This is a genomic window from Halomonas sp. THAF5a, assembly GCF_009363755.1.
In the GTDB taxonomy this organism is placed as follows: Bacteria; Pseudomonadota; Gammaproteobacteria; order Pseudomonadales; family Halomonadaceae; genus Halomonas.
Window position 1 is genome coordinate 3,389,674 of the sequence record NZ_CP045417.1, and the last position, 55,181, is coordinate 3,444,854.

The 55,181-nt window shown below is 71.5% G+C and carries 51 protein-coding genes (2 of these 51 only partly in view); 24 read left to right on the plus strand and 27 right to left on the minus strand.

Annotated features, from left to right (window positions below; all coding sequences use genetic code 11):
* Positions 1-68, plus strand: partial view of a valine--tRNA ligase gene (locus FIU83_RS15350; protein ID WP_152484854.1) — the final stretch only. It extends 2,770 nt beyond the left edge of the window; only the last 68 of its 2,838 coding nucleotides appear in the window; the start codon falls outside the window, past its left edge; the stop codon is at positions 66-68.
* Between the two features lie 152 nt (positions 69-220).
* On the opposite strand, the gene FIU83_RS15355 is transcribed toward FIU83_RS15350, so the two are convergent.
* Positions 221-670 (minus strand): META domain-containing protein, encoded by a 450-nt coding sequence (locus FIU83_RS15355; protein WP_152485401.1) that lies wholly within the window; start codon positions 668-670, stop codon positions 221-223.
* 98 nt (positions 671-768) lie between these two features.
* On the opposite strand from FIU83_RS15355, the gene FIU83_RS15360 reads away from it, so the two are divergent.
* Positions 769-1,173 (plus strand): DoxX family protein, encoded by a 405-nt coding sequence (locus tag FIU83_RS15360; protein ID WP_152484855.1) that lies wholly within the window; start codon positions 769-771, stop codon positions 1,171-1,173.
* A gap of 25 nt (positions 1,174-1,198) precedes the next feature.
* Here the strand turns inward: FIU83_RS15360 and FIU83_RS15365 are convergent, their stop codons facing one another.
* Together FIU83_RS15365 and FIU83_RS15370 are read right to left on the minus strand one after the other, a co-directional pair.
* The gene (locus FIU83_RS15365; RefSeq protein WP_152484856.1) at positions 1,199-1,639 is read right to left on the minus strand and encodes a VOC family protein; all 441 of its coding nucleotides are present in this window, start codon (positions 1,637-1,639) and stop codon (positions 1,199-1,201) included.
* Positions 1,640-1,657: 18 nt separating this feature from the next.
* Positions 1,658-2,110, minus strand: coding sequence for a DUF411 domain-containing protein (locus FIU83_RS15370; protein ID WP_152484857.1), 453 nt, complete (start codon positions 2,108-2,110; stop codon positions 1,658-1,660).
* 76 nt (positions 2,111-2,186) lie between these two features.
* Here FIU83_RS15370 and FIU83_RS15375 point away from each other — a divergent pair, with 76 nt between their 5' ends.
* The gene (locus FIU83_RS15375; RefSeq protein WP_152484858.1) at positions 2,187-2,723 is read left to right on the plus strand and encodes a DNA-3-methyladenine glycosylase I; all 537 of its coding nucleotides are present in this window, start codon (positions 2,187-2,189) and stop codon (positions 2,721-2,723) included.
* Between the two features lie 199 nt (positions 2,724-2,922).
* A complete protein-coding gene (locus tag FIU83_RS15380) occupies positions 2,923-3,990 on the plus strand; it encodes a metal-dependent hydrolase (protein ID WP_152484859.1) in 1,068 nt (355 codons plus the stop codon).
* Positions 3,991-4,069: 79 nt separating this feature from the next.
* Here the strand turns inward: FIU83_RS15380 and FIU83_RS15385 are convergent, their stop codons facing one another.
* The 3 genes from FIU83_RS15385 to metE all read right to left on the minus strand — a co-directional run bounded on the left by FIU83_RS15385 (position 4,070) and on the right by metE (position 7,989).
* Positions 4,070-4,678 carry an FMN-dependent NADH-azoreductase gene (locus FIU83_RS15385; RefSeq protein ID WP_152484860.1) on the minus strand — a complete coding sequence of 203 codons (609 nt, stop codon included), beginning with the start codon at positions 4,676-4,678 and terminating at the stop codon, positions 4,070-4,072.
* Between the two features lie 121 nt (positions 4,679-4,799).
* Positions 4,800-5,570, minus strand: a complete 771-nt coding sequence (locus FIU83_RS15390; protein ID WP_152484861.1) for a COG3650 family protein — start codon at positions 5,568-5,570, stop codon at positions 4,800-4,802.
* Positions 5,571-5,682: 112 nt separating this feature from the next.
* Positions 5,683-7,989, minus strand: coding sequence for a 5-methyltetrahydropteroyltriglutamate--homocysteine S-methyltransferase (gene metE / locus FIU83_RS15395; protein WP_152484862.1), 2,307 nt, complete (start codon positions 7,987-7,989; stop codon positions 5,683-5,685).
* A 102-nt stretch (positions 7,990-8,091) separates the two neighbouring features.
* Here metE and FIU83_RS15400 point away from each other — a divergent pair, with 102 nt between their 5' ends.
* Positions 8,092-9,006, plus strand: coding sequence for a LysR family transcriptional regulator (locus tag FIU83_RS15400; protein ID WP_152484863.1), 915 nt, complete (start codon positions 8,092-8,094; stop codon positions 9,004-9,006).
* Here the strand turns inward: FIU83_RS15400 and FIU83_RS15405 are convergent.
* The gene (locus FIU83_RS15405) at positions 8,993-10,609 is read right to left on the minus strand and encodes an ATP-binding protein (protein WP_152484864.1); all 1,617 of its coding nucleotides are present in this window, start codon (positions 10,607-10,609) and stop codon (positions 8,993-8,995) included. The genes FIU83_RS15400 and FIU83_RS15405 overlap by 14 nt on opposite strands.
* Before the next feature lie 3 nt (positions 10,610-10,612).
* Complete coding sequence (locus tag FIU83_RS15410; protein ID WP_152484865.1) at positions 10,613-11,326, minus strand: winged helix-turn-helix domain-containing protein; 714 nt, start codon at positions 11,324-11,326, stop codon at positions 10,613-10,615.
* Positions 11,327-11,682: 356 nt separating this feature from the next.
* Here FIU83_RS15410 and FIU83_RS15415 point away from each other — a divergent pair, with 356 nt between their 5' ends.
* The 9 genes from FIU83_RS15415 (at position 11,683) to FIU83_RS15455 (ending at position 24,653) form a co-directional block, all read left to right on the plus strand.
* Complete coding sequence (locus FIU83_RS15415; protein WP_152484866.1) at positions 11,683-14,586, plus strand: ribonucleoside-diphosphate reductase subunit alpha; 2,904 nt, start codon at positions 11,683-11,685, stop codon at positions 14,584-14,586.
* Positions 14,587-14,671: 85 nt separating this feature from the next.
* Positions 14,672-15,916 (plus strand): ribonucleotide-diphosphate reductase subunit beta, encoded by a 1,245-nt coding sequence (locus tag FIU83_RS15420; protein ID WP_152484867.1) that lies wholly within the window; start codon positions 14,672-14,674, stop codon positions 15,914-15,916.
* Between the two features lie 203 nt (positions 15,917-16,119).
* Entirely contained in the window at positions 16,120-16,425 is a 306-nt protein-coding gene (locus tag FIU83_RS15425) for a hypothetical protein (RefSeq protein ID WP_253939498.1), read from the plus strand.
* Between the two features lie 190 nt (positions 16,426-16,615).
* The gene (locus FIU83_RS15430; RefSeq protein ID WP_152484869.1) at positions 16,616-18,307 is read left to right on the plus strand and encodes a diguanylate cyclase; all 1,692 of its coding nucleotides are present in this window, start codon (positions 16,616-16,618) and stop codon (positions 18,305-18,307) included.
* A 55-nt stretch (positions 18,308-18,362) separates the two neighbouring features.
* Entirely contained in the window at positions 18,363-19,391 is a 1,029-nt protein-coding gene (gene mgrA, locus FIU83_RS15435) for an L-glyceraldehyde 3-phosphate reductase (protein WP_152484870.1), read from the plus strand.
* 103 nt (positions 19,392-19,494) lie between these two features.
* Positions 19,495-20,643, plus strand: coding sequence for an efflux RND transporter periplasmic adaptor subunit (locus tag FIU83_RS15440; RefSeq protein WP_216645041.1), 1,149 nt, complete (start codon positions 19,495-19,497; stop codon positions 20,641-20,643).
* Between the two features lie 7 nt (positions 20,644-20,650).
* Entirely contained in the window at positions 20,651-23,755 is a 3,105-nt protein-coding gene (locus tag FIU83_RS15445) for an efflux RND transporter permease subunit (RefSeq protein ID WP_152484872.1), read from the plus strand.
* Positions 23,756-23,759: 4 nt separating this feature from the next.
* Positions 23,760-24,428, plus strand: coding sequence for a CerR family C-terminal domain-containing protein (locus FIU83_RS15450; RefSeq protein WP_152484873.1), 669 nt, complete (start codon positions 23,760-23,762; stop codon positions 24,426-24,428).
* Positions 24,429-24,437: 9 nt separating this feature from the next.
* The gene (locus FIU83_RS15455) at positions 24,438-24,653 is read left to right on the plus strand and encodes a DUF3565 domain-containing protein (RefSeq protein WP_152484874.1); all 216 of its coding nucleotides are present in this window, start codon (positions 24,438-24,440) and stop codon (positions 24,651-24,653) included.
* A 77-nt stretch (positions 24,654-24,730) separates the two neighbouring features.
* On the opposite strand, the gene FIU83_RS15460 is transcribed toward FIU83_RS15455, so the two are convergent.
* Together FIU83_RS15460 and FIU83_RS15465 are read right to left on the minus strand one after the other, a co-directional pair.
* Positions 24,731-24,910 carry a PLDc N-terminal domain-containing protein gene (locus tag FIU83_RS15460; RefSeq protein ID WP_152484875.1) on the minus strand — a complete coding sequence of 60 codons (180 nt, stop codon included), beginning with the start codon at positions 24,908-24,910 and terminating at the stop codon, positions 24,731-24,733.
* Between the two features lie 117 nt (positions 24,911-25,027).
* Positions 25,028-25,693, minus strand: coding sequence for a cupin domain-containing protein (locus FIU83_RS15465; protein ID WP_152484876.1), 666 nt, complete (start codon positions 25,691-25,693; stop codon positions 25,028-25,030).
* A gap of 156 nt (positions 25,694-25,849) precedes the next feature.
* On the opposite strand from FIU83_RS15465, the gene FIU83_RS15470 reads away from it, so the two are divergent.
* Positions 25,850-27,667: a monovalent cation:proton antiporter-2 (CPA2) family protein gene (locus FIU83_RS15470; RefSeq protein WP_172976103.1), complete on the plus strand. Its 1,818-nt coding sequence runs from the start codon at positions 25,850-25,852 to the stop codon at positions 27,665-27,667.
* Positions 27,668-27,713: 46 nt separating this feature from the next.
* Here the strand turns inward: FIU83_RS15470 and FIU83_RS15475 are convergent, their stop codons facing one another.
* The 9 genes from FIU83_RS15475 to FIU83_RS15515 all read right to left on the minus strand — a co-directional run bounded on the left by FIU83_RS15475 (position 27,714) and on the right by FIU83_RS15515 (position 39,752).
* The gene (locus FIU83_RS15475; protein WP_152484877.1) at positions 27,714-30,068 is read right to left on the minus strand and encodes an ATP-dependent DNA helicase; all 2,355 of its coding nucleotides are present in this window, start codon (positions 30,066-30,068) and stop codon (positions 27,714-27,716) included.
* On the minus strand, positions 30,061-31,818 hold the full coding sequence (locus FIU83_RS15480; RefSeq protein WP_152484878.1) for a VRR-NUC domain-containing protein: 1,758 nt from the start codon (positions 31,816-31,818) through the stop codon (positions 30,061-30,063). Before FIU83_RS15480 ends, FIU83_RS15475 begins: the two co-directional genes overlap by 8 nt.
* A 32-nt stretch (positions 31,819-31,850) precedes the next feature.
* Entirely contained in the window at positions 31,851-32,372 is a 522-nt protein-coding gene (locus FIU83_RS15485) for a TIGR02281 family clan AA aspartic protease (protein WP_152484879.1), read from the minus strand.
* Positions 32,373-32,449: 77 nt separating this feature from the next.
* On the minus strand, positions 32,450-33,805 hold the full coding sequence (locus FIU83_RS15490) for an MFS transporter (protein WP_253939499.1): 1,356 nt from the start codon (positions 33,803-33,805) through the stop codon (positions 32,450-32,452).
* A 50-nt stretch (positions 33,806-33,855) separates the two neighbouring features.
* Entirely contained in the window at positions 33,856-35,889 is a 2,034-nt protein-coding gene (locus FIU83_RS15495; protein WP_152484880.1) for a CocE/NonD family hydrolase, read from the minus strand.
* A 42-nt stretch (positions 35,890-35,931) separates the two neighbouring features.
* A complete protein-coding gene (locus FIU83_RS15500; RefSeq protein WP_152484881.1) occupies positions 35,932-37,236 on the minus strand; it encodes an acetyl-CoA carboxylase biotin carboxylase subunit family protein in 1,305 nt (434 codons plus the stop codon).
* A gap of 86 nt (positions 37,237-37,322) precedes the next feature.
* Positions 37,323-38,507, minus strand: a complete 1,185-nt coding sequence (locus tag FIU83_RS15505; protein WP_152484882.1) for a toxic anion resistance protein — start codon at positions 38,505-38,507, stop codon at positions 37,323-37,325.
* Positions 38,508-38,577: 70 nt separating this feature from the next.
* Positions 38,578-39,522, minus strand: a complete 945-nt coding sequence (locus FIU83_RS15510; RefSeq protein ID WP_152484883.1) for a cobyrinic acid a,c-diamide synthase — start codon at positions 39,520-39,522, stop codon at positions 38,578-38,580.
* A 38-nt stretch (positions 39,523-39,560) separates the two neighbouring features.
* On the minus strand, positions 39,561-39,752 hold the full coding sequence (locus FIU83_RS15515; RefSeq protein ID WP_152484884.1) for a hypothetical protein: 192 nt from the start codon (positions 39,750-39,752) through the stop codon (positions 39,561-39,563).
* Positions 39,753-39,917: 165 nt separating this feature from the next.
* Between FIU83_RS15515 and FIU83_RS15520 the strand changes: the two genes are divergently transcribed.
* Positions 39,918-40,913, plus strand: a complete 996-nt coding sequence (locus FIU83_RS15520; protein WP_152484885.1) for an LLM class flavin-dependent oxidoreductase — start codon at positions 39,918-39,920, stop codon at positions 40,911-40,913.
* Positions 40,914-41,051: 138 nt separating this feature from the next.
* Positions 41,052-41,465: a hypothetical protein gene (locus FIU83_RS15525; protein ID WP_152484886.1), complete on the plus strand. Its 414-nt coding sequence runs from the start codon at positions 41,052-41,054 to the stop codon at positions 41,463-41,465.
* An 88-nt stretch (positions 41,466-41,553) separates the two neighbouring features.
* On the opposite strand, the gene aroQ is transcribed toward FIU83_RS15525, so the two are convergent.
* The 6 genes from aroQ to FIU83_RS15555 form a co-directional block, all read right to left on the minus strand.
* On the minus strand, positions 41,554-41,985 hold the full coding sequence (gene aroQ / locus FIU83_RS15530; protein WP_152484887.1) for a type II 3-dehydroquinate dehydratase: 432 nt from the start codon (positions 41,983-41,985) through the stop codon (positions 41,554-41,556).
* A 64-nt stretch (positions 41,986-42,049) separates the two neighbouring features.
* Positions 42,050-45,028 (minus strand): bifunctional [glutamate--ammonia ligase]-adenylyl-L-tyrosine phosphorylase/[glutamate--ammonia-ligase] adenylyltransferase, encoded by a 2,979-nt coding sequence (gene glnE, locus FIU83_RS15535; RefSeq protein ID WP_152484888.1) that lies wholly within the window; start codon positions 45,026-45,028, stop codon positions 42,050-42,052.
* A gap of 76 nt (positions 45,029-45,104) precedes the next feature.
* Positions 45,105-45,476 carry a diacylglycerol kinase gene (locus tag FIU83_RS15540; RefSeq protein ID WP_152484889.1) on the minus strand — a complete coding sequence of 124 codons (372 nt, stop codon included), beginning with the start codon at positions 45,474-45,476 and terminating at the stop codon, positions 45,105-45,107.
* Positions 45,477-45,548: 72 nt separating this feature from the next.
* Positions 45,549-46,982 carry a D-alanyl-D-alanine carboxypeptidase/D-alanyl-D-alanine-endopeptidase gene (dacB, locus tag FIU83_RS15545; RefSeq protein WP_152484890.1) on the minus strand — a complete coding sequence of 478 codons (1,434 nt, stop codon included), beginning with the start codon at positions 46,980-46,982 and terminating at the stop codon, positions 45,549-45,551.
* 31 nt (positions 46,983-47,013) lie between these two features.
* Positions 47,014-47,343: a multidrug efflux SMR transporter gene (locus FIU83_RS15550; RefSeq protein ID WP_152484891.1), complete on the minus strand. Its 330-nt coding sequence runs from the start codon at positions 47,341-47,343 to the stop codon at positions 47,014-47,016.
* Complete coding sequence (locus tag FIU83_RS15555) at positions 47,340-47,759, minus strand: PACE efflux transporter (protein WP_152485404.1); 420 nt, start codon at positions 47,757-47,759, stop codon at positions 47,340-47,342. Before FIU83_RS15555 ends, FIU83_RS15550 begins: the two co-directional genes overlap by 4 nt.
* Before the next feature lie 118 nt (positions 47,760-47,877).
* Here FIU83_RS15555 and FIU83_RS15560 point away from each other — a divergent pair, with 118 nt between their 5' ends.
* Entirely contained in the window at positions 47,878-48,771 is an 894-nt protein-coding gene (locus FIU83_RS15560; RefSeq protein WP_152484892.1) for a LysR family transcriptional regulator, read from the plus strand.
* Between the two features lie 29 nt (positions 48,772-48,800).
* Here FIU83_RS15560 and FIU83_RS15565 read toward each other — a convergent pair whose 3' ends face one another.
* The gene (locus FIU83_RS15565; protein ID WP_152484893.1) at positions 48,801-49,496 is read right to left on the minus strand and encodes a tRNA (guanosine(46)-N(7))-methyltransferase TrmB; all 696 of its coding nucleotides are present in this window, start codon (positions 49,494-49,496) and stop codon (positions 48,801-48,803) included.
* Between the two features lie 192 nt (positions 49,497-49,688).
* Here FIU83_RS15565 and FIU83_RS15570 point away from each other — a divergent pair, with 192 nt between their 5' ends.
* From FIU83_RS15570 to FIU83_RS15580, 3 genes are all read left to right on the plus strand, one after another.
* Positions 49,689-51,581, plus strand: a complete 1,893-nt coding sequence (locus tag FIU83_RS15570) for a beta-ketoacyl synthase (RefSeq protein ID WP_152485405.1) — start codon at positions 49,689-49,691, stop codon at positions 51,579-51,581.
* Positions 51,578-52,057, plus strand: a complete 480-nt coding sequence (gene coaD, locus FIU83_RS15575; protein ID WP_152484894.1) for a pantetheine-phosphate adenylyltransferase — start codon at positions 51,578-51,580, stop codon at positions 52,055-52,057. Before FIU83_RS15570 ends, coaD begins: the two co-directional genes overlap by 4 nt.
* 62 nt (positions 52,058-52,119) lie before the next feature.
* A complete protein-coding gene (locus FIU83_RS15580; RefSeq protein WP_152484895.1) occupies positions 52,120-52,368 on the plus strand; it encodes a YfhL family 4Fe-4S dicluster ferredoxin in 249 nt (82 codons plus the stop codon).
* Positions 52,369-52,497: 129 nt separating this feature from the next.
* Here FIU83_RS15580 and FIU83_RS15585 read toward each other — a convergent pair whose 3' ends face one another.
* Positions 52,498-52,821: a hypothetical protein gene (locus FIU83_RS15585; protein ID WP_216645042.1), complete on the minus strand. Its 324-nt coding sequence runs from the start codon at positions 52,819-52,821 to the stop codon at positions 52,498-52,500.
* 201 nt (positions 52,822-53,022) lie between these two features.
* On the opposite strand from FIU83_RS15585, the gene FIU83_RS15590 reads away from it, so the two are divergent.
* From FIU83_RS15590 to FIU83_RS15600, 3 genes are all read left to right on the plus strand, one after another.
* Positions 53,023-53,625, plus strand: coding sequence for a porin family protein (locus FIU83_RS15590; protein WP_152484896.1), 603 nt, complete (start codon positions 53,023-53,025; stop codon positions 53,623-53,625).
* Positions 53,626-53,725: 100 nt separating this feature from the next.
* Positions 53,726-55,090, plus strand: coding sequence for an MATE family efflux transporter (locus tag FIU83_RS15595; protein ID WP_152484897.1), 1,365 nt, complete (start codon positions 53,726-53,728; stop codon positions 55,088-55,090).
* A gap of 70 nt (positions 55,091-55,160) precedes the next feature.
* Positions 55,161-55,181, plus strand: the beginning of a protein-coding gene (locus FIU83_RS15600) for a short-chain fatty acid transporter (RefSeq protein ID WP_152484898.1). Its footprint extends 1,290 nt past the window's final position; 21 of the gene's 1,311 nt are visible here — the first part of the coding sequence; the start codon lies at positions 55,161-55,163; its stop codon lies off the right edge, out of view.

Below are 55,181 nucleotides of genomic sequence, written 5' to 3' on the forward strand. Positions count from 1 at the left end.
AGCTCGCCGACTTCGAGGCCGCACGCCGGCTGCTGGTCGAGCAGCGCGAGAAGATCGAGGCGCTCTGAGGTCGCCATGACCCGACCGGTCGCGATCTCACGGCTCGCGACCCCGGACGGCAAAGGGGCCGGGCGCTGGGCGCCCGGCCCCTTTTGCTGGCCCCGACGGCGGGGGAGCACGGCCCGCCGACGGCTTGGTCAACGGGCTCTCGTCAACGGGCTCAGTCGACGCGCAGGAAGCCCCCCAGCACTCGCTGGTCGGGACCGAAGAACACCAGCCGGTCGTGGTCGATCAGGTAGCGGTAGGCGTTCTCCAGCAGGTCGGTCACCCGGGCCGCGTCCTCGGCCCGGGGGCAGGCGCGCCGGGTGGTGGCGAGCTCGGTGAAGGCGATGCGCTGGTTCTCGCCCAGCGACGCCTGGCCGGTCAGCCGGTTGCAGCCGTCGCTGCCGCTCACCCGCCCCTCGCCGTCGATCACGAAGTAGGGGCGCGTCGGCATGTCGAGGCGCTCGCTGGTGCCCACCAGCAGCAGGTTCCAGCGCTGGTCGACCACCGGTCCCTCGAGGCGGCTCGAAGGCTCCTCGACGAGGCGGGGGGCCGGCCCGCCCTGGCAGGCGGCGAGCAGCAGGGCGCCGGCGGCCAGCAGGGTGGCGTTGCGTAGGGTTTTGATCATCATGGTATCGTCCTTGGGGCGCAGGGCAGTGATCCGGCGCCAAGCTTGCCCCAGCCGGGGCATCGAGACAATTCTTCGCCGGACCCGGAGGTCCCCGCATGCTCCACGCGCTTCACAACGATGCCCTCGGCAAGCTGATCCTGCGCCTCACGGTGGCCGGCCTGATGCTGCCCCATGGGCTCACCAAGTTGCTCAACCCGGGCAGTCTGACCTGGATCGGCAACACCCTGGCCGCCCAGGGCCTGCCGACCGTGCTCGCCTACGGCGTGCTGATCGGCGAGGTGCTGGCGCCGCTGATGGTGCTGATCGGCTGGCGCAGCCGCGTGGGGGCCCTGTTGATGGTCGCCAACAAGCTGGTGGCGATCTTCCTGGCGCACATGGGCGAACTGACCGCCTTCAAGGACACCGGCGGCTGGGCGCTGGAGCTGCAGGGCTTCTTCCTGTTCGGCGCCCTGGCGCTGGTCTTCCTGGGCAGCGGGCGCATGGCCTGGCGGCCGGACTGAGTCGCGCGCCCGGCCGCCGCGGCCCTCACCAGGTGCCGGTGTTCTCCATGGACGCCCAGGGCTCCCTGGGCGGCTGGGCGTCGCCGGCCTGCAGCAGCTCCACCGAGATGCCATCGGGGCTCCTGACGAAGGCCATGTGACCGTCCCGGGGCGGGCGATTGATAGTCACGCCGTTGGCCTGGAGGTGCTCGCAGAGGGCATAGATATCTTCCACCCGGTAGGCCAGGTGGCCGAAGTTGCGCCCGCCGGTGTACGCCTCCGGGTCCCAGTTCCAGGTCAGCTCGAGCTCGGGGGCCTGGATCTCCGCCGAACGCGCCTCGTCCTGGGGCGCGGCCAGGAAGACCAGGGTGAAGCGTCCCTTCTCGTTCTCCTTGCGGCGCACCTCCTTGAGGCCCAGCAGGTCGCAGTAGAAGTGCAGCGAGGCGTCGAGGTCGCTGACGCGAACCATGGTGTGCAGGTACTGCATGGGGGAACTCCTGTCGCTTCAATCGTGGGTGTATTCGGCGAAGACCGACGGCGTGCGGTCGTCGTGGTGCCAGCCCAGCACGGCGTAGTCGTCATGGCGCCCGGTCTCCATGCCGGGGGAGCCGTGGGGCATGCCCGGCACGGCGAGGCCCGCCAGGTCGGGGCGCTCGTCGAGCAGGCGGCGCACGTCGGCCGCCGGCACGTGGCCCTCGATCACGTAGCCGTCGACCACCGCCGTGTGGCAGGAGGCGAGCCCCGGCGTCAGGCCGTGCTCGATCTTCACCGCGCGCATGTCACGGGTCGCGTGCTGGCGCACCTCGAAGCCCGCCGCCTCCATGTGCTCGGCCCAGGCCGTGCAGCAGCCGCAGTTGGGATCCTTGTGCATCTCCACCAGGGGCGCCTCGGCCAAGGCGGGGCTGGCGGCGGCGCTCGCCAGGGCGCCGGCGAGGATCAGGCGGTGCAGTGGTGTCATGACAGGCACTCCAAGGGGTAAGGTATCATCGATTGTCGGGCATCTCCCGGCTCCTCTGCCACCCCGGAGCGACAGCATGAGCCACTACTGCGACCTGGCCCCCGGCCATCCGTTCCACGGTCCCTACCACGACCACGAGTACGGCTTCCCGGTCAGCGATGACGCCACCCTCTTCGAGCGCCTGGTGCTGGAGATCAACCAGGCGGGGCTCTCCTGGCTCACCGTGCTGAAGAAGCGCGCGGCCTTCCAGGCCGCCTTCGAGGGCTTCGACATCGACCGGGTCGCCGCCTACCGCGAGGCCGACCGCGCGCGGCTGCTGGGCGACGCCGACATCATCCGCAACCGCCTGAAGGTCGACGCGGCGATCCACAACGCCGGCGTGATCCAGGCGCTGCGCGCCGAGCACGGCAGCTTCCAGGCCTGGCTGGATCACCACCACCCCCTCGCGCACGGCGACTGGGTGCGCCTGTTCAAGCGCACCTTCCGCTTCACCGGGCCCGAGATCGTCGGCGAGTTCCTGATGAGCAGCGGCTACCTGCCCGGCGCCCATCGCGACGACTGTCCGGTGCAGGCGCGCATCCTCGACGCCGGCCCGGCCTGGGCAAACAGGTAATGATCGGCCTCGGAGCGAGGCGTGCCGGAGACAGGCCGTAGAGGGGGTCCTACGCCAGGGATGGGTTTACAGCGCCCCCTCGATGGTCCGGCACCCCGGGGCCTGTCTCCGGCAAAAACGCCAAGCACTGCCGCTATCCGCAACGGTCCATGATCATGGCATCATGGCCAAGTACTCTCGTTGCGAGGAAAGTCTCCCGATGGATTCGATGACCCAGGCCGCGCTGGGCGCGGCGATCGGCGGCGCGGTGCTCGGCCGGCGGCTGGGCCGAAAGGCGGTGCTGATCGGCGCGGTGCTCGGCACCCTGCCCGACCTGGACGTGATCATCGACTACGGCGATGCCGTGGCCAACGTCACCCGCCACCGCGGCTTCTCGCACTCGCTGTTCGTGCTGGCGGGGCTCGCCACCGTGCTGGCGCTGCTGTCGTCGCGCCTCTCGCGCACCCGGGAGATCTCGCCGGCGCGCTGGGGCGCCTTCTTCGCCCTGATCCTGCTGACCCATCCGCTGCTCGACGCCCTGACCACCTACGGCACCCAGCTCTGGTGGCCGCTTCGAGTGCGACCGACGGCCTGGCCCCACGTCTTCATCATCGACCCGCTCTACACCCTGCCGCTGCTGGGCGGCATCGGCGTGGCGCTGGTCACCGGCCGGGCGGCGCGCCCCGCGACCTGGGGCCTGGCGCTGGCCTGCGCCTACCTGGTGCTCGCCATGGGCGCCCGGCAGCTGGTCGAGACGCGCATCGAGCCGGTGCTGGCCGAGCGGGGGCTCGAGCAGGCCCCACGACTGGTCCAGCCCACTCCCTTCAATATCCTGCTGTGGCGCGTCACCGTGGCGGACGGCCCGCGCTACCACGAGGCCCTGGTGGGGGTCCTCGACGGCGACAGCGCCCCGCTGCTCGAGACCTACGCCCGCGGTGCCGAGCTGGAGGCCGAGGCGCTCGAGAGCCGTCGCGGGCGGCGGCTGGACTGGTTCGCCGGCCCCTTCCTGCGCTATGAGGTGCGCGAGCACGACGGCCGGGACACCCTGGTCGCCACCGACCTGCGCCTGGGCTTCCCGGGCTTCCACCCCTTCGCCTTCACCCTGGCGACCCGCACGGGCGACGACTGGCGGCCGGTGCCCGTCTCCGAACAGCTCGCCGCTGCCGGCACCAACCGCCGCGAGGCGCTGGCGCGGCTCGGCGGGCGCCTGTTGAGCCCGCAGCCGCGACTCTGCACCAGCGACTTCGTCGCCCGCCAGTGGTGGATCGGCGCGCCCGGCGCCTGCTGAGGGATCGCAGCCTGAACCCCAGAACGCGAACGGGGCGGCCTCGGCCGCCCCGTTCGCGTTGTCGTCACTGCCTGGACAGTCAGAGGCGCTCCACGAGCCCCGCGATGGCCTGCTTCGCCTCGGTCAGCGCCGTCTCGCGGCGGGCGTCGCCCATGGCGAGCCCCTCGGCGAAGACCACATCCACCTCGGTGATGCCGATCAGCCCCAGCATGCCCTTGAGGTGTGGCGTCTGGCTGTCCATCTCGGTGCCGGCATACTGCCCGCCCCGGGCCGCCAGGATCACCGCGCGCTTGCCCTCGACCAGGCCCTGGGGGCCCTTCTCGGTGTAGCGGAAGGTCTCGCCGGCGCGCAGCACGCGGTCGAACCAGGCCTTGAGCTGGGAGGGCACGCCGAGGTTGTACATCGGCACCGCCAGCACCACGACGTCGTGGGCCCGCAGCTCGCGGATCAGGTCGTCGGAACGCGCGGCCAGGGCGCGCTGCTCATCCGAGCGCTCGTCCGCCGGCACCTGCCAGCTGGCGAGCTCCGGCTGGGTCAGGTGCGGCAGCTCGTCGGCCACCAGGTCGCGCACGGTAACCTGGAGGCCGTCGCGGGCGGCGGCCTCGCGCTGGAAGTGCTCGGCCAGGGCGTTGGACTGGCCGTGCTCGCCGAGGATCGACGAGGTGAGGATGAGGGCGCGGGTGGTCATGGCGAACTCCTGAGCGTCAGCGGGTGATGACGCTCATTCTACGTGCACCAAATGCAACGAAAAGCGCAAAGATCCGCCGATTCATTTCGATAAAATCGAAATGAATGCCCCACCCGAGCCCTCAGGGGGCGATGCCCTGGCCGCAGCCTCGGTAGACCTTGTCGTTGAGCGAGAGGGTCACCCGGGCCGGCCAGGGCCGGCCGCTCATGCTGTCGAAGCAGGCCTTCGCCTCCATGCGCAGGGTGAAGGGGCGCGCCGCCTGGCCGCTGGCCAGGATCACCCGCCCGGCGCCGTTGTCCAGGGTGGTCACCCGATAGGGCAGGGTCACCTCCCGGCGACCATAATCCAGGCTCAGGGTCAGCTCGGGCACGTCGTTGGCGAGTTCGACATACCAGCCCGGCTCGTTGCCCTGGCCGCGGAACATCACCCCGGGGTGCGCCTGGCGCGTCAGGGCATCGTGGGTGACGTCGACACGGCAGTCGAGCCGACCGCGCTGGCTCTCGACCAGCGCCTCGCGCCCCTTGTTCCAGAAGCTCAGGTCGCCCTGCTGGTAGCGGGCGCCGCTGGCCACCACGGCGGGGGCGAGGCGCGTGCCCCCCTGGGCGGACCAGAGCCGCAGCTCCTCCTCGGTCGCGGCGGTGACCAGGTCCTGGGCCGGCGTGCAGCGCCAGGCGGTCAGCTTGTCGGCCTGGCCGGGAAACAGCGTCGAGGGCAGCAGCGGCGCCTTGGGCGCGGCCTCGTCCTTTGCCTGATCCTCCGGCGCCGTGTCGTTCGCGGCCGGGGAGGCGGACGTCGGCTGGGGCGACGGCGCGCTCACGACGGTAATGCAGCCGGACAGCCCCAGGGCCATCAGCAGCGGCAGGGCGAGACGGAGGGAGGCAGAACGGGGCATGGCGGGGCTCCTTGGCGAACGATTCCTTGACGGGCGCTGACACGGCGTGCGCTTTCGTTACCGCCAGGATACCAGCCGCCGGACGGCTTGGCGCCGCCCGGCAAGAGACGGATCAGCCGTGACGCTGACGCAGCACCCGCGCCGCCTCCACCATGTTGGCGAGCGCCGGCTCCACCTCGGCCCAGCCGCGGGTCTTGAGACCGCAGTCCGGGTTCACCCAGAGCCGCTCGACCGGGATGCGCTCGGCGGCCTTGGCCATCAGCGCCACCATCCAGTCCACCTCGGGAATGTTCGGCGAGTGGATGTCGTAGACGCCGGGCCCGATGGCGTTGGGGTAGGCGAAGTCCTCGAAGGCGTCGAGCAGCTCCATGTCCGAGCGCGAGGTCTCGATGGTGATGACGTCGGCGTCCAGGGCCGCGATGGCGGCGATGATGTCGTTGAACTCCGCGTAGCACATGTGGGTGTGGATCTGCGTCTCGTCGCGCACCCCCGCCGAGGCCAGCCGGAAGCACGCCACGGCCCAGTCGAGGTAGCCCTGCCATTCGGCCTGGCGCAGCGGCAGTCCCTCGCGCAGCGCCGGCTCGTCGATCTGGATGGCGCGGATGCCCGCCGCCTCGAGGTCGAGCACCTCGTCGCGCAGCGCCAGGGCGATCTGCCGGCAGGTGGTCTCCCGGGACTGGTCGTCGCGCACGAAGGACCACTGCAGCATGGTGACGGGGCCGGTGAGCATGCCCTTCATCGGCCGCTCGGTGAGCGACTGGGCGTGCTCGCTCCAGCGCACCGTCATGGCCGCCGGACGCACCACGTCGCCGAACAGGATCGGCGGCTTGACGCAGCGCGTGCCGTAGCTCTGCACCCAGCCGAAGCGGGTGAAGGCGAAGCCGTCGAGCTGCTCGCCGAAATACTCGACCATGTCGTTGCGCTCCGGCTCGCCGTGCACCGGCATGTCGATGCCGAGCGCCTCCTGGCGCGCCACGGCCCCGGCGATCTCCTCGCGCATCCGCGTCTCGTAGGCCTCCCGGGAGAGCTCGCCGGCCTTGAAGGCGCGCCGCGCGGCGCGGATCTCGCCGGTCTGGGGGAAGGAGCCGATGGTGGTGGTGGGGAACAGCGGCAAGGCGAGGTGGCGCTGCTGGGCCAGGGCGCGCTCGGCGTAGGAGCGCCGGCGCCGGGTCTCGTCCTCGCCGACGCCGGCCAGCCGCTCGGCCACCTCGGGGCGATGCAGGCGCTCGGCCTCGCGGCGCGCCTCGAGGGCGCGGCTGGCCGCCTCCACGCGCTCGCGGTCGGCGGCGTCGGCGCGGCCGTCGAGCAGCCGGGCCAGGGTCGCGACCTCGTCGAGCTTCTGGCGGGCGAAGGCCAGCCAGCGCGTCAGCTCGGGATCCAGGTCGGTCTCCGCCGCGAGGTCCACCGGCACGTGCAGCAGCGAGCAGCTGGTGGCGATCCACAGCCGGTCGCCCAGGCGCATGCGGGCCACGGCCAGGCGCTCGCGCCACAGCGCCAGGTCGGCCCGCCAGACGTTGCGCCCGTCGATCGCCCCGACTGAGAGCACCTTGTGGGGCAGCAGGCGGTCGAGCACTGGCTCTAGCTCGTGGGGCGCGCGCACTGCATCGAGATGCAGGCCGGCCACCGGCAGGCTCACCGCCAGGGAGAGGTTGTCGCCGAGGCCGCCGAAGGGGCTGGCCAGCAGCAGCTTGACCGGGGCGGCCTGGAGGCGGTGATAGGCGCGCTCATAGGCCTGGCGCCAGGCGAGCGGGAGGTCCTGCACCAGCGCCGACTCGTCGAGCTGCACCCACTCGACGCCCTGCCCGCTCAGCCGTTCGAGGATCTGGGCGTAGACGTCGACCAGGCCGTCGAGCAGCGCGAGGCGATCGAAGTCCTCGGGCACGTCGCCGCGCCCCTTGCCGAGCCACAGCCAGGTCAGCGGGCCGGTCAGCGCCACCTTGACCGCGTGGCCGGTGCCGCGCGCCTCCGCCACCTGTTCGAACAGCCGGGTGCTGGCAAGCCGGAAACGCTGGCCGGGATGCAGCTCCGGGACCAGGTAGTGGTAGTTGGTATCGAAGAACTTGGTCATCTCGCAGGCCGCGGCCGGCACGCCGCCGGGGGCGCGGCCCCGGGCCATGCGAAAGGCGGTGTCGAGGTCCACCTCGCCGCGGGCCAGCTCCTCCTCGGCACCGAAGCGGGCCGGCACCGCCCCGACCATCGTCGAGACGTCGAGCACCTGGTCGTAGAAGGCGAAGTCGCCCACGGTCACGAGGTCCAGGCCGGCCTCGCGCTGGGCCGCCCAGTTCGCCAGGCGCAGCTCTCGCCCGGTGGCCTCCAGGGCCTCGCGGTCGAGGGTCCCCTGCCAGTAGGCCTCGGTGGCGCGCTTCAGTTCGCGGTCCGCCCCGATGCGCGGATAGCCGATGACATGAGCAACCGTCATGATAAGACTCTCTCTCCATGAATGATTCTGGAGAGTCTCGCTGGCCACCGGGGGTGAATCAAACTAAACTTGCTAATCTTAAAGATGAATCAGGCTCACCTAATGCTCGAACTTCGCCATCTGCGCACCCTGGTCGCCCTGCGCGATGCCGGCTCACTGGTGGAGGCGGCCGAACGCGTGCACCTGACCCAGTCGGCCCTCTCCCACCAGATCAAGGACCTGGAGGAGCGCCTGGGCAGTCCGCTGTTCCTGCGCAAGACCCGCCCGGTGGAGTTCACCCGCGCCGGCCTGCGGCTTTTGACCCTGGCCGAGCAGGTGCTGCCCCAGGTGCGCATGGCCGAGCGCGACCTGGCCCGGCTGGCCGGCAACGAGCAGGGACGGCTGCACATGGCCATCGAGTGCCACAGCTGCTTCCAGTGGCTGATGCCCACCGTCGACCACTTCCGCGACCACTGGCCGGAGGTGGAGATCGACATCCCCGGCGGCCACCACTTCGACCCGCTCCCGGCGCTGGCCCGCGAGCAACTCGACCTGGTGATCACCGCCGATCCCCAGCCGCTGCCGGGGGTGCACTACGAGCCGCTGTTCCGCTACGAGGGGCTGCTCGCCGTAGCGCGCCAGCATCCCCTGGCCGGCCGTCCCTTCGTGGTGCCCGAGGAGCTGGCCGAGGAGACTCTGATCACCTACCCGGTGGACCACACCATGCTGGACGTCTTCACCCAGTTCCTCGACCCCGCCGGCGTGCGCCCCCAGGAGGTCCGTACCGCCGAGCTCACCATCATGATGATGCAGCTGGTGGCCAGCGGTCGCGGCGTCTGTGCGCTGCCCAACTGGGCGCTGACCGAGTACCTGGAGCGCGACTACGTCAAGGCGGTGCCGCTGGGCGAGAAGGGGGTGTGGAGCACCCTGTTCGCGGCGATTCGCGAGGAGACCCGCGACGCCCCCTGGATGGAGGACTTCCTGCGCACCGCCCGGGAGACGTCGTTTGCGGTGCTGGAGGGGATCAAGCCGGCCTAGGCGCGCGGCGCGGCAGCAGCAGGGTGAAGCGCGCCCCGCCCAGCTCGGCGCTGGCGTCCACCGCCACGCTGCCCCGGTGCCAGGCCATGATCTTCTGCACGATGGAGAGCCCGAGGCCATAGCCCCCGGAGCGGCGGGTGCGGCTGTCGTCGAGGCGCGCGAAGGGCTTGAAGACCTCCGAGCGCTGCGCGGCGGGGATCCCCGGGCCGTCATCCTCGACGTCCACGCGCACCAGCCGCGGCTCGCCCTGGAGGCGGATCACCACCCGGCCGCGGGCGTGGCGACAGGCGTTGGCCACCAGGTTCTGCAGGGCACGCTGCAAATAGCGGGGCTCGGCCTGGACCTCCACCTCCGCCCCCTCGACCAGCTCGATCCGGATGCCGCCGTGCAGCGGGCGCAGGGCCTCGATGACGCGCTCGGCCATGGCGCGGCAGTCGACCAGCGAGGTCTCGAGCTCGCCGCCGTTGGCGGTCTCGCTGCCCAGCCGAGCATAGGTAAGGATCTCGTCGATCAGCTCGTCGAGCTCGCCGATATCGCCGTCGACGCCCTCGAGCTGGCGGCGGATCGCCGGATCGTCGGTCATGTCCTCGACCATCTGCACCGCGAAGCGGATCCGAGCCACCGGGGTGCGCAGCTCGTGGGAGACGGCGCGGATCATGTCCTGCTGGGCGCGCAGCAGCGACTGCACCTGGGCCGCCATGCCGTTGAAGGCCATCCCCAGCCGGCCCAGGAAGTCGCCGCTCTCGACCTTGACCCGAGTGTCCAGGCGCCCGCCGGCGATGCGCGTGGCGGCGAGCTCGAGGCGCGCCATGCGAGCCTCCACGCCGCGCACGATCAGGTAGATGATCGCCGCCAGCACACTGAGCAGCAGCATCAGCAGCGTCAGCTGCAGCGGCAGGGGCAGCGGCTCGAAGGCCTTCACGGGGCCGATGGCGAGCCAGCTCACCCGGACCCCGTCGCTGGGCAGCAGGCGATACATCGCCATGGAGAGACGCCCCGGGAGCAGGCGGATGACCACCTCGCCGTCCGCCAGGCGCACCAGCTGCCGGGTATCCAGCGCCTCCGGGGCCGTGGCGAGCAGCGCCAGGGGCACGGCGTCGCCGGCCATGCGCTCGAGATGGGCCTGGCGCTCGCCGGCGGGCACCCGGGCAAGCCACTCGGCGAAGAGCTCGGTCAGCCCGCGCAGCTGCTGCTCGCTGATGGTCGCCACGTCCACCTCGAGCAGCCGTCGCTGGTCGTCCAGCAGGTGCCAGAGCCGCCAGCTCTGATCCTGGCGGTGGAGCACTAGGACCCGGCCCGCGCGCAGGCGGGTGCGCGAGAAGTAGTTGAGGGTACGCGCCTCGACCGGCACCACCCGCAGGGTCATGTCGAGCTGCTCGGAGCGCTCCCGCAGCCACGCCTCGCGCTCTGCCTCGGGCAGCGACTCGACCCAGCGGCTCAGCACGCGCATGGGCGGCTCGACCAGCTGCTCGCGATAGTGCTCGCGGCGTACCTGGTCGACCAGGGCCAGCCCCAGCAGGGCCAGTCCGAAGGTCAGCAGCAGCGCCAGGGCGAGCAGCACATAGACGCGCAGGAAGGTGCTGTCGGCCAGCCTCCGCGGCATGGATCAGCCGTCCCTGACGAAGAGGTAGCCCTTGCTGCGCACCGTCTTGATGCGGTGCGGCTGGTTGGGGTCGTCGCCGATCTTGGGGCGAATGCGCGAGACGCGCACGTCGATGGAGCGGTCCTGGCCGTCGTAGCGAATGCCGCGCAGGCGATCGAAGATCTCTTCCCGGGTCAGCACCCGGCCGGCGTTGCTGGCCAGCAGCCACAGCAGGTCGAACTCGGCGCTGGTCAGGTCGATGCGCTCGCCGTCGAGCCAGGCCTCCCGCGTCGCATTGTCGATCACCAGGTCGCTGAAGGTCAGGCGCGCCTCCTCGCCGGCGGCCCCGGGCTCGGCGCGTCGCAGCAGGGCGCGCATGCGGGCCAGCAGCACCCGCGGCTGCACAGGCTTGGGCACATAGTCGTCGGCGCCCATCTCGAGGCCCAGCACCTGGTCCATGTCGTCGGTGCGGGCGGTGAGCATCATGATCGGGCCGGGGTACTCGCTGCGCACCCGGCGGCAGATCGACAGGCCATCCTCGCCGGGCAGCATCAGGTCGAGGATCACCAGGTCCGGCTGCAGGGAGAGGATCCGCTCGACGCCGCGGGCGCCGTCGGCCTCGACCGTGACCTGGAAGCCGTTGGCCTCCAGGTAGTCGCGGGTCAGCTCGGCCAATCGTTCGTCATCCTCGATGATCAGCACGTGATCCATTTCCTGGGCTTGCAAGCTGTCGTCCATCCTCTGTTCCATCCTGGCGCGCAGGTTAGCGGGGCGGGCTCCCGGGGCGGAGCCGATGCCTTTGCCTAGAAGGATACCCGAAAACCGGGGTCTCGCCTTCCCGTCGTCACCTGGCGACAGGAAGTGTCGCCAGGCCCAACCACGGGGCCTGGCGGATGGCGCGATTCTACCCCACGGAAGGCCACAGCCCATCCACAGGTTATCCACTTGATGAAGCCGAGAAAGCACACTATCTTGTGCCTCGATCCGGCACGAGCACTACATCATGTGCCACTAACAATCACACCCACAGCTGTCAACCGTCGCCCGTACGGCGGCCTTCACCACACGTTTCACCGAGTCAGGGACCCGGCGCCATGGATACCACTGTCACACCGGACGAGTCGTCCGTTTCCGTCACCGCACCCCAGGCCCTGCGCGTCATCAAGCGCAACGGCGACGTCATGCCCTTCGATGCCGACAAGATCGCCGTGGCCATGAGCAAGGCCTTCATCGCCGTGGAGGGCGACAACGCCGCCGCCTCCTCCCGGGTCCGCGACTTCGTCCGCCAGTCCACCGAGGCGATCGAGCACGCCTTCCTGCGGCGCATGCCCGACGGCGGCACCCTGCACATCGAGGACATCCAGGACCAGGTCGAGCTGGCACTGATGCGCGGCGGCGAGCAGAAGGTCGCTCGCGCCTACGTGCTCTACCGCGAGGAGCACGCCCGGGCCCGCGCCGCCGCCGGTGACGCCATCCAGAAGCCGCACCCGAGCCTCAACGTCACCCTGCCCGACGGCAGCACCCGGCCGCTGGACCTCGGCCGCATCGAGACCCTGGTCTATGAGGCCTGCTCGGACCTGCCCAACACCGAACCGCAGAAGATCGTCGACGACTCGGTGCGCAACCTCTACGACGGCGTCAGCGCCGACGGCGTCTCCCAGGCGCTGACCATGACCGCGCGCACCCTGGTCGAGAAGGACCCGAGCTACACCTACGTCACCGCCCGCCTGCTGCAGGACAACATCCGCCGCGAGGCGCTCTCCTTCCTGGGCGTGGCCGAGGAGGCCACCTACGGCGACATGGCCGAGCTCTACGCCCCGGCCTTCAAGGCCTACATCGCCAAGGGCATCGAGTTCGAGCAGCTCGACGAGGCGCTGGCCGACTTCGACCTGGAGCGCCTGGGCGCGGCGCTGGACCACACCCGCGACAACGCCTTCACCTACCTGGGCCTGCAGACCCTCTACGACCGCTACTTCATCCACCAGGACGAGGTGCGCTACGAGCTGCCCCAGGTGATGTTCATGCGCGTCGCCATGGGCCTGGCCCTCAACGAGGACGACCGCGAGGCGCGGGCCATCGAGTTCTACGAGCTGCTCTCCAGCTTCGACTACATGGCCTCCACGCCGACCCTGTTCAACGCCGGCACCCAGCGCAGCCAGCTCTCCAGCTGCTACCTGACCACCGTGCCCGACCACCTGGACGGCATCTACAGCGCCATCCGCGACAACGCCATGCTCTCCAAGTGGGCCGGGGGCCTCGGCAACGACTGGACGCCGGTGCGTGCCCTGGGCTCCTACATCAAGGGCACCAACGGCAAGTCCCAGGGCGTCGTGCCCTTCCTCAAGGTGGTCAACGATACCGCGGTGGCCGTCAACCAGGGCGGCAAGCGCAAGGGCGCCGTCTGCGCCTACCTCGAGAGCTGGCACCTCGACGTCGAGGAGTTCCTGGAGCTGCGCAAGAACACCGGCGACGACCGCCGCCGCACCCACGACATGAACACCGCCAACTGGGTGCCGGACCTGTTCATGAAGCGCGTCTTCGACGACGAGGAGTGGACGCTGTTCTCGCCGGCCACCTGCCCGGACCTCCACGACCTGTACGGCGCCGCCTTCGAGCAGCGCTATCAGGAGTACGAGGAGATGACCCGCAACGGCCAGCTCAAGCTCTTCAAGCGGGTCAAGGCCAAGGACCTGTGGCGCAAGATGCTCTCGATGCTGTTCGAGACCGGCCACCCCTGGATCACCTTCAAGGATCCGTGCAACCTGAGAAGCCCCCAGCAGCACGCCGGCGTGGTGCACAGCTCCAACCTGTGCACCGAGATCACTCTGAACACCTCGGTGGACGAGATCGCGGTGTGCAACCTGGGCTCGGTCAACCTGGCCCAGCACATGATCGACGGCGAGCTCGACGGCGAGAAGCTCAGGAAGACCGTGCGTACCGCGGTGCGGATGCTCGATAACGTCATCGACATCAACTACTACGCGGTGCCCCAGGCCAAGAACTCGAACCTCAAGCATCGCCCGGTGGGGCTCGGCATCATGGGCTTCCAGGACGCCCTCTACGCCCACGGCATCGCCTACGCTTCCGAAGACGCCGTCGAGTTTGCCGACCGTTCCATGGAGCTGGTCAGCTACCACGCCATCGAGGCCTCCTCGGACCTCGCCGCCGAGCGCGGCCGCTACGAGAGCTACGAGGGCTCGCTGTGGAGCCAGGGCGTGCTGCCCATCGACTCCATCGAGAAGCTGAAGGCCGAGCGCGGCGAGAAGTACATCGAGGTCGACACCTCCCAGACCCAGGACTGGGACCGCATCCGCGAGAAGCTCGCCGAGCAGGGCATGCGCAACTCCAATGTCATGGCCATCGCCCCGACCGCGACCATCTCCAACATCTGCGGCGTGTCGCAGTCGATCGAGCCGACCTATCAGAACCTGTTCGTGAAATCGAACCTCTCCGGCGAGTTCACGGTGGTCAACTCCTACATGGTCAACGACCTCAAGGCGCGCGGCCTGTGGGACGAGGTGATGATCAACGATCTCAAGTACTACGACGGCAGCGTGCAGCCCATCGACCGCGTGCCGGCCGATCTCAAGGCCCGCTACGCCACCGCCTTCGAGGTCGAGCCCAAGTGGCTGGTCGAGGCCGCCTCACGTCGCCAGAAGTGGATCGACCAGGCGCAGTCACTGAACCTCTACATCCAGGGCGTCTCCGGCAAGAAGCTCGACGTGACCTATCGGATGGCCTGGTTCCGTGGCCTCAAGACCACCTACTACCTGCGCGCCCTGGGCGCCACCTCGGTGGAGAAGTCCACCGTGGAGCGCGGCACCCTCAACGCGGTGAGCAACGCCGCCCCGGACGCCGCTCCGGCCCCGACGCCGAGCCCGCAGGCCCAGTCCGAGGCGCGCGGCGTCGAGGACTTCCTGTCCGGCAAGAGCGGCAGCGGCTCCCGCGCCCCCTCCGCCGGCGAGATCGACGAGCTGGGCTGCGAGGCCTGCCAGTAACGCCCCGGCGAGCGCGCCATTTCCCCCTTCAAGCCCGGAAGGCCCATGCGGCCTTCCGGCCCCACGACACATCGAGGATGACGACATGCTGAACTGGGACGAATTTCACGAAGACGACAGCGCGGTGGCCGAGCAGCCGGTCGCCGCCAAGCCCGCCCCGGCCGCCGCGCCCGAGCCCGCTCCCGCGCCGGACGAGGTGGCCGAGAGCGCCGGCGCCTACCGGGTGGCCGACGAGGACCGCCTGGCCCGTGCCAAGCGCTCGCTGGAGGAGCTCGACGTGGCCGCCGGCCTCGAGGAGCTCGAGATGGGCGCGGCGCGCATCGAGGTCGACGACAAGCAGATGATCAATGCGCGCGCCGACCTCAACCAGCTGGTGCCCTTCAAGTACGAGTGGGCCTGGCAGAAGTACCTGGACGGCAGCGCCAACCACTGGATGCCCCAGGAAGTGAACATGAACGCCGACATCGCCCTGTGGAAGAGCGCCGAAGGCCTCACCGCGGACGAGCGGCGCATCGTCGAGCGCAGCCTGGGCTACTTCTCCACCGCGGACTCGCTGGTCGCCAACAACCTGGTGCTGGCCCTCTACCGCCTGATCACCAACCCCGAGTGCCGCCAGTACCTGCTGCGCCAGGCCTTCGAGGAGGCGATCCACACCCACGCCTACCAGTACTGCGTGGAGTCGCTGGGCATGGACGAAGGCGAGGTCTTCAACATGTACCGCGAGGTGCCCTCCGTCGCCGCCAAGTCGGCCTGGAGCCTCAAGCACACCCAGTCGCTGGCGCGCCCGGACTTCCAGACCGGCACCCCGGAGACCGACCAGGAGCTGCTGCGCAACCTGATCGCCTTCTACTGCGTCACCGAGGGCATCTTCTTCTACTGCGGCTTCAGCCAGATCCTCTCCATGGGTCGCCGCAACAAGATGACCGGCGTCGCCGAGCAGTTCCAGTACATCCTGCGCGACGAGTCCATGCACCTGAACTTCGGCGTGGACATGATCAACCAGATCAAGATCGAGAACCCGCACCTGTGGACGGCCGAGTTCCAGGACGAGGTCACCCAGATGATCCTCGAGGGCACCGAGCTCGAGATCGCCTACGCCCGGGACACCATGCCCCGTGGCGTGCTGGGCATGAACGCGGCGATCATGGAGGAGTACCTCCACTTCATCTGCAACCGCCGCCTGGCCCAGATCGGCCTGAAGGAGCAGTTCCCCGGCGCGAAGAACCCCTTCCCGTGGATGAGCGAGATCATCGACCTGCGCAAGGAGAAGAACTTCTTCGAGACCCGCGTCACCGAGTACCAGGTGGGCGGCGCGCTGAGCTGGGATTGAGCCATCGATTGACCCCATAGGCGGCCGGGGCATAGCGCCGGCCATGCTGGAGGGAGGCCTCGTCATGATGGAGTTGCCGATCGCGACCCGCGCGACGCGTCCAACGGCCTGCCGCCACCCCAGATGATGACGCCCTGTCCGGCCACGCCGGGCGGGGCGTTTTTCATGGCCCGGAAACAGGCACTTCAATGGAGGTACACCCCATGCAGGTCACTCACTCCACCGCACGTCACGACGCCAGAGCCTGGCGGACCGCCCTGGATCGCGCCCTGAGCGCCCACGGCGGCGCCGACGTTCTGGCCCGCTACCCCCACCTCGCCAACGCCTTTCCCGCTCCCTCCTCTCCCCGGCAGCAGCCCCTGCTCGACTACCGGGAGCTCAAGGCCTGGGCCACCCGCCGCGGCTGGCAGGTACGCCCGGCACCGGAGCGGGCCGCCGGGGAGGAGCGGCACCATCCCCCGGTGCGCTTCATCCGCCGGCCAGGCGCTACCGCTCGGCACTCGCACTGACCCTGCTGAGGTCTTCCCCCACACCGCCTTCGGCGCGGGCCTCATGCCCGCGCCGAAGGCGGCAACAGGTTCGATATGGTGCAGAATCGTTCGCCTACCGGCTTCCCGGCGGCGCCTTTTCGTGGACATTCGTCCCAGCTTGGGGCAGCGTGAAGCGTCGGAGTCACATCAGCGAGAGGCGATTCACTGCATGAGCTCACCTTCCTGGCGCGAGGAAGTCCTGGCGCTGTCGCGGACCGTCCACCTGCACCTCGACCGCGAGGGGCACATCCTCGAGGCGACCGGCGATACCCGGGCCCTGCTCGGGGAGCCGCCCGAGGCCCTGCTCGGACGCCCGCTGGATGCCCTGCCGACCGCGCCCACGCATCAGGCCGCCCATCTGCTCGAGCAGCTCACCGCCCGCGACCCCGGCCCGCGCCAGACCCGGGCCCTGGAGACCGAGGCCTGCGGCGTCTTCCTGCTGGCCGACGGCAGCGTCGCCCTGCGGCTGACGGCCAGGTCCCCCGAGGAAAGCGGCGTGATCCAGCGCCTCGCCGACCGCCTGCCGGTGATGGTCGCCTACGTCGACCCGGCGGGCTGCTTTCGCCTCAACAACCAGGCCTACCTGGACTTCATCGGCCTCGACCGCGAGGCCCTCTACGGCCTGCCGGTCTCGTCGGTGCTCGACGCGGCCTCCTACGCCAAGGTGGCGCCGCGCTTCCGTCGCGCCCTAGCCGGGGAGGAGGTGAACTACGAGGACCGCCTGACGCTGGCCGACGGCCGCACCTGCTACTTCAAGGTGCACTACGTGCCCGATTTCCTCGACGCCGAGGTGGTCGGGTTCTACGCCATCATCCAGGACATCTCCGAGTACGCGAGCATGATCCAGCTGCTGCGCGACGTGCATACCGGCATCAACCGCACCGATATCGGCACCCGGGAGATCATCGAGCAGCTGCTGGACGACGCCCTGGCCTATCTCTCGCTGGAGATCGGCCTGATCAGCCGCATCGAGGAGGAGCGCTACACCGTCTGGTGGGCCGCCTCCCGCGGCCCGGAGATCGCGCCGGGCACCACCTTCCCGCTGGGCGACACCTACTGCCGGCTGATGCTCGACGAGGCGGACGTCTTCCATACCACCCAGGCGGGCGAGGATCCCCGCGTCAGCGGCCACCCCTGCTACCAGGCCTTCGGCCTGGAGTGCTACATCGGCATGCCGCTGCGCGTGAACGGCCGGGTCTGGGGCACCCTCAACTTCTCCAGCGCCGCCCCCCGCGGGCGCGCCTTCAGCGAGATCGAGGAGGAGCTGCTGCGGCTGATCGCCAACGCCGCGGAACGCGTCATCACCCACGAGGTCGAGCTCGAGCGGGTGCGCCGCGAACGCGACCAGATGGCCAACCAGGCGCTGACCGACCACCTCACCGGCCTGCCCAACCGCTCCGCCCTGGAGCACCGCATCGAAGAGCTGATGGAGAGGCGTGCCGCCGGCGGTCCGCCCTTCTCCCTGGCGGTGCTGGACATCGACCACTTCAAGGCGGTCAACGACACCCACGGCCACGACGTCGGCGACCGGGTGCTGTGCTGGCTCGGCGAGCGCATGGGCCAGTCTCTGCGCGAGGGCGACTTCGTGGCCCGCACCGGCGGCGAGGAGTTCGTGATCGTGATGCCGGGTGCCCGCCAGCGGGAGGCCCGGGAGATCGTCGAGCGCGTGCGCACCCACGTGAGGCGTGGACGGATGCCTCTCGCTGACGGCCAGCCCCTCGGCGTGACCGTCAGCGGCGGCATCGGCGAGCATCAGCCGGGCGAGCCCTACGCCGATCTCTTCCGCCGCGCCGACGCCGCCCTCTACGCCGCCAAGCGCGCCGGTCGCGACCGCACGCACCTCGCCGACTGCCCGGCCTGACCCCACGGCCGCCCGCTCGCGCGGGCGGGCGCCCACGACACCACGAGGAGCCCCCATGCCCTACGCCCCCGCGGACGACCGCTACGAGCGCATGCCCTACCACCGCTGCGGACGCAGCGGCCTGAAGCTGCCCGCCCTGTCGCTGGGGCTGTGGCAGAACTTCGGCGAGACCGCGCGCCTCGACAACGCCCGGGCGATCTGTCGCACCGCCTTCGATCACGGCATCACCCACTTCGACCTGGCCAACAACTACGGCCCGCCGCCGGGGAGCGCCGAGACGCTGTTCGGGCGCCTCCTCGCGAGCGACTTCGCCGGCTACCGCGATGAGCTGGTGATCTCCACCAAGGCCGGCTATCGCATGCATCCCGGGCCCTACGGCGAGTGGGGCAGCCGAAAATACCTGCTCTCGAGCCTCGATCGCAGCCTCGAGCGCCTGGGCATCGAGTGCGTCGACATCTTCTACTCCCATCGCTTCGACCCCGAGACGCCCCTCGAGGAGACCATGGGCGCGCTGGACCAGGCGGTACGCCAGGGCAAGGCGCTCTATGCCGGCATCTCCTCCTACAGCGCCGAGCGCACCCGCGAGGCGGCGGCGATCCTGCGTTCGCTGGGCACGCCCTGCCTGATCCACCAGCCCAGCTACTCGCTGGTCAATCGCTGGATCGAGGACGACGGCCTGCTCGACACCCTGGACGAGCTTGGCATGGGGTCGATCGTCTTCTCGCCGCTGGCCCAGGGGCTCTTGACCGACAAGTACCTGGACGGCATCCCCGAGGACAGCCGCCGGCGGCGGGGCAAGGCGCTCAACGACGCCCACCTCTCGGCGGAGAACCTCGAACGGGTGCGGGCGCTGAACGCGATCGCCGAGCGGCGCGGCCAGACCCTCGCCCAGATGGCCATCGCCTGGACGCTGCGCGGCGGCCGGGTGACCTCGGCGCTGATCGGCGCCAGCCGCCCGGAGCAGGTGATCGACAGCGTGGGCGCCCTCTCGGGGCCGGCCTTCAGCGACGAGGAGCTCGCCGAGATCGATCGCTACGCGGTGGAGGGCGGCGTCAACCTCTGGGCGGCCTCCTCGGCGCACTGAGCCGCCGGCGTCGGGCGTCGTTGCGATTTAATCACCTGATTAATACACTGCGGCCTGGCCTCGGGCACGCCCGACGCCCATCGCTCGTCGTCGAGGAATGTCCATGCCGCTCCCCCGCCGCCTGTCGGCCCTCTTCGCGCTGCTGGCCAGCGTCTCGTGGCTGGCCACCGGCTGCTCGCCGGAGGCGGGCCCGCCCGCCGAGCCGCCGCCCACGGTGGTCGACAGCCACGTCATCCAGGCGGGCAACGGCGCAGCCATCACCCGCCTCTCGGGCCGGGTCACGGCCGCCGAGCGCACCGCGCTGAGCTTCGAGATCCCCGGCGAGCTCGACCGGCTCCCCGTGGAGGTCGGCGAGCGCTTCGCCGCCGGGGACGTGCTCGCCGAGCTCGACGCCGCCCGCTACCGCCTGGTGGCCGACCAGCGCCGCGCCGAGCGCCGTGAGGCCGAGGCGGTGCGGCGCGAGAAGCGCCAGGACTACCGCCGCCAGGCCAGCCTCGCCGACAAGGGCTACGTCAGCGAGACGCGCCTGGACGCCGCCCGGGCCGCCCTGGACACCGCCGAGTCCCGCCTCGCCTCGGCCCGGGCGGCCCTCGCGCTCGCCGAGCGTGACCTGGCGCTGACCCGCCTCGGGGCCCCCTTCGACGGCTCCGTGAGCCGGCGCCGGGCCGAGCCCGCCGAGCGGGTCGTCGCCGGCCAGCCGGTGCTCGAGGTGATCTCCGACCGAGAGGGCTTCGAGGTCGAGACCAGCGTGCCCGAGACGCTCGTCGACGCCCTGGCGCTGGGCTCGACTCACCGCATCCTCCTGCCCGCCCTGGGGGGCGCCGAGAGCTCGGCCACCCTGCGCCACCTCGGCACCCAGCCCCGCTCCTCCAACGACTACCCGGTGATCCTCGGCGTGGACGCGCCGCCCCCCGGCCTGCGCTCGGGCATGACCGCCCGGGTCGAGCTGTCGCTGGACCCGCGCGCGACCGAGGGCGACGGCGCGCTGCCGGTGCCGATGACCGCCCTGGTGTTCGAGCAGGAGGACGCGGGCGAGGACGGCGACGGCCGGCGAGGCGCCCACGTGCTGCGCATCACCGACGCGCTGACCCTCGAGCGGGTCGCGGTGGAGGTGGTGCGCCTGGGCGAGGGCCAGGCCAGCGTGCGCGGCGCGCTGGCGCCGGGCGAGCGCATCGTGGCCCGCGGCGTGGAGTTCGTGCGTCCCGGCCAGACCGTGAGCCTGCTCGGCCACGGCCCCGAGCGCTACCACTGAGGCCGCCATGAACCTGAGCCAGCTCGCCCTGTCGCGCCGCCCGGTGTTCTACCTGGCCACCCTGGTGGCCATGGTGTTCGGCCTCTACAGCTACGCCACCCTGCCGGCCCGGGAGGATCCCGAGATCACCGTGCGCGAGGCGGTGGTCACCACCGAGTTCCCCGGCCTGCCGGCCGCCCAGGTGGAGGAGAACATCACCAAGCCCCTGGAGGAGCGCATCCGCGCCATCGGCGAGGTGGAGCGAATCCGCTCCACCTCGATGCGCGGCCGCTCGATCCTCCACGTGGAGATCCAGGACCGCTACTTCGACCTGGAGCAGATCTGGGACGAGGTGCGCCAGAAGGTCGAGGCGGCGAGGCCCAGCCTGCCCGCCGGTACCCGGGACCCGGTGCTCAACGACGACTTCGGCGACGTCGCCGTGGTGACCGCGGCGCTCACCGCCGCCGACTTCCCCCAGGCCGAGCAGCAGGAGATCGCCGAGCACATCCGCACCCGCCTCTACGGGGTCCCCGGCATCAAGCGGGTCGAGCTGCTGGGCGTGCAGGAGCAGCGCATCTTCCTCGACATCGCCGAGGCACGCCTCGCCGAGCTCGGCCTCTCTCCGGGCGATCTGGCCGAGCAGATCCAGCGCCGCAACATCTTCCCGCCCGGCGGCATCCTCGAGACCGGTGAGCAGCGCCTGGCGCTGGAGGTCAGCGGCGAGTTCACAAGCCTCGAGGCGCTGGGCGACACCGAGCTCGCCCTGCCGGACGGCGGTACCCTGCGCCTGCGCGACCTGGGCGAGATCCGCCGCGGCGTCGAGGACCCGCCGGACCGGCCCGCCTACTTCAACGGCCGGCCGGCGATCGTCTTCGCCGTCTCGATGCTCGAGGGCGAGAGCGTGCTGGACGTCGGCCGCGCCGTGCGGGCGCGCCTGGACGAGATCCGCCCCACCCTGCCGGCCGGCTACCGCCTCGACATCATGACCTTCCAGCCCGAGCAGGTGGCCAACGCCGTCTACGGGGTGACCGCCAGCGTCATGCAGACGCTGGCCATCGTGCTGGGGGTGGTGATCCTCTTCCTGGGGCTGCGCACCGGGCTGATCGTCGGCTCGATCATCCCCGCGGTGATGCTGGTGACCCTGGCCATCATGGGGCTCGCCGAGCTGACCCTGCAGCGGGCGAGCCTGGCCACCCTGGTGATCGCCCTGGGCCTGCTGGTGGACAACGCCATCGTCGTCGCCGAGGACTTCAAGACCCGGCTGGAGGCCGGTAGCGACCGCGACGCGGCGCTCCGCGAGACCGGCGCCGAACTCGCCCTGCCGCTGCTCTCCTCGAGCCTGACCACCATCCTGGTGTTCCTGCCGCTGATGCTCGCCGAGCACGCCTCCGGCGAGTACACCCGCTCGATCTCCATCGTCATCGCCATCACCCTGCTCGCCTCCTGGTTCCTGTCGATGACCATCACCCCGGTGCTCTGCCACCGCTTCCTGAAGGCACCCTCGGGCGAGCGGTCGGCCGCGGCCGGGCCCGAGGGGGCGGCCCGGCTCTCCGACCGCGCCTTCGGCTGGGTCGCCCGGCGCTATGGCCGTGGGCTCGCCGGGATACTCCACCACCGCGGGTGGTTCCTGGCCGCCATGGCCCTGCTGCTGGTCGCCGGGGTGGCGATGATGCAGGGCGTGCCGAAGAAGTTCTTCCCCGACTCCGACCGCAACCAGGTGCTGGTGACCATCGATTTCCCCTCGGACATCGCCGAGACCCTCACCGGCCGGCGCGTCCAGGCGCTGAGCGACGAGTTGCTCGCCGCCCCGGCGCTGGCCGACGACGTCACCGGCGTCGCCGCCTACGCCGGCTTCGGCGGGCCGCGCTTCGTGCTCTCGCTCACGCCGCTGGACCCGGCGCCCAACAAGGGCTTCATGGTGCTCAACGTCGCCGAGCGCGAGCGGGTCGAGGCGGTGATCCGGGCGACCCGCACCTTCCTCGCCACCCGGCATCCGGACCTCTCGCCCCAGGTCACGCGGATGTTCCTCGGTCCCTCCGACAGCACCCTGCTCAAGGTGCAGGTCAAGGGGCCGGACCGGGAGGTGCTGTTCGCCGCCGCCGAAGGGGCCGAGGCGATCCTGCGCGACCTGGACGGCGCCCGGGACGTGCGCCAGAGCTGGGAGGCGCGGATCCCGTCGCTCACCATCGCGGTCGACCAGGCCCGGGCGCGCAGCGCCGGCATCACCTCCGAGGACATCGCTCGCTCGCTCACCGGCGCCATCGACGGCTACCGCCTCAGCCACTACCGCGAGGGCGACGACATCATCCCGGTGGTGATGCGCTACGCCGACGCCCAGCGCGAGAGCGTCGAGCGGCTGAAGTCGCTGACCGTCTACCCGCTGGGCACCCCGGGGGCGGGGGTGCCCTTGAACCAGGTGGCCGAGGTGCGCCTCGACAGCGGCTACTACCGCATCGACCGCGAGAACCTGGTGCGCACCATCACCGTCGAGGGGCGCAACCGCCATTACACCGCGGAGGACATGGTGCCGCGCGTGGAGCCCGCGCTGCGCGAGCTGGAGGCCACCCTGCCCCCGGGGCACTGGATCGAGTTCGACGGCGTGGTGGCGGAGTCCCGGGAGGGCCAGGCCGCCCTGCAGGCCAACCTGCCGCTGTGCCTCGGGCTGATCTTCATCCTGCTGGTGGGGCAGTTCAACTCCTTCAAGCGCCCGCTGGTGATCGTCGCCACCATCCCGCTGGTGATCGTCGGCGTGGCGCTGGGGCTGCTGGCCACCCGCGCCAACTTCGGCTTCATGGTGCTGCTCGGCATCTACAGCCTGGCCGGCATCATCATCAACAACGCCATCGTGCTGATCGACCGCATCGACATCGAGCGCGCCGACCCCACGCTCTCCGGACGCGACGCCGTGATCAAGGCCGCCACCCGGCGCCTGCGGCCGATCCTGATGTCGGCGATCACCACCATCCTCGGCTTCTTGCCGCTGATACTGGGCCGCGACCCGCTGTTCTACGGCATGGCCGCGGCCATGGCCTTCGGCCTGGGGATCGGTACCCTGATGAGCCTGGGCGTGGTGCCGGTGCTCTACACCCTCTTCTTCGGCATCGCTACCCGTGCCCCGGCCGGGAGGCACTGACGCCATGGCGCCCCGTCCCGCCTCCCTCGATACCCGCGAGCGGCTGATCCAGGCCGCCATCCGGCTGTTCGGCGAGCAGGGCTTCGCGGCCACCACCACCCGCATGCTGGCCGAGGACGCGGGGGCCAACATCGGCTCCATCGCCTACCACTTCGGCCACAAGCGCGGGCTCTATCTCGCCGCGGCGCGCCATATCGCCGAGCAGCTGCGTGGGCGACTCGACCTCGACGCCGCGGCCGGGGCGGCGCCCTTCGAGACCCGCGACGACGCCCTGGCCGCGCTGCGCGCCCTCGCCCGGCGCATGGTGCGCACCTTCGCCGAGGACGAGGCGTGCCGCCGCTGGCTGCTGCTGGTGATGCGCGAGCAGGTGCAGCCGGGCGAGGCCTTCGAGATCCTCCAGGCCGAGGCCTTCGGCCTGGTCCAGGCGACCCTGGGTGGCCTGATCGCCCGGCTCACCGACCGCGCGATCGACGACCGGCGGGTGATCCTCGAGACCCACACCCTGATCGGCCAGATCGTCTTCTTCCTGATCGGCCGCGAGCCGCTGCTGCGTCGCCTGGGGGTCACGGCCTTCGATGCGGGGCTCCTCGCCGACATCGAGGCGGTGATCGAGGGGCACCTCGCGCGCTATGCAACGCCCGACGGCGACCCGGCGCCGACACCCACGCCCTGAGGAGGGCCCATGCAACAGCCGATCGTCGGCTACCACCGCGACGAGGAGGGCGACTGGGTCGCCGAGCTCGCCTGCGGTCACTGCCAGCACGTCCGCCACCGCCCGCCCTGGGTCGAGCGCCCCTGGGTGCTCAGCGAGGCGGGCCGACGCTCGCGGCTCGGGCTGGCGCTCGGGTGCGTGAAGTGCGACCGGGGCGAGCCGCGCGACCTCCCGCCGGTAACGTGAGCGCGAGGGCCTCAAATGAAATCGGGCCACCCGCAGGTGACCCGAATCGATTGGCGGCCGATGCGCGCTGAGCGTCGCTATCCCTTGGGGCCGAACAGCAGCCAGACGATCAGCCCGGCCAGCGGGAAGAACAGCAGCGCCAGGATCCAGAGCAGCTTGGCGAGCCCCCCGGCCGCGCTCTTGGCCACCTTGACGATGGCCCAGATCACGATGACCAGCCAGATGAGGCCCAGCAGGCCGCCGACTTCGATACCCATGATGACGTCTCCTTGTCCGTTGTCTTCGGCGAAGTGCCGTCTCTAGAGGTAGCACAGCGATCGCTCCGTGCACAATCGAGGCCGGCAGGGATTTGTCAGTCCGAGTAACGGAGCCGCTCAGCCGGGCGGCAGGTGGCCCACCTTGACGTAGATCAGCGCGCCGTCCTCGCCGGTGAAGGGGGTATGCCGGCTGCCGTGGGGGCTTCGCAGCCAGCTGCCGGCGGGATAGGCGCCGTGCTCGTCGTGGAAGGTGCCCTCAAGCACCAGGATCTCCTCGCCGCCCCAGTGGGCGTGGGGCTGGAAGCGGGTGTTCGGCGCCCAGCGCACCAGCGCCACGTGCTCGCCCTCGACGTCGTGGAGCGGCAGCACCGCGAGGCCCTCGACCAACCCCGGCCGCCAGTCGCCGGTCCGGGTGTCGATCACCTTCTGCTCGGTGTCGTCCGGCGAGAACTGGTGCAGCTTGACGAAGATCAGCGCGCCCTGCGCGCCCACCCGGGGCGCGTGGGACGTGCCGATGGGGTTGCGCAGGTAGTGGCCCGCCGGGTAACGGCCGTGCTCGTCGGCGAACTCCCCCTCCAGCACCAGGATCTCCTCGCCGCCGCCGTGCGCGTGGGTCGGGAAGGTGCTGTTCGGCGCGTAGCGCACCAGGGAGGTGGCGCGGGCCACCTCGTCGCCGACGCGGTCGAGCATCATCCGCGTTACGCCGGGCATGGGCGACGCCACCCAGCGGTGCTCCTCGGGGGTGACCACCGCACGGCGGTCGAAATCGGCATTGAGCCGCATGGCGCTCTCTCCTGTCGGCATGGCGGGGGCGTCGATGACGCAGGGCAACGGCCGCGACGGCGGCCATCCCCCGTCGGTCACGGCAGGCGCCTGATGCGCCGTCGGCCCCATCGGGTAACATGGGGGTCGCCCCCGCCGTTCGCAAGGAGCCCCCACTTGGCCATCGACCTGCTGCTCAACGCCCTGATCTTTCTCGCCGCGGCGGTACTGATCGTGCCGGTCTTCAAGCGCCTCGGGCTCGGCGAGGTGCTGGGCTACCTGGCCGCGGGGGTCGCCATCGGCCCCTCGGCCCTCGGCCTCGTGGCCGATGCCGAGGCGGTGCTGCAGTTCTCCCAGGTAGGCATCATCTTCCTGCTGTTCGTGATCGGCCTGGAGCTCAAGCCCTCGCGCCTCAAGCTGATGCACAAGGCGGTCTTCGGCTTCGGCAGCCTGCAGGTCGGCGTGACCAGCCTGCTGCTCACGGCCGGTGGCTGGGCGCTGGGCCTGTCGCCGGTGGCCGCGGCGGTGGTGGGCTTCAGCCTGGGGCTCTGCTCCACGCCCCTGGTGCTGCAGCTGCTGGGGGAGCGCCACGAGATGCAGAGCCGCCACGGCCGCAACGCCTTCGCCCTGCTGCTCTTCCAGGACCTGGCCGCGATCCCGGTGCTGGCCCTCATCCCCCTGCTGGCCGCCGAGGACCTGCTGGCGGGAGGGCTCCTGCCGATGCTCCAGGAGGTCCTGGTGGCCATCGGCGCCTTCGTCGGCCTGATCGTCGGCGGCCGGCTGCTGCTGCGCCCGCTGTTCCGCTATGCCGCCGGCACCGAGAGCCGCGAGGTGTTCGCCGGCACCGCCCTGCTGGTGGTGATCGGCGCCGCCCTGCTGATGGAGCTCGCCGGCCTCTCCATGGCGCTGGGCGCCTTCATCGCCGGAGTGCTGCTGGCCGACTCGGAGTACCGCCACGGCATCGAGGCCGACATCGAACCCTTCCGCGGCCTGCTGCTGGGCCTGTTCTTCATGGCCGTTGGCATGACCGCCCAGGTCGGGCTGCTGGCCGCACACCCCGGCACGATCCTCGGCCTCACCGGGGCCCTGCTGGCGGGCAAGGCCCTGAGCGTGGTGGTGGCGGCCAAGGCGTTCGGCACCGGCTGGCGCGAGGCCCTCAACCTCGGCGTGCTGCTCTCCCAGGGGGGCGAGTTCGGCTTCGTGCTGCTCACCGCGGCCGGCGCCGCGGCGCTGCTGCCGGACGCGCTGGTCGATCAGCTGGTGCTGGTGGTGTCGCTGTCGATGGCCGCCACGCCGGTGATGTTCCTGGCCCATGCCCGCCTGGTGCGTCCGCTCTTCACGGCCAGGAAGCCGCGCCCCGACTTCGACACGCCGCCGGACGAATCGCCGCAGATCATCCTCGCCGGCTTCGGGCGCTTCGGCCAGATCATGGGCCGCGCCCTCCAGGGCCTGAAGATCCCCTACACGGTGCTCGACATCAACGCCGACCAGGTGGCCTTCGTCCGCCGCTACGGCAACAAGGTCTATTTCGGCGACGCCTCCCGCATCGACCTCCTCGAGGCGGCCGGCGCCGCCCAGGCCCGGGTGCTGGTGGTGGCGGTAGGCGACCCCGAGGCCTCGATGCGCATCGTCGCCAGCGTGCGCCAGCGCTTCCCCCACCTGCGCCTCTTCGCCCGGGCCCGCAATCGCTACCACGCGCACCTGCTGATGCGGGCCGGCGTCAACGACCTGGTCCGCGAGCTGCTGCCGGCCAGCCTGGAGCTGACCCGCGACGTGCTGATCGGCCTGGGCATTCCCCGCGACCGGGCCCAGCACACCATCGACACCTTCCGCCCCCACGACGAACGGGCGCTGCTCCGGCAGCTGGAGGTGTTCGGCAACGAGAAGAAGCAGATTCAGACGGTCCAGGAGGCGGCCCGGGAGCTCGAGGCCCTCTACGAGGCCGACGAGGACGTCACGACCTCGCTGAGCGAGACGCCCCGCCGCGAGCCGTGACGACCGGCCGGCCGGTCATCCCCCGATGCTGCTCGGCCGCCGGCCCTCACCGCGTCCCCACCGGCGCCTCGGTAAGCGACGGCCCCCACCAGGCCGGCAGGCGCGCTCGCACCTCGCGCCGGGCGAAGCGGTCGTCCATCAGCACCACGGTGCCGCGGTCGTCGGGCCCGCGGATCACCCGGCCTGCCGCCTGCACCACCTTGATCAGCCCGGGGATACGGTAGGCGTAGTCGTCGCCGCGGCCGAAGCGCGCGGCGAGGCGCGCCTTGAGCGCCTCGTTGAAGGGATCGGCCGGCGGCAGCCCCAGGGTGGCGATGAACGCGCCGACCAGCCGGTCGCCGGGCAGGTCGATCCCCTCGGCGAAGGCACCGCCCAGCACCGCGAAGCCGATGCTCGCCCCGCCCGGCGCGAAGCCGGCCAGGAAGGCCTCCCGCGCCTCCTCGCGCATGCCGCGGGTCTGGGCACGCACGGGGATCTCGGGATGCGCCTCGCGACAGCGCGCCAGGGCCGCCTCAAGGTAGGCGAAGCTGCTGAAGAAGGCGAGGTAGTGACCCGGCCGGCGACGAAACTGCTCGGCCAGCTCGGCGACGATAGGCGCAAGCGACGCCTCCCGATCGCGCAGCCGGGTGGAGATGTCGGCGCGGATGCGCACCTCCAGCTGCTCGGCGACGAAGGGCGAGGCCACCTCGCGCCAGACGGTGGCCTCGGGCAGGCCCAGCAGATCGCGATGGTAGTGGGGCGGGCTCAGGGTCGCCGAGAAGAGCACGGCCGCGTGGGCGGCGACGAAGCGCGGGGCGAGGAAGTCCGCCGGCACCAGGTTGCGCAGCCCCAGCACCGCCCGCCCGCGCCCGTGGCGGGCGAGGTCGCACAGCGAGTGCTCGCCGAAGGACTCGGCCAGCCGGGTGAAGGCCAGCGCCTCGAAGAGCAGCTCCTGCAGCGCCAGGGAGGCCTCTTCGGGGTGCTCGCCGAGGTGCTCGGTGATGGCGCTGGCCACCCCCGAGAGCGCCGCGACCAGGCCGTCGGGCAGCCCGTCGAGCACCCGGTAGGCCGGTCGGCCGGGCTCGCCGGCCTCGCTCATCCCGGCCGCCTTGACCAGCGCCTGCCACTGGCGGCCGAGTCGCCCCAGCGGGCCCTTCAGGGCCCCGGGCGCCTCGCGGCGCAGCCGCGCCAGGCGACGCTGGTCGAGCTCGGCGCTGTACATGCCCCGGGCCCGCTCCACCAGGTTGTGGGCCTCGTCGACCAACAGCCCCGTGCGCCAGCCGTCGGCCCGGGCCAGGCCGTGCAACAGGGCGCTGTCGTCGAACCAGTGGTTGACGTCGCCGACGATGACGTCGCACCAGCGCGCCAGCTCCTGGCCGAGGTAGTAGGGGCAGACGCCGTGTCCGGCGGCCACCTCGGCCAGCGCGGCGCGATCCAGGAAGCCTCGCGCCACCGCGGCCCGGCGCGCCGCCGGCAGCCGGTCGTAGAAGCCCGCCGCCAAGGGGCAGGCCTCGCCGTGGCAGGCCCGGCAGGGGTACTCGCAGGCCTTCTCCCGGGCGGTGAGCTCCAGCACCCGTAGCGGCCGTGGGGTGGGGTCCGGGCCTCCGGCGTCCGGGCTTCCGACGCCGTCATCCGCGGCGTCGGCACCCAGCGCGGCCAGGGCATCCAGCGCCAGCCGGCGCCCCGGGGTCTTCATGGTCAGGAAGGCCAGGCGGTCGAGCCCCCGCCGCGGCATCGCCTTGAGCAGAGGGAAGAGGGTCGCCAGCGTCTTGCCGATGCCGGTGGGCGCCTGGGCGAGGAGGCAGCGCCCGGTGCTCGCGGCCTTGTAGGCGCTCTCCGCCAGGTCGCGCTGGCCGGGGCGGAAGGCCGGGTAGGGAAAGGCGAGTGCCTCCAGGGCCGCGTCACGGCGGGCGCGGTGCGCCGCCTCCTGCTCGGCCCAGGCGAGGAAGCGCCGGCACTGGGTGGCGAAGAAGGCCGAAAGCTCTTCGGCGCTCGCCTCCCGGGTCAGCACGGTCTCGCGGCCGCTGGCGACATCCAGGTAGACCAGCGCCAGGGTCAGCGAGGCCAGCCCGCGCTCGGCGCAGAGCAGCGCGCCGTAGACCGAGACCTGGGCCCAGTGCAGGGCGCGCTGGTTGTCGGCCATGCGATCCAGCCGCCCGCGGTGGGTCTTGATCTCCTCCAGGCGGTTGGCCACGGGATCATAGCCGTCCGCGCGCCCGCTCACCGTCAGCCCCTCGCAGGTACCGCCGAGCGGTAGCTCGGCCTCGTAGTCCGCGCCGCGCCGCCCCGCGACCAGGGCGTGGCCGGCGATGCCCTCCCGGGCGCTGGGGGCGGGCGTGAAGCGGTGATCGAGATCGCCCTCCCGGGCGGTGAAGTCGCACAGCGCGCGCACCGCCACCCGTCGGGGCGCGGCCTCAGCCATCCTCGCGCGCCTCCGGCACCGCCTGCCAGGCGACATGGCAGACCACCGCGGGCATCCCCCGGGCGTGGAAGAAGGCGAGCCAGCGCCGCTGGTTGTCCTGCAGCCGGTCGCCCGGCCCCTTCACCTCGATCAGCCGGTAGCGCGGCTCGCCGGCCGGGGCCCCGGGGCGGAACTGGATCAGATCCGGCAGGCCCGCCCGGTTGGCCTTCGGGTCCTCGAGCAGGCGCTCGAAGCAGGCGCGCAGGTCGGCGGCGGGGAGGCAGGCCAGGGCCCGCTCGAGCAGCGAATCGTCGAGCGCACCCCACTGCACGAAGGGCGAGGCGAGCCCCTGCTTCTCGCGCCAGGTGGCCCGTATCGCCTCGCGGTGACGGCCGTCATCGAGCCGGGCCAGGCAGGCGTCGAAGCGGTCGCGGCGGCGGGCGACGAAGTCCTCGCGGTAGAGATCCGCCGGCCCCTGGTGGAAGGGGTGGAAGAAGGCGCCGGGCAGCGGTGCGAAGATGGCCTCCCAGCAGAGCAGGCCGAAGAGCCCGGTGAGCAGGGCGTTCTCCACGTAGTGCACCGGGGCCGCCGCGTCGTGGAGGTGATCGCGCACCGCCGCCTCCACCGGGCCGGGCGGCAGGGTCAGCGACCAGCGCGCGTGATCGGGCTCGGGCCTTGCCGCCGGCGGGGCGAGGCCGAGCCGGCGGCGCAGGCGCGGCACCAGGCGCTCGAGCGCCTGGGCCTCCTCTTCGCTCGCCGGGGCGGCGGCCAGCGGTTCGGCCAGGGCCAGCGCCTCCGCGTGCTCGCCGCGACGCTCCTGCAGGCGCAGGTGGCGGATGCGCGCCTCGACGCTGCCGGCCGGCGGCGTGCCCGGCCCGCGCGGTGTCGCCGAGGCCGACTCGGGCCAGCCAGCCCGGCGATAGAGCGCCAGGGCCGCCTCGCCCTGCCCCTCGCGCTCCGCCTGGCGCCCCAGCGCCACGCAGAGGCGGCGATGCCGCGAGGCCAGCCAGGCGTTGTCCGCCATCGGCGCGGGGAGCTCGGCGTGCAGCGCCTCGACCGGCTCGCCGGCCGCCAGGCGCTCGCGCAGCCGGTGCAGCGCCAGGTAGGCGTCGAGCTCCTCGCGGCGGCCGAAGGCCCGGGAGTCGGGGGTGATCGCCACCCGCTCGTAGTGGCGCAGGCCGAGCTCGGCGAGCACGAACGCCGACCAGTCCTGGCGCAGGTTGCCGAAGAACATCAGCCGCAGCCGGTCGCAGGTCGCCATCACGGCGAGGCGCACCAGGCGATCCGGCGCCTCGGGCCACCAGTCGGTGAGCCGGCGGGGCTCGGCGAGCCGCGGGGCCAGCGCCTCATGAAGCGCGGCCTTGGCGGTGGCGGCGGGCAGCCCCGCCGCGGCGATCTCGGCGGCCAGGGCGCGGCGCAGCTCGGGCAGGCGCAGCTGCTGGAAGAGGGTCTCGAGGTCGAGGAGCGGGTCGGCCTCGACGAGGCCCGCCTCGACCAGCGGGGCGAGGGCGGCCTCGGTGTCGCCGATCTCGGGATAGTCGAGGCGCGCGGTGCGAAAGTGCTCGCCCTTGCGCATCACCATGCGCACCAGCAGCGCCTGGGCGGCCTCGGGCAGGGCCTCGATGCACGCGACGAGGGCGTGCTCGGCGTCGTTCAGGAGATCGCCGTGGCGCTCGACCACCCACGCCAGCACGAAGCGGAAGTTCGCCAGGTAGTAGCGCGGGTCGTTCAGGGAGGCGGTGACCGCCGAGGCGGCAGGCACAGGAGTCATGACGCCATGGTATCAGGGCCCCTCTGGCCGCGTCAGCGCCCGGCCGGGCGCAGCACCATCTGCTCGCCGCGGATCTCGATGTCGAAGCGCTCGAGGAAGCTCATGCCGAGCAGCGCCGCCTCGCCGCCGAGCCCGGGGCTGACCGAGCCGCGCACGTCATGGGCCACATAGCCGCCCAGGCGCACCGTCTCGAGGGTGGCGAGGTCGCCGCGCACCCGGCCGTTGGCGGTGTTGAACCAGGTGCTGCCGGTGCGCTCGAGCCCCAGCCGGTCGGCCAGCGCCTCCGGCACCGCCACGTAGGTGGCGCCGGTATCGAGCAGGAACTCCACCGGCTCGCCGTTGATGCGCCCGGTGGCGACGAAGTGGCCGGCGCGGTTGCGCGTCAGCACCACCGGGCCGTCCTCGCCCACCGCGACCTCGGCGAGGTGGGCGTTGGGATTGCGCTGGACGTCCAGGACGCCCTGGAACCACCAGGCGCCGCCCGCCAGGAAGAGCACCCAGAACAGCAGCATCATGCCGAGCCCGATCCGGCGTGTGGCTCGCTCGTCGCTCATCGGCGCTCCTCCCCACGGTGGCCCTTTGGCGCCATCATGCCACGGCGGCTCCCTGACACGACGACTTAGGGTTCATTCTAGCGGCCGTTGCGGGCCTCCCAGTCGCGGGCCGCCTGCTGGCCGCGGGCCTGGTTCACGAACAGGCAGACCAGGATGGCGACGAGGAACAGCGCCGCGCAGAGCAGGATCGAGGCCTTGAGCCCCACCAGCGACTGCAGCAGGCCCAGCCCGATGATGCCGATCACCCCGGCGAGCTTGTTGGCCAGACCCCAGAAGCCGAAGAACTCGGCGGCCTTGCGGCTTGGCGAGAAGAGCCCCACCAGGGCGCGGCTGGCCGACTGGCTGGAGCCCAGGGAGAGCCCCGCCAGGCAGCCCACCACCAGGAAGAGGTGCTGAGCCTCCCAGGCGAGGCCGAAGCGGCCGTTCAGGAAGGCGGTGACCTCGGGAGTCGCCCAGATCGCGAGGATCGCCGCCACCCAGAGCGCCAGGGTGAAGAGGTAGGTGATGCGGGTGCCGATGCGGTCCTGGATGACGCCGAAGCCCAGCGCCCCCACGGCGGCGGTGATCTGCACGATGATGAACATCAGGTTGCGGATCGCCTCGTCCCAGCCGATCACCTGGGCGCCGTAGATGAAGGCGAAGGCGATGACGATGTAGACGCCGGCCATGGAGAAGAGCAGCGAGACCAGGAAGATGCCGAGGTCGCGGAAGCGCCTGAGCTCGTGCAGCGTGGTCGCGACCCGCGCCACGGCGATCTCGCGGTAGCTCTGGCCCGGCGGCTGGGGGGTGCCGCGCTCCTTGACCCACAGGAAGGTGGGCACCGCGGCGATCAGGAAGAAGCCCGCGGCGAAGGGGCCCACCCAGCGGACGCGCTCGAAGTTCTCGGCCGTGGCCTCGCCGAGCACCGCCAGCGAGAAGCCCGCGGCGAGCAGCCCCCCGACGTAGCCCAGCGCCCAGCCGAAGCCGGAGATCCTGCCGAGCTCCTCCGGCGGGCCGAGGTCGGGCAGGAAGGCGGCGATGAACGACTCGCCCATGGAGAAGGCATAGTTGGCGATCACGATCAGCACCACGCCCAGCAGCACCGCGCCCGGTACCACGAAGTAGAGCATCGCCGAGGCCGCCACGGTGGCCAGGTAGCTGGCGAACAGGAAGCGCTTCTTCGCTGCCTGATAGTCCATCACCGCCCCGCACAGCGGGCCGGTGAGCACCACCAGCAGGTAGCTCAGGGCCAGCGCCAGGCTCCACAGGAAGTTGGCCAGCCGGTAGCCGTCGCCGCGGTCGCCGACGATCACCGTGGTGAAGAGCTCGCCGAACACCACGGTGATGATCAGCAGGGTGTAGGCCTGGCCGGCGAAGTCGAACATCGCCCAGCCGAGGATCTCCTTGCGCGAGGCGCGCGGCGTCGCGGCCACGGCGGCGGGGGTGGGGCTCATCGGCGCGTCCCTGTGAGAGTCAGGCCGCCACGATAGCAGCCTCCCCCGCCCTAGACGAGATCGCGGGGGATGGTCTCGTCCCAGGTCCTGGCGAAGATGCGGGTCTCGCCCTCCCAGGCGTCCAGGGTGGCGCGGATGCGGAAGTTGTCGGCGTCCGCGGTCAGCAGGGTGCGGGTCAGGGTGTGGATCTCCCAGTCGCCGCGACGAAAGCTGCGCTGCCACTCGGTCCAGCCGCTGGCGCTGTCGTAGCTGCCGTAGGCGTAGGCGTAGCGCTCGGTGACCCGGGCGGCGATCTCCAGGTCGATGTCGTCGATCCGGTAGCGCCCCTCGTCGTGGACCACCTCCAGGGTGGTGCGGTCCTGGGCCAGGTCGCGGATCACGCGCCAGCTCTCCTGGCTGGGCTGGATCAGCGTCTTGGCCAGGGCCGGCGCGCCCTCGGGCTCGGCGAAGGCGGGCAGCGCCGCCTCTTCCGCGGGGCGCGGGTCGCGACGCGGCAGCACCAGCCGGCAAGCACCGGGCCAGAGGGTGAGGCGCGCCGGCCGCGGCGCCGGCCAGGCCAGCGGCCAGTAGCTGGTGGAGAGCGACAGGCGGATGGCGTGGCCCGCGGGGAACTGCTGGGCGATGTGCTTGAGCGCGATGCGCACCCGGTAGCGCTGGCCCGGCACCAGCGGCTCGGGATGCTCATCGCTGTCGCGATGGGTGAGGTTGAGCAGGCCGTAGGAGACCCGGGTGGCCTTGTCGTCCTCGCCGATGTCGGAGAGGCGCAGCGCCACCATGGCCACCGGCTGGTCGGCGGCGAGTTCGAGCTCGACCCGCGGCGAGCCGCAGATCTCGAGGCCCGCCTCGAGGCGCGGCGTCTGGAAGATCAGGCAGCCGCCGTCCTCCTCGCGCTGGTCGTGGGGCAGGTCCGGGGGCGCGTTGTAGGAGCACCACTTGCCCGCATAGAGCCCCACCGAGAGCGGCGAGCGCAGGTCCAGGGTCGCCTCGGGCGGGTCCTCCCGGGGCGCATCCTCGGCCAGCAGGTCATGGCCCGGGGTGAGCCGGAAGGCCTGCTCGACGATATGCGGCGACGGCCAGGCGGGCTCGGCGACCCAGCGTCCGGGGCGCTCGTCGTAGCGCGCCGAGGGGGGCATCGACTCCTGCATCCAGACCCGCAGCATGGGCTCGTCCATGATCCCGGTCTCGATCCCCTTGAGCCAGCGGTCCCACCAGCGCAGCGACTCCTGCAGGAAGCCGATGGCCGGCCCCGGCACGCCGAGGTGCGGGTACTTGTGGGCCCAGGGGCCGACCAGCCCCTTGCGCGGCACGTCGAGCCCCGCCAGCAGGCGGAAGACGGCGTTGCAGTAGCCGTCGGCCCAGCCGCTGACGGCGTAGACCGGGCAGCGAATCGCCGCGTAGTCCTCGCACACCGAGCCGTGCTTCCAGTAGTCGTCGCGGCGCTGGTGCTCGAGCCACTGGGCGAGCCAGAGACCGCTGCCGTCGAGCCGCTCGAGCCACATCTCGCGCCAGCGCTCGCCGACGAGCTCGGGGTCGGGCGGGCAGGCGTTGCCGTCGAACATGGTCGAGGCCCAGGAGAGGTTGTCGCCCAGCAGGCAGCCGCCCATGTGGTGGATGTCGTCGGCGTAGCGGTCGTCGGTGAAGCACAGGGTGATCACCGCCTTGAGCGCCGGCGGTCCCAGGGCGGCGATCTGCAGGCCGTTGAAGCCGCCCCAGGAGATGCCGATCATGCCGACGTCGCCGGTGCACCAGGGCTGGGCCTGGAGCCACTCGAGGATCACCAGGCCGTCGTCCAGCTCGCTCGGCAGGTATTCGTCGGTGAGCACGCCGTCGGACTCGCCGGTGCCGCGGATGTCGACCCGCACCCCGGCATAGCCATGGCCCGCCCAGTAGGGGTGGCTCTGCATGTCGCGCTCGGCGGTGAGGTCGCGCTTGCGATAGGGCAGGTACTCGAGTATCGCCGGCACGGGATGGATCTCGGCGTCCACCGGCCGCCAGATGCGCGCCGCCAGGCGGCTGCCGTCCGGCAGCGGGATCCAGGTCTCCTCCTCCATCACCCGTCGCGGGAAGTCGTTGACGATGCGCATGCGGTTCTCCCTGTTCCGTGAGGGCCCGGTCGGGCCGAGGCGTCAGCCCTGGACCTGGTCGAACGCGAAGGTCAGCCGCGCCGAGAGCCGATCGTAGTGCTCGAGCAACTGCTCTGCCGAGTCGCCCCCCATCCACACGAGGGCCAGGGCATAGCTGTAGCTGTCCTGCTCGGGCAGCGAGGAGAGCCACTGCCCTTCTGCCACCTGAACGTCGATCATCGCGCCGGGGAAGTCGGCCTCGAGGGCGGCAACCTCGGCGGGGGTCGGCACCCGGGTCACCCGAGCATCGGCGAAGAACACCCGGTAGAAGAACTTGGCGGCGACGGCATAGTCGCCCTGGCGATGCGGCATGTCGGGGCGCTGCCCCAGGCCCAGGTCGAGGGTGACCTGCTGGTGGCTGATGCCGTCGACCTTCTCGAAGAGGTCGCAGTGGGACTGGGAGATGCGGGTGTTGATCTCGAGCAGCCAGATGCGGTCCTGCACCTCGTCCCAGAAGTACTCGATGTTGAAGGCGGCGTTATCGTAGCCGATGTGGGTCATCACCATCTCGGTCAGCTCGCGCATCCTCGCCTGGATGGGCTCGGGCAGCCCCGAGGGGTAGTGATAGTGGAAGAAGCTCAGCACCTGGGGATAGCGCAGCGAGTCGACGATGCCGTAGCTGACCACCTCGCCATCGAAGACATAGCCCTCGACCGTGCACTGCCAGCCGCCGATGATCTGCTCGGCCATGCAGAAGCCGCCATCCACCGCGGCCACCTCCGGCGGCAGGTCGGCATGCTCGAGCACGGTATTGAAGGGGTCGGCGATCAGGCCGATGGCATCACGCAGCCGCTCGATGGCGTGGTAGAAGTCCTCGGGGGTATCGATGCGAAAGCCCAGTCGCGACCCGGAGGACTTGATCGGCTTGACGAAGAAGGGGAAGTAGAGCCCCGCCTCGCCGATGTGGGTCAGGGCTTCGTCGTCGAAGGGATCGAAGGCGGTGAACTCCGGGATGAAGTCGGGGATCACCTCCTGCTGCACCCGCCGGCTCCAGTACTTGTGCTCGCACTTGAGCAGGCTCGCAAGCGACGTGGCCGTGGTGCCGAAGCGCTCGCAGAGGATCGGCAGCATGGTCGAGACGGGGAAGTCCATGTAGCCGACGATGGCGTCGATGGACTCTTCGAAGGCCTCGAGCTCGGCCGTCGCCTCCGCCAGCATGGCGGCGATGTCAAACTCCTCGGTGTCGTAGACCGCCTCGGGGGCGATGATGCCGTGGAAGCGGCAGCGCTCGGCCCCGCGCAGCGTCTCGAGCCGCTGGCGATTGAAGTCGTTGAGCCCCACCACGAAGATGTTCCTGACGTCCGCCATGCCTCGCCCTCCCGCCGTGCCTCACGACCGGACCGCATGCAAAAGCATAGTCCAGTGCGCGGGCCGCGGGAGGCGCTCGACGTGCGTCAGGTGGAGCGCGGCCCCTCGTCCCGATCGGCATCGCGGCCGCGGGCCAGGCGATCGATGGCCGCGCCGCCCTGCCCGGCCAGGCTCGCCAGCCGGTCGATCTGGTCGTCCAGGCGCGGCAGGGCCTCGCGGCGGTAGCGCGAGAGGTCGTCGATGGCCCCGATCACCTCGCCGAAGGCCTCCTCCAGGGCCTGCATGTCGAGCATCGCCGAGGAGGCGCGCTGCTGGATGTCGACGCCCTGCTGGCGCAGCGCCCGGGCGGTGCCGCCGATCATCTCCGAAGTGGTGGCGTTGAGCGACTCGACGCGGTCGAGCACCAGCCGCTGGTTGGCCAGCGCCAGGGCCACGGTCACCGCCACGGTCAGCGCCGAGACGGTGACGTTGATCGCCCGGTCGACGCCGCGCATCAGCTCGCGGTTGTTGCGGATGATCACCTCGAGGGCCAGCACGCCCTGCTGGCTGACCGCCAGCTGCTGCTGCAGGTCGACGATGCGCTGGCGCAGCGGGAAGAGCAGCTCCTCCTCGAGGAAGCGCCGCGTCGGGTCCTCGGCGTCGCGGCGGTCGATGGCGATCTGCAGGCGATCATCGATGCGCCGCCCCAGGGCAATCTGGCGCGTGAGCCGGGCGAGGGTCTCGCGCAGCGCCTGCTGGTCGTCGTCGAGGGTCAGGTTGTCGCGGCGCAGCATGTCGCGCCCGCCCTCCAGGTCGGCGATGATCGCGTCCAGCGCCTGCTGGGCCGTCTCGAACTTGCGGAAGTAGCGCTGCAGGCGGCTTCCGGCCCCCGGCAGCCGCGCCAGCAGCCGATCCAGCGGCCCCGAGGCGAGGTTGTGCCGGGCGGGGTCCAGCGACTGCATGCGCCCCCGCAGGTCGACCAGCGCCTTGGCCACCGGGCCGCCCTCGTCGCCGTGGTGGGCCAGCTGGCGCAGGGGGGTCTGCAGCATGGCGCTCTGGTGGGCGGCCTGCTGCTGCAGCGCCAGGCCCAGCTCGTCGACGGCGCGGCGCTGGCGCGCCTGGGCCTCGGGGTCGCCGTCGGCGAGCAGCGTCTCCACGAAGGCCCGGGCCTCGGCGTCCAGGGCCGCGTCGTCATCGCCGCGGCCGGCGGCTGACCCGCCCTCCAGGTCGTGGGCGATCTCTTCCACCGGCGGCAGCGCCAGGCGGTCGCCGTCTCGGGGTTGCTCGGTCATGGACACCTCCTGAAGGGATCGGGGAATACAGGGACTCAGGCGGCAAGGCCGTCATGTCGCCGGGCCGGGGTCACGAGCCGCTGCGCCCGTAGCGCTCGGCGCGGGCGACGAAGCGGCTCAGCTCCTCAAGCGCCCGCTCGGCGGACACCGAGGCCTGGGGGCGGCCGGTCTCGATGCGCGCCAGGGAGACCGCGGTGTCATCGAGCACGGTGAGCGCCGCCTCGTTGCGCGCGGCCAGCTCGCCGAGCCGGCGCTCGGTCTCCTCGAGCAGCTCGAGGCGCCGGCGCAGGGCCTCGCGCTCCTGGGTGCCGAGCCGGCGCCCCTCGCGGCTCAGCCGCCGGCGCACGAAGTCGCCGTCCACGTTGACCACGCCGCCGGCCTGGGCCGCCATGGAGTGCAGGGTGTCCACCGCGCCGAGGCCGACCTGGGAGACCAGTTCCCGGGCGCGGGCAAAGGCCAGTTCGCCGCGATCGAAGCGCCCCTCGAGCACGCCCAGCAGATGGCGGTAGCGGCTGTAGAGGCGGTCGGCCTGAATGGCCAGGTCGGGGCGGTGCACGTCGAGCAGCGCCTGCTTGGCGCGACACAGCGCCAGCACCAGGTCGTCCGCCTCGGCCGGCGGGCGGGCGGGGTCGAGCACCTTCAGGCCCGCCTCGTGGGCGTCGCGCTCCTCCTCGGCACGCCGTCGGGCCGCCTCGGCGGCCAGGCGCTCGCGGAAGCGCCGCACCCTGCGCCGTTCGAGGAAGCGGCGCAGGCGACGCTCCAGCGGCAGGGCCACGGGAATCGCCACCAGCCCCGCCAGCCAGCCCCCGAGGGTCGGGCCGAAGCCGCCCCACAGCGAGGTCAGCCAGAGCAGCAGGCTCAAGAAGGGCACGATCAGGCAGTAGCGCAGGATCACCTGCAGCCGGCCCGGCGGCTCGATCGGCAGGGCCAGGCGCGGGTTGATCAGGCCCACCAGCAGCCAGGGCAGGCAGGTCAGGAAGAGGCCGTAGGAGAAGCCCTGGAGGAATCCCAGCATGTGGCGGACTGTCCTTCGTCGTTCGGGAGAAAGGGAGACTAGAGCAGCAGCGTGAGGATCAGGGCCAGGCCCCCCACCACCAGCGCCACGCCCACCGCCAGGACCACCAGCCGGTCAAGCCAGCGATCGACGTCGTGCCAGTCGACGCGCCACCCGCCCCAGCGCCGGCGGGCGCGTCGTCGGGTGGCCCCGCGACGTCGCGCGTCGCGGCCGGTGCGCATGGGGAACATGGTCGAAGTCCGATTTCACCATCATGCCCTGAGCTTACGGCCTGTCGCGGCCGCTGACCACCATCGTCGACGGCGACACGCCCCTCGCGGCCCCTTGCATTCCGCCCCGCGCGCCCCGACCTATAAAAACCAAGCAGGCTAATCAATTTCGGAGCCCTTCCCGCCATGTCACGACTCGCCAACACGCCGCTCTCCGTGCTCGACCTGGCCCCGATCCGCGAGGGCAGCACCATCGCCGACACCTTTCGGGAGAGCGTGGCACTGGCCCGCCACGTCGAGGGGCTCGGCTATACCCGCTACTGGCTCGCCGAGCACCACGGCATCGAGGGCATCGCCAGCGCGGCCACCGCGGTGCTGATCGGCCATGTCGCCGGGGCGACCGAGCGGATCCGCGTGGGCAGCGGCGGCATCATGCTGCCCAACCACCCGCCGCTGGTCATCGCCGAACAGTTCGGCACCCTGGAGACCCTCTACCCCGGGCGCATCGACCTGGGGCTGGGGCGTGCGCCGGGCTCCGACGCGACCACCATGGCCGCCCTGCGTCGCGCCCCCCAGGCGGGGATCGACGACTTCCCCCAGCGGCTGGCCGAGCTCGACGGCTTCCTCGGCGAGGCGCGGCCGGGCCAGCGCGTGCGTGCCGTGCCCGGCCAGGGCACGCACGTGCCACGCTGGCTGCTCGGCTCCAGCGATTTCAGCGCCAGGCTGGCGGCCCGCGAGGGGCTCCCCTTCGCCTTCGCCGCCCAGTTCGCCCCGGCCCGGCTCCAGGAGGCGCTCCGGCTCTATCGCGACCACTTCCGGCCCTCGGCGGTACTGGATCGGCCCTACGCCATGGTCGGCCTGCCGGTGATCGCCGCCGACAGCGACCTGCACGCCGAATACCTCGCCTCCACGGCGCGCCGCAAGTTCCTGGGGCTGATTCGCGGCGCGCCCACCCGCGCCCTGCCGCCCGTCGAGGCGCTGGACTGGTCCCCGAGGGAGCAGGCCCAGGTCGAGCAGTTCCTGGGGGCGGCGGTGATCGGTGGCCCCGAGGCGGTGCGCGACGGCCTGGAGCGCGTCCTGGACGAGACCGGCGCCGACGAACTGATGCTGCATACCGACGTCTATGCCGCCGAGGACCGCCTGCGCAGCTACGAACTGGTCGCCGAGGTGTCGCGCGCATGACCCGACCCGCTTCCCCGCTCGCGGCGCTACGGCGCAGGGCGTTGACCCTGGGAACGATTGCCCTGCCCCGACCTCCAAGGGGCAGCCATCCACGATGTGCCGGCACCGCCAGCGCACGCCTTGATTCCGGAGCTCCGCATGCCCGATTCCCGTGACCCCCGCCACAACGCCGCCTGGCGCGCCGCCCGGCAGTGGCAGGCACGCGCCCGCCAGACCCGCCCGGGCGGCCCGCTGGGAGGCCTGAAGCTGCTGTTCACCTGGCTGCTGTTCGGCGTGATGATGATCGTCGCCATGGTGCTGGGGCTGTTCTTCCTGCTCGTGGGCTGGGCGATGATGCCCTTCCTGCGCCACCGCATGAAGAAGCGCATGGAACAGATGCGCGCCGACCAGGCCCAAGACGTGGGCGGCGGCCCCCAGTATCGCGAGACGGTCTACCGGGAGACCCGCTATCGCGAGAGCCGCCGCGGCCCGGGAGGCGTCCACGAGCAGCAGGTGCTCGAGGGCGACTATGAGGTCCGGGAGGACGCGCGCGGGGATCGCCCTCGCGACTAGGCCCGCGCAACCCGGCGCCGGCTAGCCGATGCCGCCGGCCGCCGTGGGCTCGCGCCAGGCGGCGAGACCGAGGGGGCGCCGCATCGCCCTAGGCCGCCATCACCGCGTCCAGGGCGGCCCGGTAGCCCTGGCTGCCGAGCCCGGCGATTACGCCGTCGGCGCGCAGCGAGACGTAGGAGTGGTGGCGGAAAGCCTCGCGCTGGTGGACGTTGGAAAGGTGCACCTCGATCACCCGACCGTCGAAGGCGTTCAGGGCGTCGAGGATCGCCACCGAGGTGTGGGTGTAGGCGGCGGGGTTGATGATGATCGCCGCGGTGCCGTCCAGCCGCGCAGCCTGGATGAGGTCGATCAGCTCGCCCTCGTGGTTGCTCTGCCGGCAGGTGATCTCCCAGCCGCCCAGGGCCGCTCGCTCGTAGAGGCCGTTGTCGATGTCCTCCAGGGTCTCGTGGCCGTAGACCTCGGGCTGCCGGGTGCCGAGGAGGTTGAGGTTGGGGCCGTGCAGGACCAGTACCTTGTGCATGTCGTTGCCTTCCTTGAGGGTAATGTCGGCTTGAGGGTGATGGCGGCGTGACGCGGGTCAGCGATCACGCCGGCTCGAGCAGCCGCCGCCAGAGCGCGATGACGGCGTCGCGATGCGCCTGGAAGTCGGCGTTGCGCCCGCGCGCCGGGTCACCGGTCAGGGCCGCGCGATGGGCGGCGGTGCGACAGGCCAGGTAGGCCTCGCGCAGGCGCCGGCTCTCCTCGGCGGGCAGTTGCCCGCTCGCCTCGAGGGTCTCGAGGATGCGCATGTTGTCGCTGTAGGCCAGCAGGTCGGGGGTCTCGCGCCCCAGGGAGAGCACCGCGAACTGGCAGAGAAACTCGATATCCACCATGCCGCCGGGGTCATGCTTGAGGTCGAAGTCATCACCCTGGCCCTTGCTGCCCAGGTGGTCGCGCATCTTGTGGCGCATCTTCACCACCTCCTCGCGCAGGGCCGCGAGGTCGCGCTCGCGGCCGAGGATCTCGCGGCGCAGCGCGTCGAAGCGCTCGGCGAGCGCGGGGTCGCCGGCCACCACCCGGGCCCGCACCAGCGCCTGGTGCTCCCACGTCCAGGCCTGCTCGCGCTGGTAGTCGGCGAAGGCATCCAGGGTCGAGACCAGGAGCCCCGAGTTGCCCGAGGGGCGCAGGCGCATGTCGACCTCGTAGAGGCTGCCCGCCGGGGTCACGGCGGTGAGCAGGTGGATGATGCGCTGGCCGAGACGGGTGAAGAAGACGGCGTTGTCGATGGGCCGCGCGCCGTCGGTGCTGCCCTGGGTGGCGCCGTCGTGGAGGAACACCAGGTCCAGGTCGGAGCCGTAGCCGAGCTCGATGCCGCCGAGCTTGCCGTAGCCGACCACCAGGAACTCCGGTGCGCGGCCGCAGCGTCCCCCGCCGCGCCGCTCCGGGAAGCCGTGCTTGCGGGTCAGGTGCTGCCAGGCCATGGCCACCACCGCCTCCAGCACCACCTCGGCGATGTAGGTGAGGTAGTCGCTGACCTTCATCAGGTGGCGGGTGCCGGCGATGTCAGAGGCCGCCACGTGCAGCACCTGGGCGTGCTTGAAGACCCGCAGGGCCTCGAGCTGGGCCTCCTCGTCGTCCTCGGGAATCCGCCCCAGGGCCTGGCGCAGCTCGTCGGCCAGGCGCGCCTTGTCGGCGGGGGTGTAGAGGGTCTCCGGGGTCAGCAGCTCGTCGAGCAGGATGGGGTGGCGCGCGAGCTGGTCGGCGATCCAGGGACTGGCGCTGCACAGCGTCATCAGGTGGCCCAGGGCCTCCGGGTTCTCGCGCAGCAGCGCCAGGTAGGCGGTGCGGCGCAGCACCGCCTCGATCAGCGGCAGCACCCGCTCCAGGGCGGTGTCCGGGGCGTCGCTCGCGGCCACGGCGTCGAGCAGCAGCGGCATCAGGGCATCGAGGCGCTCGAAGCCGATGCGCTGCATGGCCTTCACCGGGCGGGCCTGGCGCAGGGTGCGCAGCCGGCGCACGGCGACCTCGGGCTCGGCCATGCCGGCCTCCTCGAGCAGCGACGTCGCCTCGTCCTCGTCCAGCTCGCCGCGCCACAGGGCGCGCCACTCCTCGAGGCTCGCGGCGTCGGTGGCCTCGGGGGCGTCGTCCTCCTCGACCTCCTCCTCGGGCTCGGCGATCACGGCATCGAAGTGGCGGCGCACCCGCTCGCGCACCTCGTCGAGCCGCGCCATCAGCGCCGGCCAGTCCTGCATGTCCAGCGCCAGGGCCACCCGCTCGCGGTCGACGTCGTCCTCGGGCAGGGTCTGGGTCTGGCGGTCCTCCAGGGCCTGCAGCGCATGCTCCAGGTCGCGCAGGAAGACGTAGTCCGGGGTCAGCTCGTCGACCACCTCGACAGGCAGCAGGCCGAGCTCGGGCAGGCGTGACAGGGCCGTCTCGAGCGAGGTGACCTGCAGCTCGGTATCGCGGCCGCCGCGGATCAGCTGGAAGGCCTGGACCACGAACTCCACCTCGCGGATGCCGCCGGGGCCGAGCTTGATGTTGCCCTGCATGCTGCGCCGGCGCACCTCGCGATTGATCATCGCCTTGAGCTCGCGCAGCGACTCGATGGCGCCGAAGTCGAGGTACTTGCGGTAGACGAAGGGGCGCAGGCTCGCCAGCAGCTCGGCGCCGGCCTCCAGATCGCCGGCCACCGGGCGCGCCTTGAGCATGGCGTAGCGCTCCCACTCGCGCCCCTGGTCCTGGTAGTAGCCGGTCAGGGAGGCGAAGCCGCCCACCAGCGGCCCGCCGTCGCCCAGCGGGCGCAGGCGCATGTCGACGCGAAAGGCGAAGCCGTCGGCGGTCACGGCGTCGAGGGCGGCGATCAGCTTCTGGCCGAGCTTGGTGAAGTACTCCTGATGCTCCAGGGACTTGCGACCGCCTTCGGTCTCGCCCTTCTCGGGGAAGGCGAAGATCAGGTCGATGTCGGAGGAGAGGTTGAGCTCGCCGGCGCCGAGCTTGCCCATGCCGAGCACCACCAGGCGCTGCTCGCTGCCGTCGCGTCGCGGCGCGGGCCGTCCCCAGCGCGGGGCGACATGGGCCTCCAGCCAGCCGAGCGCTCCCTCCAGGCAGGTCTCGGCGAGCCGCGACACGCTGGCCGCGGTGCCCCACATGTCCAGCCCCGGCGGACGGGTCAGGTCGCGCCAGACGATGCCCAGCATGCGCGCGCGGCGAAAGCGGCGAATGGCGGCCTGCAGGGCCGCCTCGTCCTCGGCGGCCTCGAGCCGCTCGTCGAGCCACTGGCGCAGCGCCTCCGCCGAGGGCGGCTCGTCGAGCTCGCCGCTGGCGTCCAGGTGCAGCAGCCACTCGGGGTCGCGCACCAGGGTCTCGGCGACGAAGGACGAGATGGCGAGCACCCGGGCGAGCTGCCGGCGACGCTCGTCCGACAGCGCCAGCCAGCCCTCCAGCGGGGAGTCGCCCCCGGTCATCCCGGCCAGGTTCTCAGCCTCGCCGAGGGCGCTCGCCAGCCGGTCGCGGGTTTGCGCCAGGGGAGCCTTCAGCGGCTCGGGGATGTCATCCAGCGGCAGGAAGTCGTCGGGCAGGGCCATGGGCGTCTCGCATCCGGTTCTCGAATGCCTTCAGCATAAGCGAAGCCGCCCCCGCCCCATACCCCGGCCGCACGCCTCAGGCGAGGAATTTCTGCCAGGCCAGCAGGCCCCAGGTCAGCCCGGCGAGGGCGAGTGTGAGCATCACGGCCGCCGAGCCGATGTCCTTGGCCCGGCCGGCGAGCTCGTGACGCTCCGGGCCGATGCGGTCCACGGCGCACTCCACGGCGCTGTTGAGCAGCTCGACGATCAGCACCAGCAGGCAGCTGCCCACCAGCAGGATCCACTCCACCGGCGCCTCGCCGATCCACACCGCCAGCGGCAGCAGCAGCAGGCAGGCCAGCACTTCCTGGCGAAACGCCGCCTCGTGGCGAAAGGCCGCGGAGAGCCCCTTGAGCGAGTAGCGGGTCGAGTGGATCAGGTGGCGCCAGCCGGTATATCCAGGCTTCATGTCGGTCGCTCCAGGGCAGGGCTTAGGGCTTAGGGCTTAGGGCTTAGGGATTAGGGCTTAGGGCTTAGGGACTCAGTGGGCCTCGATCATCGCCTCGAGGTCGGCGGCCAGGGGATCGAGCACCTGGCGCCAGTTGAGCCAGGGCGTCGAGGCGGTGCCGTTGACCAGGGCGCTGAACACCCCCCACTGCCCGGAGCGGGTGCGGAAATAGCCGCCCACGGCGCGCACCGCCACCGGCTGGTTGAGGGTGCCGGTCTTGAGCATGACGTGGTGCTGGAAGGTGGGCGAGCCGCGCCGCAGGAAGCGCATCACGCCGTTGCCTGGCGACTGCAGGGCGGCGACGAAGCTCGGGAACAGCGCCGGGCGATGGTACATGCGCTCCAGCAGGGCCGTCACTCCGGCGGCCGAGGTGCGATTCTCGGGGGTCAGGCCGCTGCCGCTGCGCAGGGTGATGGGGCCGTGGCCGGGGATCCCGGCCGCGAAGGCCTCGAGCGCCGCCCCGCCCTGCTCGAGGCTCGCCCGCGGCGTCTCGACCAGGTTCAGGGCCAGCACATCGGCCATGAAGTTGTTGGAGTAGTTGAGGGTCCTCAGCAGCAGCTCCTGCAGCGGCTCGCCCTCCACCGCCGCCAGCCGACGGGCCTCGGCCGGCGGCTCGCTGGCCACCACCGCGACGCCGCCGTCGAGCGCGATACCGGCCTGCTGGAGCATCGCCTGCAGGGTGTGGGCGGTCTGGCGGGCCGGGTCGGAGCTCGCCCGGTAGACGTGACGCGGCCGGGCGTTGGTGGAGATCTGCCCGCGCAGCACCATGACGTCGCCGCTGTCGCCCAGTATCCGCTCGGCGCTGAGCTCGGTGCCGCTGTCGTCGGGCAGGGTCTCGACGCGGTTGTCGATCTCGACGATCGGCGAGCGGCTGTCGCAGCTGTTGATGCGTGCCGGCTGGCCGGGCGCGACGGCGGGCGCCACGGCGACGCACCAGCTGCCGAAGTTGACCCCCGCCGAGGAGAGCAGTGCGCTGTAGGCGTTGGCCACCCGGGAGTGGGCCTGGCAGCGGTCGGTGGTCAGGCAGGCGACCGGCCCGTAGCGCCACTGGCTGATCACCAGCCGCCCCTCGACCCGCCGCACCCCGGCCTGGTGGAGGCGCTGCACCAGGCGCCACAGGTCCTCGCTGGTCAGGGCAGGGTCGCCGCCGCCGTCGAAGATCAGGTCGCCGGCCAGCACCCCCTCGGCGTCGGGCGCGGCCGTGCTCACCAGCCGGCTGGTGAAGCGATGCTGGGGACCGAAGCGCTCCAGCGCCGCCGCCGCCACGTAGATCTTGGAGACCGAGGCCGGCGAGAGCTGGCGCTCGGGCTCGATGGCTCCCAGGCGCTCGCCGCTGCCGAGCAGTCGCGCCTCGGCGCCGACCAGAAAGCCTCGATCGGTCAGCTCGGCGAGACGCGAGAAACCGCTCGCCTCGGCGAGCAGGGGCAGCAGCGCGAGCAGGGCACAGCAGAGCGATCGGCGGAACATGGAACCTCCGGGGCGTACGGGAGGCGTCAGCTTAATGGGCGGAGACGGAAGAGAACACCTGAATCACCACCACGCCGCCAACGATCATCGAAAGGCCCAGCAGCGCCGGCAGGTCCGGCTTCTCGCCGTAGACCAGGATCCCCACCAGGGTCACCAGCACGATGCCGAGCCCGGCCCAGAAGGCGTAGGCGATGCCCACCGGCAGCGTCTTCAGCACCAGGGCGAGCAGGTAGAAGGCGAGCCCGTAACCGGCCAGCACCAGCAGGCTGGGCCACAGCCGCGTGAAGCCGGCCGAGGACTTCAGCGCGCTGGTGGCGACCACCTCGGCGACGATGGCGAGAGCCAGATAGAGATAGGTCATGTTGCCTCCCGTTGTGTCAGCCGGCGACGCATCACGCGATCGAACGCCGTGTTGAAGACCAGGGCGTAGCCCAGGAAGAAGAGCATGAAGCCGAGATCCAGCCAGAAGGCCTCGACCAGGCCGATCTCGAGCCACCAGGCCACCACCGGCAGGGTGGCGACAAGCAGGCCGAGCTCGAAGCCCAGCGCTTGGGCGATGCGCTGGACCAGGGTGCGCCGCCGGGTCGGCACCCAACTATCGAACAGCCGGTTCCAGACCAGGTTCCAGAGCATCGCGGCGCTGGCGAGCCCCACCGCCAGCACGCCCAGTGCCCCGGTGTCGTGACCGCTGAGCACGCTGCTCAGCGGAATCACGATGACGAGGCCGATCGCCTCGAACAGCACCATGTGGGTCACGCGCTCTTTCCAGGAACGCATCATGCACCTCCATCACCTTGGACGGCCGAGGCCCGCGGGCCTCGACGATGGCCCGCATTCTAGCCATGATGGCGATGGATACGAGTTAGAATCCATCAGGAAAACAGATAGGTCGCTCATGCGCTGGAGCCTCGATCAGCTGGAGATCCTCATCGCCTGCGCCGAGCAGGGGTCGTTCTCCGCCGCCGCACGCCACCTGGGGCGCGCCCAGTCGGCGATCAGCACCGCCATCGCCCACCTCGAGGCCGACCTGGACTGCCCCCTGTTCGATCGCAGCGCCCGGCTGCCCCGACTGACGCCCGCCGGCGAGGCGCTGCTCCACGAGGCGCGAGCGGTGATCCGCCAGTGCCAGCGACTGGAGGCGCGCGCCCAGGCCATCGCCCAGGGCGAGGAGGCCCGGCTGGTGCTGGCCATCGACGAGGCCCTGGTGGAGATGCCGCCGGTGGACGCGACCCTGGAGGCGCTGGCCCATCGCTACCCGGCGCTGCAGCTGACGCTGCTCTACGGCGCCCAGGGCGACATCGCCGGCTGGGTGGAGGATCGCACCGCGGACGTCGGCATCCTGCTGAGCCAGCAGGCGCGCGGCCCGCTGTTGGAAGGCCTCCGCATCGCCCACCTGCAGCAGGCGCTGGTGGTAGCCCGCACCCACCCGCTGGCCGCACTCCCCGCACCGAGCCTCTACGACCTCGCCACCCACCGCCAGCTGCTGATCGCCTCACGCGGCGAGCGCGACGCCCGGACACCGCTGGCGACCCGGTTCTGGCGGCTCAACAGCTTCTACTCCATGGCCGAGCTCGCCACCCGGGGGCTCGGCTGGGCGCTGGTGCCGCGCCATATCGCCCGCTACCCGCCCTTTCGCGACGACCTGGTGGAGCTCACGGGGGAGGGGCTCGGCACGGCGCCGGTGATCGAGGTGGAGATGGTCTCGCGCCGCGACGGCGCCGACGGCCCCATCGCCCGCTGGCTGTGCCGCACCCTGGGCGAGCGCTTCCGGGATCGCCGAGGGGGATGAGGCCGAGGTGTCGGCCCCCTGCCGAGCGATCACCCCCGGCCGGTGGGCACGAGCTCCGGGGCGTGGGGCAGCTCGACCACCAGCCGCCACAGCGCCTGGCCGCTGGCGTGGTACTTCTGCTCGAAGGGGGTCAGGCACTCGGGTCCCGGCGCGTAGGGTTCGGCCGCGGCCGCCACGCCGGTGGCCCGGGTCACCGCCAGGGCGAACTCCTCCACGTAGATTCGCCAGTTGGAGCGCAGCTCCAGGCGCCCGCCCAGCGCCAGGATCGCCGGCAGCACCGGGTGGCCCTGCCAGCGCATCTTGAGGTGCGTGGCCTTGGGATAGGGGTTCGGGTAGAGCAGGTAGTGGCGCTGCGGGCGCCAGCCGGCGTCCAGGGCCAGGCGCCAGAGGTCCACGAGGTCGGCGCGCACCAGCAGGGCGTTGTCCGGCAGGCGGCCGTGGTCCCGGGAGAGGCGATCGGCGCTGCGATCCACGCCGATCACCGAGGCGTCGGGAAAGCGCTCGGCGAGCCGACGGCTCGAGAGCCCCACCCCGCAGCCCGCGTCGAGGATCAGCGGCGCCGCGCCGCGCCCGCCGAGCCAGTCGCTGGCCTCGGCGAAGGCCTCGCGGGTGTGGGCGGCGAACGGCTTGCGCAGGGGGTGCGCCAGGGCGCGGTCCACGCGGCGCGCGAGATCGTCGTGGGGACCGGTCTGGGGGCTGTCGATGGCGCGCGAACGGGCAGTCATGGCGGCGGGCTCGAGGCGAGAGAGGGCGACGTATTCTACCAGCCGCGCGTGACAGTGCCAGGCAGGGGCGCCAGGGGCCCGGCATGACGCCAACGCGGGCCGGGTGCTATCATCGACGGTCTGACATTGCAGCCACGACATCAACCGCACAACGAGGAATCCGGCTTGCCACACTTACCGGTGATCGTCGGCATGGGCGGCGTGAATCCCGCCGGCCGAACCTCGGGCCACCAGGCATTTCGCCGCACCGTGCTCGATGCCCTGCCCGAGGACGTTCAGGCCCGTACCCTGCTCGGCCTCGCGGCCATGATGCGCCTGGCCGACGGCCAGGCCGACGGCACCTGGCAGGACGCCCAGGGCCAGGTCCTCGATGCCGCCGAGATCGTCGAGCAGACCCGCCAGCAGGTGCTCGACCATACCCTGGTCCGGCGCATCGAGGACGCGCGCTTCAACGAGGAGGGCCTGCCGGCCAACCGCAAGGCGAGCCTCGCCCTCGACGCACCGCTGACCTTCCGCATCCGCCGCCGCCAGCTCCCCGACGACCTGCCGGCCACCTGGCAGGTACGCGAGCTCGACCGCCAGCATCTGGAGGTCACCGTGCCGGCCGGCAGCATGGACGTGATGCTGCCCGAGACGCGACAGGCTCAGGTGCGCGCCGCCGGCCAGCTGCCGACCGGGTTCGAGCCGAGCCGCCTCTATCGCAGCGTGCACCACCCCCGCGGCCTGGCGATGACGGTCTTCGCCGCCAGCGACTGCCTGGGCGACAGCGGCCTGGAGTGGGACGACCTGCGCGACCGCCTGGATCCCGACGAGATCGCCGTCTATGCCGGCAACTCCATCGGCCAGCTCGACGACGAGGGCTGGGGCGGACTGCTCAAGAGCTTCAGCGCCGGCAAGCGCGCCACCTCCAAGCAGATGCCGCTGGGCTACGGCCAGATGCCCGCCGACTTCCTCAACGCCTACGTGCTCGGCAGCGTAGGCGGCACCGGCGCGGCGCTGGGCGCCTGCGCCAGCTTCCTCTACAACCTGCGCCTGGGCGTGGACGACATCCGCGCCGGCCGCCGTCGGGTGGTGATGGTCGGCACCGCCGACGCCCCGATCACCCCCGAGATCATCGAGGGCTTCCGCAGCATGGGAGCGCTGGCCGACGACGACGGCCTCAAGGCCCTGGACGCGCTCGAGCTGCTCACCGACGCGGACTACCAGCGCGCCTGCCGCCCCTTCGCCCGCAACTGCGGCTTCACCATGGGCGAGTCCAGCCAGTTCGTGATGCTGATGGACGACGCCCTGGCGCTGGAGCTCGGCGCCGACATCCTCGGCAGCGTGCCGGGGGTGTTCGTCAACGCCGACGGCTGGAAGCGCTCGATCTCGGCCCCGGGCATCGGCAACTACATCTCGCTGGCCAAGGCGGCCGCGCTGGTGCGCGACATGCTCGGCGAGACCGCCCTGCGCCAGCGCACCTTCCTGCACGCCCACGGCACCAGCACGCCCAAGAACCGCACCACCGAGTCCCACGTCTTCGACCGGGTGGCCCGCGCCCACGGCATCACCGACTGGCCGGTGGTGGCGGTGAAGGCCTTCGTCGGCCATGCCCAGGGCAGCGCCGCCGGGGACCAGCTGACCAGCGCCCTGGGCAGCTTCGCCCACGGCCTGCTGCCCGGCATCTTCACCCTGGACGCCGTCGCCGACGACGTGCACGCCGAGCATCTGCGGCTGTTCCGCGACCCGCTGCCCTTCACCGCGGACGCCGCCTTCATCAACGCCAAGGGCTTCGGCGGCAACAACGCCACCGGCGTGGTGCTCTCCCCCGCGGTCACCGAACGGCTGCTGGCCAAGCGCCACGGCGAGGCCGCGATGAGCGACTGGCGGGCGCGCCGCGAGGCCACCCGCGAGGTCGCCGCGGCCTACCAGGACAGCGCCGACCGCGGCCATTTCCAGGCCCGCTACCGCTTCGGCGAAGGCGTGCTGGAGGGCCCGGAGCTCGAGGTGGGCCGCGACCGGATCCATATCCCCGGCTACGCCTGGCCGGTCTCGCTGGCCGTGGACAACCCCTTCGGACGCCTGGAGGACGAGGAAGACGCATGACCACCGCCGTCTACCCGGGGACCTTCGACCCCATCACCAACGGCCATCTCGACCTCATCGAGCGGGCCGCCCGGCTCTTCGACACGGTGGTCGTGGCCATCGCCACCAGCCCCGGCAAGGGGCCGGCCCTGGACCTCGACACCCGCATCAGTCTGGCCCGGGAGGTCGTGGCCGGGCTCGACAACGTCGAGGTGGTCGGCTTCTCGGGGCTGATGACCGAGTTCATGAAGCAGCGACAGGCCCGGGTGCTGCTGCGCGGCCTGCGCGCGGTCTCCGACTTCGAGTACGAGCTGCAGCTGGCCAACATGAATCGCGCCCAGATGCCCGAGCTCGAGACCGTCTTCCTGACGCCCGAGGTCGAGAACTCCTACATCTCCTCCACGCTGGTCCGCGAGATCGCCCGCCTCGGCGGCGATGTCTCCCAGCACGTGCACCCCAGGGTCGCCGAGACGCTGAACAGCCATTACAATGCCTGACTCCGGCGCTCGGGATTGTGCCCGAGCCCGCTTGCCGGCCAGCGACTTCCGTGAGGTACCCCATGGCCCTGATGATCACCGACGAGTGCATCAACTGCGACGTCTGCGAACCCGAATGCCCCAACGGCGCCATCTCGCCGGGGGAAGAGATCTACGTCATCGACCCCAACCTGTGCACCGAGTGCGTCGGCCACTACGACGAGCCGCAGTGCCAGCAGGTCTGCCCGGTGGACTGCATCCCGCTGGACCCGGCGCATGCCGAGAGCCGTGACGAGCTGATGGAGAAGTACCGCGTCATCACGGCGGCCTGATCTCGCCGGACGCCTCGCCCCGCTGAATCCCGCACGTGCCTCCGGCACGAGAACGGCGCCCCGCTCATCAAGCGGGGCGCCGTTCTCGTGGGTCCGTCGAGACGGCCCGGCACGGACCTGCACCACGACCTACATCTCGTCGGCGCGCCGGCTGATCTCGCACCCCAGGCAGCGGCGGAACGTCGCCTCGGCGGGCGTCTTGATCAGGGTCTCGGCGGCGGTGTCGACGTTGCCGCCCAGGGCCGAGAACGGCAGCGAGACCAGGAAGACCGCCGTGCCGCCCAGCGTGGCCACCGCCAGCAGCGGTCGGGCGAGCAGGGCATCGGCCACCATCGCCCCGCCGCTCGGCCGGATCCCGTCATCGTCGCCGACGGCCATGGCCGGCAGGCTGCCCAGCAGCAGTCCCGTGACCGTCAGGCCGACCATCATGCGCTTGCCCAGTCGCTTCATCATGTTCACTCCTCATGCGGATGACTTGCCCCCACCGGCGAATCCCGGCCCTCGTGGCCCTGGCCTGCGCGTGGCGCACCTGCGGACCAGCGCCTAGACTCACCATAAGTTACACAAGTTCACAGGGTTCCCTAACAGGGTAGCTGGCTTTTGCCCCCTGCCCAGTAGCGCGGGCGCTGCCCGCTCCATCCCGAGGAGCGTCTGATGACACGCCTGCTCGCCATCGCCGCCCTGGCCACCCTCCTCGCCGTCCCTGCCCTCGCCCAGGAAAGGCGGAGTGGCCCGCACGAGGGCCCCTACCTGGGCGCCGGCATCGGCCACGCCACACTGGACAACGCGCCCCTCGACGGACTCGAGCGCCTCGGTGCGAACGCCGATGACAGCGATACCGGATACACGCTGTTGGCCGGCTACCGGTTCACCCCCCACGTGGCCGTCGAGGCCGGCCATATGGACCTCGGCGAAGCCTCCACCCGCGGGGCCGACGGCGCCGGAGGCACGCCAGGCATGGAGGGCGTCACGGCGGCGCTGATCGGCAGGCTGCCCATCGCGAACGGATTCAGCCTCCACGGCAAGCTGGGCGTGATCGCCTACGACACGGACCTCGACCTCGACGCCGAGATCGACGGCCAACCCTACGACGTCGGCGCCGACGAGGAGGGGACCGATCCCTTCTATGGCATCGGCGCCGAGTACGCGATCCAGCGCCTGCTGATACGCGGCGAGTACGAGCGCTACGACATCGGCGAGAGCGGCGAGGACGTCGAGATCGACCGCTTCTCCGCCAGCGTCGGCTACCATTTCTGATCGCCACCCGCCCCGCCTGACGGCCCCGCTTTCCGGCGGGGCCGTTGCGTTACGGGGCGGGACACGACACCCTGGCGCGTTTGACCCTCGAGGGACCGCCGTGACGTCGACCAAGACCGCCGGGGCACCGACGCGCATCTGGGCGCTGGCCTGGCCGATCATCCTCTCCAACATCACCGTGCCACTGCTGGGGCTCGTCGATACCGCCGTGGTCGGCCACCTGCCCGACTCGCGCTATCTCGCCGGGGTGACCCTCGGCGCCACGCTGTTCGGCTTCCTCTACTGGGGCTTCGGCTTCCTGCGCATGGGCACCACCGGCCTCACCTCCCAGGCGGCGGGGCGCGAGGCGGATGGCGAGGTGCGCAACCTGCTCGGCCAGTCGCTGCTGCTCGCCCTGGGGATCGGCCTGGCGCTGATACTGGCCGGCGAGCCGCTGGTGCGGTTCGGGCTGTGGCTGCTCGACGGCAGCGCGGCGGCCACCGAGCTGGCCGCGGAATATGCCCGCATCCGCCTGCTCTCGGCGCCGGCGGTGCTGGCCAACTACGCCATCCTCGGCTGGTTCCTCGGCCAGCAGAACTCGCGGGTGACGCTGGCCATCCTGGTGCTGACCAACGGCGTCAACATCGCCCTGGACCTGCTGTTCGTGGTGGGGCTCGGCATGACCAGCGACGGCGTGGCCTGGGCCACGGTGATCGCCGACTACACGGCGCTGGCCTTCGGCCTGTGGCTGGTCGCGCGCCAGCTCCGGGGGCTCGCCGGGCGCTTCCGGCGCAGCCGGCTGCTGCGGCTATCCGCCTACGGCGAGCTCTTCTCGGTCAACGCCAACCTCTTCGTGCGCACCCTGGGCCTGCTCTTCGCCATGGCCTTCTTCACCTCCCGGGGCGCCGCCCAGGGCGACATCGTGCTGGCCGCCAACGCCGTGCTGCTGCAGTTCATCATGCTGACCAGCTACGCCCTGGACGGCTTCGCCCATGCCGCCGAGGCGCTCACCGGGCGGGCCGTGGGGCGCCGGCGCTTCGACGAGTTCGGCGAGGTGGTCGGCAGCGCCGCGCGCTTCTCGCTGATCACCGCCACCGCGGCCGCCCTGGCCTTCGCCCTGGGCGGCGAGGGGCTGATCGCGCTGCTCACCGGCCTGCCGGAGGTGCGGGAGACAGCCGGCGCCTACCTGCCCTGGATGGTCGTCATGCCGCTGGTGGCAGTCTGGAGCTATCTGCTGGACGGCGTCTTCATCGGCGCGACCGCGATCCGCGAGATGCGCAACAGCATCTTCGCCGCCCTCGCCGTCTACCTGCCGCTCTGGTGGCTCACCCAGGGGCTCGGCAACCACGGCCTGTGGCTCGCCTTCCTGGCCTTCGCCGCCGTGCGCTCCGGGGTCCTCGCCGCCTACTACCGCCACCATCGCCGCACCCGCTGGTGCCATGACGCGACGGCCGCCCCCGTTGACGATGCGCCCCGCCCCGGGTAGCACAAGCCTCTGAGGTTGCGATACGTTCTGTCGGGCACGCCATACACCACAACAGAACAAGGGAACCCTCATGCTCAAGGCTCTATCGCGG

Excerpts from the sequence above, each read along its gene's own strand:
- FIU83_RS15355 (WP_152485401.1), bottom strand. The coding sequence starts at position 670 with ATGATCAAAACCCTACGCAACGCCACCCTGCTGGCCGCCGGCGCCCTG.
- FIU83_RS15360 (WP_152484855.1), top strand. The coding sequence starts at position 769 with ATGCTCCACGCGCTTCACAACGATGCCCTCGGCAAGCTGATCCTGCGC.
- FIU83_RS15365 (WP_152484856.1), bottom strand. The coding sequence starts at position 1,639 with ATGCAGTACCTGCACACCATGGTTCGCGTCAGCGACCTCGACGCCTCG.
- FIU83_RS15370 (WP_152484857.1), bottom strand. The coding sequence starts at position 2,110 with ATGACACCACTGCACCGCCTGATCCTCGCCGGCGCCCTGGCGAGCGCC.
- FIU83_RS15375 (WP_152484858.1), top strand. The coding sequence starts at position 2,187 with ATGAGCCACTACTGCGACCTGGCCCCCGGCCATCCGTTCCACGGTCCC.
- FIU83_RS15380 (WP_152484859.1), top strand. The coding sequence starts at position 2,923 with ATGGATTCGATGACCCAGGCCGCGCTGGGCGCGGCGATCGGCGGCGCG.
- FIU83_RS15385 (WP_152484860.1), bottom strand. The coding sequence starts at position 4,678 with ATGACCACCCGCGCCCTCATCCTCACCTCGTCGATCCTCGGCGAGCAC.
- FIU83_RS15390 (WP_152484861.1), bottom strand. The coding sequence starts at position 5,570 with ATGCCCCGTTCTGCCTCCCTCCGTCTCGCCCTGCCGCTGCTGATGGCC.
- metE (WP_152484862.1), bottom strand. The coding sequence starts at position 7,989 with ATGACGGTTGCTCATGTCATCGGCTATCCGCGCATCGGGGCGGACCGC.
- FIU83_RS15400 (WP_152484863.1), top strand. The coding sequence starts at position 8,092 with ATGCTCGAACTTCGCCATCTGCGCACCCTGGTCGCCCTGCGCGATGCC.
- FIU83_RS15405 (WP_152484864.1), bottom strand. The coding sequence starts at position 10,609 with ATGCCGCGGAGGCTGGCCGACAGCACCTTCCTGCGCGTCTATGTGCTG.
- FIU83_RS15410 (WP_152484865.1), bottom strand. The coding sequence starts at position 11,326 with ATGGACGACAGCTTGCAAGCCCAGGAAATGGATCACGTGCTGATCATC.
- FIU83_RS15415 (WP_152484866.1), top strand. The coding sequence starts at position 11,683 with ATGGATACCACTGTCACACCGGACGAGTCGTCCGTTTCCGTCACCGCA.
- FIU83_RS15420 (WP_152484867.1), top strand. The coding sequence starts at position 14,672 with ATGCTGAACTGGGACGAATTTCACGAAGACGACAGCGCGGTGGCCGAG.
- FIU83_RS15425 (WP_253939498.1), top strand. The coding sequence starts at position 16,120 with ATGCAGGTCACTCACTCCACCGCACGTCACGACGCCAGAGCCTGGCGG.
- FIU83_RS15430 (WP_152484869.1), top strand. The coding sequence starts at position 16,616 with ATGAGCTCACCTTCCTGGCGCGAGGAAGTCCTGGCGCTGTCGCGGACC.
- mgrA (WP_152484870.1), top strand. The coding sequence starts at position 18,363 with ATGCCCTACGCCCCCGCGGACGACCGCTACGAGCGCATGCCCTACCAC.
- FIU83_RS15440 (WP_216645041.1), top strand. The coding sequence starts at position 19,495 with ATGCCGCTCCCCCGCCGCCTGTCGGCCCTCTTCGCGCTGCTGGCCAGC.
- FIU83_RS15445 (WP_152484872.1), top strand. The coding sequence starts at position 20,651 with ATGAACCTGAGCCAGCTCGCCCTGTCGCGCCGCCCGGTGTTCTACCTG.
- FIU83_RS15450 (WP_152484873.1), top strand. The coding sequence starts at position 23,760 with ATGGCGCCCCGTCCCGCCTCCCTCGATACCCGCGAGCGGCTGATCCAG.
- FIU83_RS15455 (WP_152484874.1), top strand. The coding sequence starts at position 24,438 with ATGCAACAGCCGATCGTCGGCTACCACCGCGACGAGGAGGGCGACTGG.
- FIU83_RS15460 (WP_152484875.1), bottom strand. The coding sequence starts at position 24,910 with ATGGGTATCGAAGTCGGCGGCCTGCTGGGCCTCATCTGGCTGGTCATC.
- FIU83_RS15465 (WP_152484876.1), bottom strand. The coding sequence starts at position 25,693 with ATGCGGCTCAATGCCGATTTCGACCGCCGTGCGGTGGTCACCCCCGAG.
- FIU83_RS15475 (WP_152484877.1), bottom strand. The coding sequence starts at position 30,068 with ATGGCTGAGGCCGCGCCCCGACGGGTGGCGGTGCGCGCGCTGTGCGAC.
- FIU83_RS15480 (WP_152484878.1), bottom strand. The coding sequence starts at position 31,818 with ATGACTCCTGTGCCTGCCGCCTCGGCGGTCACCGCCTCCCTGAACGAC.
- FIU83_RS15485 (WP_152484879.1), bottom strand. The coding sequence starts at position 32,372 with ATGAGCGACGAGCGAGCCACACGCCGGATCGGGCTCGGCATGATGCTG.
- FIU83_RS15490 (WP_253939499.1), bottom strand. The coding sequence starts at position 33,805 with ATGAGCCCCACCCCCGCCGCCGTGGCCGCGACGCCGCGCGCCTCGCGC.
- FIU83_RS15495 (WP_152484880.1), bottom strand. The coding sequence starts at position 35,889 with ATGCGCATCGTCAACGACTTCCCGCGACGGGTGATGGAGGAGGAGACC.
- FIU83_RS15500 (WP_152484881.1), bottom strand. The coding sequence starts at position 37,236 with ATGGCGGACGTCAGGAACATCTTCGTGGTGGGGCTCAACGACTTCAAT.
- FIU83_RS15505 (WP_152484882.1), bottom strand. The coding sequence starts at position 38,507 with ATGACCGAGCAACCCCGAGACGGCGACCGCCTGGCGCTGCCGCCGGTG.
- FIU83_RS15510 (WP_152484883.1), bottom strand. The coding sequence starts at position 39,522 with ATGCTGGGATTCCTCCAGGGCTTCTCCTACGGCCTCTTCCTGACCTGC.
- FIU83_RS15515 (WP_152484884.1), bottom strand. The coding sequence starts at position 39,752 with ATGTTCCCCATGCGCACCGGCCGCGACGCGCGACGTCGCGGGGCCACC.
- FIU83_RS15520 (WP_152484885.1), top strand. The coding sequence starts at position 39,918 with ATGTCACGACTCGCCAACACGCCGCTCTCCGTGCTCGACCTGGCCCCG.
- FIU83_RS15525 (WP_152484886.1), top strand. The coding sequence starts at position 41,052 with ATGCCCGATTCCCGTGACCCCCGCCACAACGCCGCCTGGCGCGCCGCC.
- aroQ (WP_152484887.1), bottom strand. The coding sequence starts at position 41,985 with ATGCACAAGGTACTGGTCCTGCACGGCCCCAACCTCAACCTCCTCGGC.
- glnE (WP_152484888.1), bottom strand. The coding sequence starts at position 45,028 with ATGGCCCTGCCCGACGACTTCCTGCCGCTGGATGACATCCCCGAGCCG.
- FIU83_RS15540 (WP_152484889.1), bottom strand. The coding sequence starts at position 45,476 with ATGAAGCCTGGATATACCGGCTGGCGCCACCTGATCCACTCGACCCGC.
- dacB (WP_152484890.1), bottom strand. The coding sequence starts at position 46,982 with ATGTTCCGCCGATCGCTCTGCTGTGCCCTGCTCGCGCTGCTGCCCCTG.
- FIU83_RS15550 (WP_152484891.1), bottom strand. The coding sequence starts at position 47,343 with ATGACCTATCTCTATCTGGCTCTCGCCATCGTCGCCGAGGTGGTCGCC.
- FIU83_RS15555 (WP_152485404.1), bottom strand. The coding sequence starts at position 47,759 with ATGCGTTCCTGGAAAGAGCGCGTGACCCACATGGTGCTGTTCGAGGCG.
- FIU83_RS15560 (WP_152484892.1), top strand. The coding sequence starts at position 47,878 with ATGCGCTGGAGCCTCGATCAGCTGGAGATCCTCATCGCCTGCGCCGAG.
- FIU83_RS15565 (WP_152484893.1), bottom strand. The coding sequence starts at position 49,496 with ATGACTGCCCGTTCGCGCGCCATCGACAGCCCCCAGACCGGTCCCCAC.
- FIU83_RS15570 (WP_152485405.1), top strand. The coding sequence starts at position 49,689 with ATGGGCGGCGTGAATCCCGCCGGCCGAACCTCGGGCCACCAGGCATTT.
- coaD (WP_152484894.1), top strand. The coding sequence starts at position 51,578 with ATGACCACCGCCGTCTACCCGGGGACCTTCGACCCCATCACCAACGGC.
- FIU83_RS15580 (WP_152484895.1), top strand. The coding sequence starts at position 52,120 with ATGGCCCTGATGATCACCGACGAGTGCATCAACTGCGACGTCTGCGAA.
- FIU83_RS15585 (WP_216645042.1), bottom strand. The coding sequence starts at position 52,821 with ATGATGAAGCGACTGGGCAAGCGCATGATGGTCGGCCTGACGGTCACG.
- FIU83_RS15590 (WP_152484896.1), top strand. The coding sequence starts at position 53,023 with ATGACACGCCTGCTCGCCATCGCCGCCCTGGCCACCCTCCTCGCCGTC.